This is a genomic window from Pseudomonas sp. SR18 (assembly GCF_023701505.1).
GTDB classification, from domain to species: domain Bacteria; phylum Pseudomonadota; class Gammaproteobacteria; order Pseudomonadales; family Pseudomonadaceae; genus Aquipseudomonas; species Aquipseudomonas cyclaminis.
The window spans coordinates 56,557-114,227 of the sequence record NZ_JAMQAU010000012.1 but is presented as its reverse complement, the minus strand read 5'-3'; the positions used below and the strand labels follow the sequence as shown (position 1 = coordinate 114,227).

Annotated in this window: 46 protein-coding genes and 2 pseudogenes (1 of these 48 running past the window's edge); 13 read left to right on the top strand and 35 right to left on the bottom strand. The window is 61.8% G+C overall.

Going from position 1 to position 57,671, the window contains the following annotated elements:
* Positions 1–25 precede the first annotated feature (25 nt).
* Positions 26–1,246 (bottom strand): MFS transporter, encoded by a 1,221-nt coding sequence (locus NDJ82_RS18320; RefSeq protein WP_284738631.1) that lies wholly within the window; start codon positions 1,244–1,246, stop codon positions 26–28.
* A 173-nt stretch (positions 1,247–1,419) separates the two neighbouring features.
* Between NDJ82_RS18320 and NDJ82_RS18315 the strand changes: the two genes are divergently transcribed.
* A complete protein-coding gene (locus NDJ82_RS18315) occupies positions 1,420–2,313 on the top strand; it encodes a LysR family transcriptional regulator (protein WP_250926024.1) in 894 nt (297 codons plus the stop codon).
* A gap of 95 nt (positions 2,314–2,408) precedes the next feature.
* On the opposite strand, the gene NDJ82_RS18310 is transcribed toward NDJ82_RS18315, so the two are convergent.
* From NDJ82_RS18310 to NDJ82_RS18215, 20 genes are read right to left on the bottom strand one after another with little or no spacing between them, the layout of a single operon-like run.
* Positions 2,409–2,855 (bottom strand): hypothetical protein, encoded by a 447-nt coding sequence (locus NDJ82_RS18310; RefSeq protein WP_122305721.1) that lies wholly within the window; start codon positions 2,853–2,855, stop codon positions 2,409–2,411.
* Between the two features lie 26 nt (positions 2,856–2,881).
* A complete protein-coding gene (locus NDJ82_RS18305; RefSeq protein WP_250926023.1) occupies positions 2,882–4,108 on the bottom strand; it encodes a beta-ketoacyl-ACP synthase in 1,227 nt (408 codons plus the stop codon).
* Positions 4,108–4,836, bottom strand: coding sequence for a 3-ketoacyl-ACP reductase FabG2 (locus tag NDJ82_RS18300; protein WP_250926022.1), 729 nt, complete (start codon positions 4,834–4,836; stop codon positions 4,108–4,110). The genes NDJ82_RS18305 and NDJ82_RS18300 overlap by 1 nt, the downstream gene beginning before the upstream one ends.
* Complete coding sequence (locus NDJ82_RS18295) at positions 4,833–5,294, bottom strand: hotdog family protein (RefSeq protein ID WP_191959754.1); 462 nt, start codon at positions 5,292–5,294, stop codon at positions 4,833–4,835. The genes NDJ82_RS18300 and NDJ82_RS18295 overlap by 4 nt, the downstream gene beginning before the upstream one ends.
* Positions 5,291–6,457 carry a beta-ketoacyl-[acyl-carrier-protein] synthase family protein gene (locus NDJ82_RS18290; protein ID WP_250926021.1) on the bottom strand — a complete coding sequence of 389 codons (1,167 nt, stop codon included), beginning with the start codon at positions 6,455–6,457 and terminating at the stop codon, positions 5,291–5,293. Before NDJ82_RS18290 ends, NDJ82_RS18295 begins: the two co-directional genes overlap by 4 nt.
* Positions 6,454–6,936 carry a hypothetical protein gene (locus NDJ82_RS18285; protein WP_099583767.1) on the bottom strand — a complete coding sequence of 161 codons (483 nt, stop codon included), beginning with the start codon at positions 6,934–6,936 and terminating at the stop codon, positions 6,454–6,456. The genes NDJ82_RS18290 and NDJ82_RS18285 overlap by 4 nt, the downstream gene beginning before the upstream one ends.
* A complete protein-coding gene (locus NDJ82_RS18280) occupies positions 6,933–7,667 on the bottom strand; it encodes a class I SAM-dependent methyltransferase (protein WP_250926020.1) in 735 nt (244 codons plus the stop codon). Before NDJ82_RS18280 ends, NDJ82_RS18285 begins: the two co-directional genes overlap by 4 nt.
* Entirely contained in the window at positions 7,664–8,911 is a 1,248-nt protein-coding gene (locus NDJ82_RS18275; protein WP_250926019.1) for an NAD(P)/FAD-dependent oxidoreductase, read from the bottom strand. Before NDJ82_RS18275 ends, NDJ82_RS18280 begins: the two co-directional genes overlap by 4 nt.
* A 33-nt stretch (positions 8,912–8,944) precedes the next feature.
* Positions 8,945–11,257 (bottom strand): MMPL family transporter, encoded by a 2,313-nt coding sequence (locus NDJ82_RS18270; protein ID WP_158879067.1) that lies wholly within the window; start codon positions 11,255–11,257, stop codon positions 8,945–8,947.
* Positions 11,247–11,843, bottom strand: a complete 597-nt coding sequence (locus NDJ82_RS18265) for an outer membrane lipoprotein carrier protein LolA (protein ID WP_099583761.1) — start codon at positions 11,841–11,843, stop codon at positions 11,247–11,249. The genes NDJ82_RS18270 and NDJ82_RS18265 overlap by 11 nt, the downstream gene beginning before the upstream one ends.
* Positions 11,840–12,265, bottom strand: a complete 426-nt coding sequence (locus NDJ82_RS18260; RefSeq protein ID WP_250926018.1) for an acyl-CoA thioesterase — start codon at positions 12,263–12,265, stop codon at positions 11,840–11,842. Before NDJ82_RS18260 ends, NDJ82_RS18265 begins: the two co-directional genes overlap by 4 nt.
* On the bottom strand, positions 12,258–13,799 hold the full coding sequence (locus tag NDJ82_RS18255; protein ID WP_112193071.1) for an HAL/PAL/TAL family ammonia-lyase: 1,542 nt from the start codon (positions 13,797–13,799) through the stop codon (positions 12,258–12,260). The genes NDJ82_RS18260 and NDJ82_RS18255 overlap by 8 nt, the downstream gene beginning before the upstream one ends.
* Positions 13,783–14,718 (bottom strand): lysophospholipid acyltransferase family protein, encoded by a 936-nt coding sequence (locus NDJ82_RS18250; RefSeq protein ID WP_099583756.1) that lies wholly within the window; start codon positions 14,716–14,718, stop codon positions 13,783–13,785. The genes NDJ82_RS18255 and NDJ82_RS18250 overlap by 17 nt, the downstream gene beginning before the upstream one ends.
* Positions 14,715–15,449, bottom strand: coding sequence for a glycosyltransferase family 2 protein (locus NDJ82_RS18245; protein WP_250926017.1), 735 nt, complete (start codon positions 15,447–15,449; stop codon positions 14,715–14,717). The genes NDJ82_RS18250 and NDJ82_RS18245 overlap by 4 nt, the downstream gene beginning before the upstream one ends.
* Positions 15,442–17,112, bottom strand: a complete 1,671-nt coding sequence (locus NDJ82_RS18240) for an acyl-CoA synthetase family protein (protein ID WP_158879070.1) — start codon at positions 17,110–17,112, stop codon at positions 15,442–15,444. Before NDJ82_RS18240 ends, NDJ82_RS18245 begins: the two co-directional genes overlap by 8 nt.
* Complete coding sequence (locus NDJ82_RS18235) at positions 17,109–17,654, bottom strand: COG4648 family protein (RefSeq protein ID WP_099583753.1); 546 nt, start codon at positions 17,652–17,654, stop codon at positions 17,109–17,111. The genes NDJ82_RS18240 and NDJ82_RS18235 overlap by 4 nt, the downstream gene beginning before the upstream one ends.
* Positions 17,651–17,905, bottom strand: a complete 255-nt coding sequence (locus NDJ82_RS18230; protein ID WP_003187949.1) for an acyl carrier protein — start codon at positions 17,903–17,905, stop codon at positions 17,651–17,653. Before NDJ82_RS18230 ends, NDJ82_RS18235 begins: the two co-directional genes overlap by 4 nt.
* Positions 17,906–17,914: 9 nt before the next feature.
* Positions 17,915–18,184 carry a phosphopantetheine-binding protein gene (locus tag NDJ82_RS18225; RefSeq protein ID WP_010563239.1) on the bottom strand — a complete coding sequence of 90 codons (270 nt, stop codon included), beginning with the start codon at positions 18,182–18,184 and terminating at the stop codon, positions 17,915–17,917.
* Positions 18,162–18,974, bottom strand: coding sequence for a lysophospholipid acyltransferase family protein (locus NDJ82_RS18220; protein WP_099583752.1), 813 nt, complete (start codon positions 18,972–18,974; stop codon positions 18,162–18,164). The genes NDJ82_RS18225 and NDJ82_RS18220 overlap by 23 nt, the downstream gene beginning before the upstream one ends.
* The gene (locus NDJ82_RS18215; protein WP_112193075.1) at positions 18,950–19,669 is read right to left on the bottom strand and encodes a beta-ketoacyl synthase chain length factor; all 720 of its coding nucleotides are present in this window, start codon (positions 19,667–19,669) and stop codon (positions 18,950–18,952) included. Before NDJ82_RS18215 ends, NDJ82_RS18220 begins: the two co-directional genes overlap by 25 nt.
* 327 nt (positions 19,670–19,996) lie before the next feature.
* On the opposite strand from NDJ82_RS18215, the gene NDJ82_RS18210 reads away from it, so the two are divergent.
* Together NDJ82_RS18210 and NDJ82_RS18205 are read left to right on the top strand one after the other, a co-directional pair.
* Entirely contained in the window at positions 19,997–20,767 is a 771-nt protein-coding gene (locus tag NDJ82_RS18210; RefSeq protein ID WP_099583750.1) for a ParA family protein, read from the top strand.
* A gap of 451 nt (positions 20,768–21,218) precedes the next feature.
* Positions 21,219–21,440 (top strand): DUF6124 family protein, encoded by a 222-nt coding sequence (locus NDJ82_RS18205; protein ID WP_112193076.1) that lies wholly within the window; start codon positions 21,219–21,221, stop codon positions 21,438–21,440.
* A 129-nt stretch (positions 21,441–21,569) separates the two neighbouring features.
* On the opposite strand, the gene trxC is transcribed toward NDJ82_RS18205, so the two are convergent.
* Positions 21,570–22,004: a thioredoxin TrxC gene (gene trxC, locus NDJ82_RS18200; protein ID WP_099583749.1), complete on the bottom strand. Its 435-nt coding sequence runs from the start codon at positions 22,002–22,004 to the stop codon at positions 21,570–21,572.
* Between the two features lie 236 nt (positions 22,005–22,240).
* Between trxC and NDJ82_RS18195 the strand changes: the two genes are divergently transcribed.
* Complete coding sequence (locus NDJ82_RS18195; protein ID WP_099583748.1) at positions 22,241–22,537, top strand: type II toxin-antitoxin system HigB family toxin; 297 nt, start codon at positions 22,241–22,243, stop codon at positions 22,535–22,537.
* Positions 22,534–22,935 (top strand): helix-turn-helix domain-containing protein, encoded by a 402-nt coding sequence (locus NDJ82_RS18190; protein ID WP_099583747.1) that lies wholly within the window; start codon positions 22,534–22,536, stop codon positions 22,933–22,935. The genes NDJ82_RS18195 and NDJ82_RS18190 overlap by 4 nt, the downstream gene beginning before the upstream one ends.
* 5 nt (positions 22,936–22,940) lie before the next feature.
* Here the strand turns inward: NDJ82_RS18190 and selO are convergent, their stop codons facing one another.
* From selO to NDJ82_RS27710, 5 genes and pseudogenes are all read right to left on the bottom strand, one after another.
* Complete coding sequence (gene selO / locus NDJ82_RS18185; protein WP_250926016.1) at positions 22,941–24,404, bottom strand: protein adenylyltransferase SelO; 1,464 nt, start codon at positions 24,402–24,404, stop codon at positions 22,941–22,943.
* Positions 24,405–24,452: 48 nt separating this feature from the next.
* Positions 24,453–27,836 (bottom strand): mechanosensitive channel MscK, encoded by a 3,384-nt coding sequence (gene mscK / locus NDJ82_RS18180; protein ID WP_191946951.1) that lies wholly within the window; start codon positions 27,834–27,836, stop codon positions 24,453–24,455.
* A gap of 52 nt (positions 27,837–27,888) precedes the next feature.
* Positions 27,889–29,631, bottom strand: a complete 1,743-nt coding sequence (locus tag NDJ82_RS18175) for a potassium/proton antiporter (RefSeq protein ID WP_099583744.1) — start codon at positions 29,629–29,631, stop codon at positions 27,889–27,891.
* 172 nt (positions 29,632–29,803) lie between these two features.
* Positions 29,804–30,403 (bottom strand): annotated as a pseudogene (locus tag NDJ82_RS27715) (methyl-accepting chemotaxis protein); the annotation flags it as partial.
* A gap of 303 nt (positions 30,404–30,706) precedes the next feature.
* Positions 30,707–31,363, bottom strand: a pseudogene (locus tag NDJ82_RS27710) (MCP four helix bundle domain-containing protein); the annotation flags it as partial.
* Positions 31,364–31,707: 344 nt separating this feature from the next.
* Between NDJ82_RS27710 and NDJ82_RS18165 the strand changes: the two are divergent.
* Together NDJ82_RS18165 and NDJ82_RS18160 are read left to right on the top strand one after the other, a co-directional pair.
* Positions 31,708–31,938, top strand: a complete 231-nt coding sequence (locus NDJ82_RS18165; RefSeq protein ID WP_099583742.1) for a hypothetical protein — start codon at positions 31,708–31,710, stop codon at positions 31,936–31,938.
* Positions 31,935–32,228 (top strand): cell division protein ZapA, encoded by a 294-nt coding sequence (locus NDJ82_RS18160; RefSeq protein WP_112193081.1) that lies wholly within the window; start codon positions 31,935–31,937, stop codon positions 32,226–32,228. The genes NDJ82_RS18165 and NDJ82_RS18160 overlap by 4 nt, the downstream gene beginning before the upstream one ends.
* A 55-nt stretch (positions 32,229–32,283) precedes the next feature.
* Here NDJ82_RS18160 and NDJ82_RS18155 read toward each other — a convergent pair whose 3' ends face one another.
* The 3 genes from NDJ82_RS18155 to putA all read right to left on the bottom strand — a co-directional run bounded on the left by NDJ82_RS18155 (position 32,284) and on the right by putA (position 38,595).
* On the bottom strand, positions 32,284–32,484 hold the full coding sequence (locus tag NDJ82_RS18155) for a hypothetical protein (protein WP_250926015.1): 201 nt from the start codon (positions 32,482–32,484) through the stop codon (positions 32,284–32,286).
* A 171-nt stretch (positions 32,485–32,655) separates the two neighbouring features.
* Entirely contained in the window at positions 32,656–34,458 is a 1,803-nt protein-coding gene (locus tag NDJ82_RS18150; RefSeq protein ID WP_250926014.1) for an acyl-CoA dehydrogenase, read from the bottom strand.
* A 183-nt stretch (positions 34,459–34,641) separates the two neighbouring features.
* Positions 34,642–38,595: a trifunctional transcriptional regulator/proline dehydrogenase/L-glutamate gamma-semialdehyde dehydrogenase gene (gene putA, locus NDJ82_RS18145; protein ID WP_250926013.1), complete on the bottom strand. Its 3,954-nt coding sequence runs from the start codon at positions 38,593–38,595 to the stop codon at positions 34,642–34,644.
* Between the two features lie 460 nt (positions 38,596–39,055).
* Here putA and putP point away from each other — a divergent pair, with 460 nt between their 5' ends.
* The 3 genes from putP (at position 39,056) to NDJ82_RS18130 (ending at position 43,500) form a co-directional block, all read left to right on the top strand.
* A complete protein-coding gene (gene putP, locus NDJ82_RS18140) occupies positions 39,056–40,540 on the top strand; it encodes a sodium/proline symporter PutP (protein WP_099583739.1) in 1,485 nt (494 codons plus the stop codon).
* A 203-nt stretch (positions 40,541–40,743) separates the two neighbouring features.
* Complete coding sequence (locus NDJ82_RS18135) at positions 40,744–42,759, top strand: type VI secretion system Vgr family protein (protein WP_250926012.1); 2,016 nt, start codon at positions 40,744–40,746, stop codon at positions 42,757–42,759.
* A 15-nt stretch (positions 42,760–42,774) separates the two neighbouring features.
* Positions 42,775–43,500, top strand: coding sequence for a DUF4123 domain-containing protein (locus NDJ82_RS18130; RefSeq protein ID WP_250926011.1), 726 nt, complete (start codon positions 42,775–42,777; stop codon positions 43,498–43,500).
* Here NDJ82_RS18130 and NDJ82_RS18125 read toward each other — a convergent pair.
* A complete protein-coding gene (locus tag NDJ82_RS18125) occupies positions 43,486–44,763 on the bottom strand; it encodes an O-acetylhomoserine aminocarboxypropyltransferase/cysteine synthase family protein (protein WP_150677445.1) in 1,278 nt (425 codons plus the stop codon). The two genes, NDJ82_RS18130 and NDJ82_RS18125, sit on opposite strands and share 15 nt — an antisense overlap.
* A 173-nt stretch (positions 44,764–44,936) precedes the next feature.
* Here NDJ82_RS18125 and NDJ82_RS18120 point away from each other — a divergent pair, with 173 nt between their 5' ends.
* Entirely contained in the window at positions 44,937–45,773 is an 837-nt protein-coding gene (locus NDJ82_RS18120) for a 23S rRNA (adenine(2030)-N(6))-methyltransferase RlmJ (protein ID WP_016975658.1), read from the top strand.
* 128 nt (positions 45,774–45,901) lie between these two features.
* Here the strand turns inward: NDJ82_RS18120 and msrA are convergent, their stop codons facing one another.
* From msrA to aceE, 4 genes are all read right to left on the bottom strand, one after another.
* Complete coding sequence (gene msrA / locus NDJ82_RS18115; RefSeq protein ID WP_112193089.1) at positions 45,902–46,549, bottom strand: peptide-methionine (S)-S-oxide reductase MsrA; 648 nt, start codon at positions 46,547–46,549, stop codon at positions 45,902–45,904.
* A 72-nt stretch (positions 46,550–46,621) separates the two neighbouring features.
* The gene (locus NDJ82_RS18110; RefSeq protein ID WP_250926010.1) at positions 46,622–49,315 is read right to left on the bottom strand and encodes a putative bifunctional diguanylate cyclase/phosphodiesterase; all 2,694 of its coding nucleotides are present in this window, start codon (positions 49,313–49,315) and stop codon (positions 46,622–46,624) included.
* Positions 49,316–49,618: 303 nt separating this feature from the next.
* Positions 49,619–51,268, bottom strand: coding sequence for a dihydrolipoyllysine-residue acetyltransferase (gene aceF, locus NDJ82_RS18105; protein WP_099583733.1), 1,650 nt, complete (start codon positions 51,266–51,268; stop codon positions 49,619–49,621).
* A gap of 11 nt (positions 51,269–51,279) precedes the next feature.
* On the bottom strand, positions 51,280–53,925 hold the full coding sequence (gene aceE, locus NDJ82_RS18100) for a pyruvate dehydrogenase (acetyl-transferring), homodimeric type (RefSeq protein ID WP_099583732.1): 2,646 nt from the start codon (positions 53,923–53,925) through the stop codon (positions 51,280–51,282).
* Positions 53,926–54,308: 383 nt separating this feature from the next.
* On the opposite strand from aceE, the gene glnE reads away from it, so the two are divergent.
* A complete protein-coding gene (gene glnE, locus NDJ82_RS18095; protein ID WP_250926009.1) occupies positions 54,309–57,248 on the top strand; it encodes a bifunctional [glutamate--ammonia ligase]-adenylyl-L-tyrosine phosphorylase/[glutamate--ammonia-ligase] adenylyltransferase in 2,940 nt (979 codons plus the stop codon).
* A gap of 54 nt (positions 57,249–57,302) precedes the next feature.
* A protein-coding gene (waaF, locus tag NDJ82_RS18090; RefSeq protein WP_158879081.1) for a lipopolysaccharide heptosyltransferase II crosses the window boundary here: on the top strand, positions 57,303–57,671 show its beginning. The gene runs 666 nt beyond the window's last position; only the first 369 of its 1,035 coding nucleotides appear in the window; the start codon lies at positions 57,303–57,305; its stop codon lies beyond the right edge, outside the window.

The window sequence follows — 57,671 nt, the reverse complement described above, 5'->3', positions numbered from 1 at the left end:
GGATGTCGTTCAAGGCGCCGGTTCTTCAAGCGGCGGCCAACGGCGGCAACTTCGCCAGCCTCAACGCCACCAGCAACGCGCCAATCAACAGCGCCACGATAAACGCACCAATGCCGTTCCACCCGGCAAGGTGCCAGAAGAATCCACCCGTAGTGCCCGCGACGCTGGAGCCAGCGTAATAGCAAAACAGGTACAACGACGACGCCTGCCCCTTGGCCTTGGTCGCACGGCGGCCGATCCAGCTGCTGGCCACCGAGTGGGCGCCGAAGAAGCCGAAGGTGAAGATCAGCATGCCCGGCACCACCAGCCATAGTGGGGAGAATAGGGTCAGCAGCATGCCGCAGAGCATCAGCACAATCGTGGCCCACAGCACGCGACGGCGGCCAAGGCGGTCGGCCAGGGAGCCGATTTTCGCCGAGCTGTAGATGCCCGACAGGTACACCAACGACAGCAGCCCGACCACGGCCTGGCTGAGGTCGTACGGGGCGGCCAGCAGGCGATAGCCGATGTAGTTGAACATCGTCACAAATGCGCCCATCAACAGGAAGGCTTCCAGGAACAGCCACGGCAGGCCCGCGTCCTTGAAGTGCATGACAAAGCCATCCACCAGGTTGCGCGGCTTTAGGCTGCTGGCGCGGAAGTTGCGCGATTCGGGGAGGATTTTCCAGAACACCGTGGCCGCGATCAGCGCCAGGGCGCCGATAATCAGCATCGCGGTGTGCCAGCTGACGAAGTCGATCAACACGCCGATGATCAGGCGACCGCTCATGCCGCCGATGGCATTGCCGCCGATGTACAGGCCCATGGCCAGGCCAATGTGTTGTGGGTGGATCTCTTCGCTCAGGTAGGTCATCGCCACGGCGGCCAGGCCGCTGAGTGACAGCCCCACCAGCGCACGCATCAACAGAATCCCTTCCCAGCTCGGCATCAGGCCGCTGGCAATTGTGGCCAGCGCCGCACAGAACAGCGCAGCGACCATCACCGGTTTACGCCCCAGGGTGTCGGAAATCGGCCCGGTGATCAGTAGGCCCAACGCCAGCATCGCAGTGGACACCGACAGAATCAGACTGCTTTGCGCAGCGTTGATGGAAAACTCGTGGGACAGCGCCGGCATCATCGGCTGCACGCAGTACAGCAGGGCAAACGTGGCAAAGCCGCCAGAGAACAGCGCCAGCACTGTGCGCATGAACATAGGCGTGCCTTTTTCGATGAACACGTCATTGAGCTGAGCCACCACCTCATCCAGTGCAGTAGGCGGGACGTCTTGAGCGAGTGGCGCGACAGCAGATTTCACGGGGACCTCGGGGGGGCAAAAGCCTGTCAGGGCTGGCAATGCAAAAAAGAATATAGCTGGCTAATGATTCTTTCCAATATATTGTTCGACCTGTTTGATAGCTTTTACGACCTAATGGGGTTTGCATGGAATTGCGTCATCTGCGGTACTTCATCGCCGTCGCCGAAGAGTTGCACTTTGGCCGCGCCGCGCAGGTGCTGGGCATCTCGCAACCGCCACTGAGCCAGCAGATCCAGGCGCTGGAGCAGGAGGTGGGGGCGCGGTTGTTCGAGCGCACCAATCGTCGGGTTGAGTTGAGTGAAGCGGGGCGCCTGTTCCTGCACGAAGCACGGTTGGTGCTGGCCCAAGTGGATAAGGCGTGGGATGTAGCGCGGCGCGCACAGTTGGGTGAGTTGGGGGAGCTGAAGATTGGCTTCACCTCGTCCGCGCCGTTCAACGCCAGTATTCCCCAGGCGATCTTTGCGTTTCGCCAGGCGTTCCCGGCGGTGCACCTGAACCTTCAGGAAATGAGCAGCACCGAAGTGGCTGAGTCGCTGGTGGATGAGTCGATCCAGGTGGGGCTGATGCGGCCATTGCCGCTGCCGGATTCGTTGAGCGTGATCGAGCTGATGCGCGAACCGTTGGTCGCAGTCTTGAGCGCCGGTCACCCGCTGGTGGACGGCAGCGAGCGAGGCTTGCATCTGGCGCAATTGGCTGACGAGCCTTTTGTGTTTTTCCCACGTAGCTATGGGAGCGGTCTGTATGCCCAACTGCTGAACCTGTGCCGCGACGCTGGCTTCAGCCCGCGCTTCGCCCAGGAAGCAGGAGAGGCGATGACCATCATCGGCCTGGTGGCGGCGGGGCTGGGGGTGTCGGTGTTGCCGGCGTCTTATCAGCGCATCCGCATTGACGGCGTGGTGTATCGCACTTTGCTGGATCCCGAGGCGGTGACCTCGGTATGGCTGGTACAGCGCAAGGGCGCGCAGACGCCGATGGCGAAGGCGTTTGTGGAGTTGTTGACGCGTAAGGCCGCCCAATAAAAACGCCGCGCTCTGTCAGCCAGAATGCGGCGCCTGATCTGAGGGCTGCTACGCAGCCCATCGCGGGCAAGCACGCTCACCACAGAATCTCGGTTTTACTTGGTGGTGCCCGTCTGCTCAAACAACTGCGCCGCCGAGCCCTGCTCACCACTCACGCCATTGCTGCGCAAGCCGGCCATGATGTCGCTGTCCAGGTTGTTCACCCAGCGGTTGTAGTTGCGATGGATCTTGCCGTCCTTGTAGCCCAGGTCGCGGCTGTCACGGTAGGTGATGGCGTAGCTGTTGCGGGTGTAGCGGATGTCGATGGCGGCGTAGTACTGGTTACGCACGGTGATTTCGGCCTGCACCAGTTGCGGGCTCAGGCGTTGCACCGTCCACTCGCGTTTTTGCAGGGCGTTGACGATCACCGCCTTCATTTTTTCTTCACTGACCTGGGCGTTGACCGGCAGGTCATGCTGGGTGTTGAGCACCGGTTTGTTGGTGCAGCCGGCCGTGGTCAACAGGGCCAGGGTGATCAGGGTGGCGCGTAGCAAGGAAGACATTCCGTATTCTCCAATCGATTTAAAATTCAGGACCAGCGGCGGAAGATCAGCGACGTATTCACGCCGCCAAAAGCAAAGTTGTTGTTCATCACGTAATCGTGGTGCATCTCGCGGAATTCACCTTGCAGGTAATCCAGTTCGCCGCATTGCGGGTCGACGGACTCCAGGTTGAAGGTGTGCACGTATTGGTTGCGGTTCATCATCTCGATGGTGAACCACGACTCCAGCGCCCCGCACGCCCCGAGGGTGTGGCCGAGGAAGCTTTTCTGCGAGCTGATAGGCATGCGGCTGCCGAACAGGCTGCTGGTGGCCAGGGTCTCGGCGATATCGCCTTGATCGGTGGCGGTGCCGTGGCCGTTCACGTAGCCAATCGCGTCGGGTGTCAGCCCGGCATCTTCCAGGGCCAGCTCCATGGCGCGGCGCATGGTTTTCTGTTCGGGGCGGGTGGTGTGCTGGCCGTCGGCGTTGCTGCCAAAGCCGACCAGTTCGGCATGAATATGTGCGCCCCGCGCCAGGGCGTGTTCCAACTCTTCCAGCACCAACATGCCGCCGCCTTCGCCGATCACCAGGCCATCGCGACCGCTGTCGTAGGGACGTGGGCTGGTTTGCGGGGCGTCGTTTTTCAGGCTGGTGGCGTAAAGTGCGTCGAACACCATGGCTTCGGTAGGGCACAGCTCCTCGGCGCCGCCGGCGAGCATCAACGGCAGGCGGCCGAACTTGATCGCCTCGTAGGCATAACCGATGCCCTGGCTGCCGCTGGTGCAGGCACTGGACGTGGGGATCAGCCGCCCGGTCAGGCCAAAAAAGATGCTGATATTCGCCGCCGTGGTGTGCGGCATCATCCGCACATACGAGTTGGCATTCAGCCCCTCGGCCACTGAGTTCAGCAGCATATTGCCGAAGGCCTTGATCTCATCGGTGCTGCCGGTGGACGAACCACAGGCCACGCCCATGCGCCCGTCCTTGATCGACTCATCACCGAGCAACCCGGCGTCCTGCAATGCCTGCTCCGCCGCCCACACCGCCAGGCGCGAGACGCGGCCCATGCTGCGCAGTTGTTTGCGGGTCCAATGGGCTGGCACCACGAAATCATCGATGGGCCCGGCCAGGCGCGTGTTCAGTTCGGTAAAGCGGTCCCACTCGTCCATGCGCCGGATACCGCTGCGGTTGGCGCGAAAGTTGGCCGAGACGGTCGCCCAATCGCCGCCCAGGGAGGTCATGCCGGCCATGCCAGTGACGACTACACGTTTCATCAGCACAGGCCTCCATTCACGGCCAACACCTGGCGGGTGATATAGCCGGCTTCGGCCGACATCAGGAAATTCACCGCACCGGCGACTTCTTCCGGCGTGCCCATGCGCTGTGCCGGGATCATTTTCATCAGTTCTTCCACCGGTACGTTCTCGTCCAGCATCGCAGTGTCGATCAGCCCAGGCGCGACGCAGTTGACGGTGATCTTGCGCTTGCCCAGCTCGATCGCCAGGGCCTTGGCCGCGCCGATCAGGCCGGCTTTCGAGGCGCTGTAGTTGACCTGGCCGCGATTGCCGATCAGCCCCGACACCGAGGTAATGCACACGATACGCCCGGCGGCGCGACGGCGAATCATCGGCATCATCACCGGGTGCAGCACGTTGTAGAAACCATCCAGGTTGGTGCGCATCACCACGTCCCAGTCGTCTTCCGACAGGGCCGGAAACGCGCCGTCTCGGGTCAGCCCGGCGTTGAGCACCACGCCGTAGTAGGCGCCATGTTGCTCGACGTCCGCCTCAAGGATCTGCTTGCAGATCGCACGATCCGCCACGTCGAATTGCAGCACCCGTGCTGTGCGGCCAAGGGCCTGGATTTCGACCTGCACCGCGTCGGCTTCGGCACGGCCGCTGCGGCAATGCAGCACGATGTCATGCCCGGCCTGAGCCAGGCGCAGGGCAATGGCGCGGCCGATGCCACGGCTGGAGCCGGTGACCAGTACGGATTCAGTCATGGCGTTTCGTCCTTCGATTCATCTAAATAAGTGGCCGCCTGGGGCGGTCGAAATACGTTCAAGCGGGCGCTGGCCTGGATACCGTCACCGGTCAGGTGGCATTCGAACACACCCATGCCGTTGTCGTCTTCCAGAGAGCGCAGGCCGTGGATGGTCAGCTCGGCGCCTGCCGGGAAGTGTTCCACGTTGCACTCGAACTTACGTGTGCCGAGCAGGAAGCCCAGTTCCACCGCGTCGCCTTTCTGGCGCGCACGGCAACCGGCGTAGGCGGCAACGCTCTGCGCCATCAGCTCGATGCCGACCCAGGCTGGCAGGCTACCGTCAGCGCGGTTGAACAGGCCGCCAGGCTTGACGGTGGTGCGGGTGTGGATCTGCTCTTCATCGAACGACAGCACCTGGTCGATCAGGATCATGTCGCCCGCGTGGGGCAGCAGGTCGGCGAGTGGCCAAGCGGTCATGGAGCCTCTCCGATAATCAGGCTGACGTTGTTGCCGCCGAAGGCGAACGAGTTACTCATCAGGCAGGGTTTTTCCAGGGTTTCGCCGCTGCGCGCCCATTGCAGGGCAGGCAACGTGGGGTCGGCCTGGCCGTCCCACACATGGGGAGGGACGCGGCCGTGGGTCAGGCTCAGCCAGCAAAACGCGGCTTCCAGTGCGCCGGCTGCGCCGAGGGTATGGCCGCTCATGGGCTTGGTGGATGAGCAGGCCACGCCGTCGGGGAACAGGCTGGCGACGGCCAGGCTTTCCATCGCGTCGTTGTGCTGGGTGGCGGTGCCATGCAGGTTCAGGTAGCCGATCTGCTCGGGCGCCAGTTTTGCACTGGCCAGCGCTTTGCGCATCGCCTGCAATGCGCCTTTGCCGGTAGGCTCGGGCGCAGAAATATGGTGGGCGTCGCAACTGGCGCCACTGCCCAGCAGGGCGATGGGCGCAGGCGCTTTACTCATCACAAACAGCACCGCTGCTTCGCCGATATTGATGCCGTTGCGGTTCGCCGAAAACGGATTGCAGCGCTCGTTCGACACGGCTTCCAGCGCGCTGAACCCATTGAGGGTCAGCTTGCACAGGCTGTCCACACCGCCGCAGATCACCGCATCGCACATCCCCAGGTCGAGCAAGCGCTGGGCGCTCATCAGGGCGCGGGCGCTGGAGGTGCAGGCGGTGGATATCACATAGGCCGGGCCGCTCAGTTGCAGCCAGTCGGCGAGGAAGTTCGCCGGGGCGCTGAGTTCCTGTTGCTGGTAGTCGTAGTCGCAGGGGAAGTGCTTGTCGCGCAGGTACAGGGCGATGCCGCGGCTGGCTTCGTCGATGCCCGAGGTGCTGGTGCCCAGCACAATGCCGACCCGCGAAGCGCCGTAGGTGTGGATCGCCTGGCGGATCTCGTCCTCGATTTGCAACGCCGCTTCCAGCAACAGTTGGTTATTGCGGCTGCTCTGCTGGCCGAGTTCCACTGGGATGGTCGCCAATTCGCCCCGCACACTGCCTACCGGCAGCATGCGCTCGGGCACCCAGCCGTTTTCGGCGCACATGCCTGAGCAGTCACCGGCAAACAGGTTGCGACTGACCTGCGCTTGACCCCGGCCTAGGGCGCAAATCACGCCAAGGGCGTTGAGGTAGGCGGTCATTGGGCGGCACCGAGCGGTGTGATGCGGTAGCTCATGGGTTGGCCGGTCATGTTCACGCTGAAGACTTCTGAAGACTGGTAGACGATCTGCCAATGCCCCGGCAGGGTCCGTGTGAGGTCCCTCGCCTGGGCGCTCGGATACAGCGCGCGCACGTCGTCCGCCGAGGTCAGGGCGAACAGCAGGGCGGCGAACAGCTCTCGCGCCTGGGGATTGGGCGGCAGCAAGCCATCGGCCTGCCAGGCGCCATCGATCAGTTTTTGCCGGGCCTGGGGAATGCCCAGCGGGTCCATCATCGACCAGCGGATGGCGCCGCCTTCGCGCTGGATCACCAGCAACCAGTCCTGGCTCTGGCCATCGGCCTGGCGCTGCACATGCAGTTGCATCGGCAACGCGAGCGCGGGCGTTTTTTCCGGCAGCGGCGGCTGGCTGGCGCAGGCGCTCAGCAGCAACAGGCAGCCGATCAACAGGCTGCGCATCATGGTGCGGCACTCGCCAGGGGCTTGCGCGCCACGCAGTTGACCAGGGTTTCTTCGCGCTGGCCCACTGGCGGCGGACTCCGCAGGCCCCAGCGTTCCAGCAGGCCGAAGTCGCTGGAACGGCTCCACCACAAGTACGGGTAAGAAACGTTCTGCGGGCCGAACTCAAAGCCCTGCTCGCGGAGCATCTGCAGGTATTCTTCGGCGCTTTTCTGCACGTGCATGGGGTGACGGAACAGCCAGCGGATCACCCACGTATCGATATAGGCCTCGGTGGATTCGGCAAACAGCAGGTAGCCACCCGGCTTGAGCACCCGGTAAAACTCTTTGAGTGCGCGATGTTGTTCGACCAGATGATGGAAGGTCTGGTGGCAGAACAGGATATCGACGCTTTCGTCCGGCACATCGAGGGTCGCGCAGTCGCTGCCGATCAGCTCGATGGCCAGGCCCTGGCGTGCGGCTTCAGCCTTGCTCAATGCCAGGCTGTGGGGGTCGGCATCCAGGCCGATCAGGCGCTCGGGGGCGAACACCTGCTGCAAGTACCGGAACGACTTGCCCTGGCCGCAACCGGCGTCCAGCAATACCGGCGCCTCGGGCAGCGGGTCGGTGAACAGGCTGCGCAGGTCGTTGATTGCCACGCGCAGCACATGGTGCTGCCAGGTGTGGCTGCGCAGGAACCAGAAGCCGAACTTCGTCTCTTCGACGTAGTTTTTACTCAGGTATTGAGTGCTCATACCGGCTCACTCGCGCAAATCTCCGACAACATCCGCAATCGTCGCTTGGGCTCGCTGACAAACGGGTTGCGCTCGTCCCACGCGTAGCCGGCGAGGATCGCGCTGATCATGCGGCGAATTTCCGGCGAACTTTCGGGGTGGAAAATCACATCCTGGAACGTCCCCGCGTACCAGCCTTCGACGTAGCAGCGGAAGGTGTCGACCCCGCGCTTGAGCGGCGCGGCAAACTCGGTTTGCCAGTCCACGGTTTCGCCCTTGAGCTGACGGTCCAATAGGCCGGCCGCCATGCTGGCCGAGCGCATGGCAATGGTCACGCCGGAGGAGAACACCGGGTCGAGGAATTCCGCCGCATTGCCCAGCAGCGCAAAGCCCGGGCCGTGCAGGGTTTTGACGTTGGCCGAGTAGCCGCCGATGGTGCGCGCCGGCGTGTCCCACACCGCGTTGTGCAGCACGCCGGACAGGCTTGGGGTTTCGTCGATAAAGCCGCGCAGGCAGGCATCGAGGTCTCCGTCGCGGCCGTCGAAATGCTCCTTGGCCGCGACCACACCCACCGAGCACCGGCCATTGCTGAACGGGATCGTCCAGAACCAGATATCGCGCTGGGTTGGATGAGTGGTCACCAAGATCTTGGTACGGTCGAAACCTGGGTGTTCGATGCGGTCTTCAATGTGGGTGAACACCGCCTGGCGCACCGGGAAATTCGACGGCGCTTCCAGGTCCAGCAGGCGCGGCAGCACGCGGCCGTAGCCGCTGGCATCGAGCACGAACCTGGCTTTGAGGTGGTACTCGCTGCCGTTCTCGCGGCGTACATGCAGGTAGCGGCTATCGCCTGCGAAGTCCACGCCGACGATGGTCTCGCCGTAGCGGATCTCCACCCCCTGCAACGCTGCCTGGTCCGCCAGCAGCTTGTCGAACTCGCCGCGCTGCACCTGGAAGGTGGTCGGTTTGCCGTTGCTGAAGGTGTCACTGAAATCAAAAGCGCTGTAGCGCTCGCCCCAGGCGAACGCGGCACCGGTTTTTACCTGGAAGCCGGCGGCCTGCACGGCGTCGAGCATGCCGGCTTCTTCGATAAAGTCGATGCAGTGGGACAGAAGGCTTTCGCCGATCGAGAACCGTGGGAAATACTGGCGCTCGATGATCAATACATCATGCCCTTTGCGCTTGAGCAGCGCGGCGGCGATAGCGCCGGACGGGCCGGCGCCAATCACTACAACCTGGCGACGTTCCATTTCAACTGTGGGCACGAGGGCTCCTTGCCGCTTTGGCGATAATCCGATTCATAAGGCGTGTTTCTGTTGTCCGGCCCAAGGCGCCAGCATAAAGCTGAACGCCAGGCCGAGGCTGACCGATAGGCCGAAATTACTCACTGCCGGCGTGCTGGACACGGCCAGCAGACCAAACGACAACCAGGTCGTGAGCGCCGCCAGCAGCGTACCCAGCAGGCTCACGGCGGGGCCGCCGATCTGCTCGCGCATCAGGATCGCGTAGTCGACGCTGATCGCCGTCACCAGCAGCAAACCGAACAGGCTGAACAACGTCAGCGGCTGGCCCAGCCAACCGAGGCTGGCCAGGCTGCACAGTGCGGCCAGCAATGGCAGCGCGACGATGCGCAGGGCGCCGCCGAAACCAAACGGCAGGATCAGCAGCAGCACGATCAGCACGCACGACATCAATTTCAGTTGCGCGGCGCTGATCTGGGTGGCGGCGAACACGCGGTTCAGATCACCGAGGCGATCCACCAGCTGCACGCCCGGCAAGTCCAGGGCCTGCACTCGCAACAGCACCGGGTTGTTCAAGCCTTGCAGGCTGACCATTGCAGCGACGCCGCCGTCCACCGGGCCGAGCCACAGCGTACGCCAGGGTTCGGCCATCGGGCCGATCAGTGCGGCGTCGATGTCTTCGGTGGGCAGCGCTTGCAACTGCGCGACCTCGGCTTGCAGCGCGCTGGCCGGTACGCCGAGGTCGAGCAGCGGCTGCCAGTGCTGTGGCAGTGCGTTCAGGGCATCGCGCAGCTGTTGCTGCTGGGCGGGCAGGTTGACCAGTTGATTGAGCGCCAGGTAACCCTTGAGCTTGTCCATATTTACCAGTTGATCCAGGCGCTGGCCCAGCGCGGCCTGGCGTTCCAGCAGCTGCTGTTGATTGTCGGCGCGCACCAGGAAGAACTGGCTGGTGGGCTGGAAACCGGTAATCCGCGCCACGGCCTGGGCCTCTTGCAGCAACTGCGGCGGTGCGCCGATCCACTGGCGGATATCGTTTTTGCTGTTGAGCTGCCACAACCCGCCGGCGCAAAACAGCAGTACCAGCGCCAGCAGCACCGGGCTCGGCACGCGAGTGAGCAACGCCGCACGAACCTGCCACAAGCCTTCAGCGATACGCAGAGGCCATTGCGCCGGGCGCAACTCAACGCCTTTGAGCAAGGCCGGCAACAGGCACACGGCCGACAGATACGCACCGACCAAACCCGCAGCGGAGAACACCGCGATCTGGGTCAGCGCCGGGAACGGCGTCCAGGCCAGCGCCAGGTAACCGATGCAACTGGTGGCCAGGCTCAGGCTCAGCCCCGGCAGGGTCAGGCGCAATGCCGGCCAACTGCGCCACGGCTTGAGGCTCCAGCTTTTCGACAGGTAATGCAGTGGGTAATCCACCGCGACGCCGATCAGGCTGGAGCCAAGCACCAATGTCATCACATGCATATGGCCGAACAGCGCCACACACGCCACGGCGCCAAACAACATGCCCACCAGCACCGGCACGAATGCCAGCAATACCCGCCAGCGGCGGAACGCCAGCAGCAGCAACAGCAGGATGCCCACGGTCGCGCCGCCGCCGACCCAGGTGATTTCCCGCGTGGCCTGCTGCTGACCATTGGCGGCGTACAACAAACCGCTGGCCGCCAGCAGTTGCGCGCCTTGCTGACCGGCCTGTTCGCGGCTGGCCTGGAGCAAATCCGCCACCTGCAGCGGCAGTTTCATGTCAAAGGCATTGCCGGTGGTGCGCGCACGCAACAGCACCCAGCTTTTGCCGTCGGCATCGGCGATCAACGCGCCGCTGCCGATATCCAACTGCACCGAGCCACGTTGCGGCTGGCTGTTCTGGATACGTCCGGTCAGACCCAGCCAGTCATCCTGGCTCGGCACCAGGCTGAACCCGGTGAAGGGGTCGAACAGCGCCTGCACGCGCTGCTGGATAAAGGCGTCGGGGTGTTCGATCAGTTGCTCGCGGTCCTTGGTCGAGAGCATTGCCAGTCGACCACGCAGCAACTGTTCGCGCAGCGCAGGCAGGTCGGCCTGCAGGTTCCACTGCACCTTTTCGAACAGGCCGCTGGCCTGCCAGCGTTCGCCCAACTGTTGCGCCACGTTCACCGCTTGCTGGCGGTCGGCATGCCCCACCAATACCAGCATCTCGCGGTTCAGCGGTTCCTGCATGCGCTGTTCGGCCTGCAGCTCCAGGGCGTCCGGCGTACTGCCCGGCACCAGTTCCATCAGGTTGGCCGACAGCGGCGCGCCATGGCGCCACTGCCAGCCGGCCAGGGCCAGCACGGCCACCAGCAGGATCAGGAACAGGCGCGGCAGCAAGCGCTCACTGGGCAAAGTCGTGTTGCTCCGCGTCGCTCAACGGTTGTTCGGCGGTGCTGTCCTGCATGCGCAGGAGGGTGCTGTCGCCTTGGGTTTCCCGCAGCTCGATGGTTTGCACGAGGGCGCCACCGTCGATATTGATCTGGGTGAACACCTGCTTCAGCAGCAGCGAGCGCGGGATCAGCGTGAGTTTCCATTGTGTGGCCTCGCCTTGCAGTTGCAGCTCGAAATCCCGCTGCAAGCCGCTGCTGTCGCCCTGGAGCACCGCGAGGAACAACCGATTCTGCTCGGCACCGGCGCTCTTGTTTGGCAGCGTTTGCCAGCCATTGGCGTCACGCCGGGCGATGCCCTGGGCGCTGATGCGGTAGTCCTGTTGCAACGGGGTCTTGAGCAGCCACAGCAGGCCGTGGTCTTTGGCGAGGACGAAGGTGCCCTTGCTGACCAACGGCTGCGGCAGGGCGCGCAGGTGTTTTTCCTGGATGAAGCTGCCGTGGATCACGGACGGTTTGGCCAATTGATCGCTGAGTTGTTGCAGGTCAAACGCGTGAGCCAGGCCTGGAATGCTTAACAACAGGACTAGCGCTGCCACAGGGGATCTCATTTCAAGGCTCTCTCTACGGCGTCAGTGAATATTTTGGGCGAGGCCAACTGCATCTCGCGGCTGGCCATCTCCACCGCCACTTGCACGGTGGTGGCGCGGGTCAGGCGCTCGCCGCTGGCCAGGTCCGTAATCAGGTAATTGACCTTCAAACGGTTCTCCCATTCCACCAGGCTGGCGCGCACGTTGATGGTCTGGCCAAACACCGCGCCGTGCACGTAGCGCAACTGCATGTCGATCACCGGCCAGGCGTAGCCGGCTTCGAGCATCGCCGTGTAGTTGTGGCCGATCTTGTCCAGCAGCGCGCAGCGCGCCACTTCGAGGTATTTCACGTAGTGTCCGTGCCACACCACGTTCATGGTGTCGACATCGAAAAACGGCACCAGGATGTGTGTGTCGCTGTGCAATACGCCGGGGCTACGCATGCAGCCTCCAGTGTTGCTCGGCGATGCGTTGCAGACACAGGCGCAGTTCGCCTTCCAGGGCGCGGTCTTCGATCACTGGCGGGAAGTCCTTGGCCAGTTCCTCGTGCATGGCGGCCAGCGCCGGTGGCAGCGGCCGCGCATCCTCGGCCTGGGCGCGCAGCCACACACCTTGGTTGGCGGCGAGCAAGGTGGCGGCGGCGACCTGTTCGGTCAGCTCCAGCACGCGGATTGCATCGCGGGCGGCGATGGTGCCCATGCTGACCTTGTCCTGGTTATGGCACTCGGTAGAGCGCGAGAACACGCTGGCCGGCATGGTGTTTTTCAGCGCTTCGGCGGTCCAGGCGCTGGTGCCGATCTGCACGGCCTTGAAGCCGTGGTTGATCATGGCGCGGTCGGCGGGCGCGCCCGACAGGTTGCTCGGCAGGCCGTGGTTGTAACGCACGTCCACCAGCAGCGCGAGTTGGCGGTCGAGCAGGTCGGCGACGTTGGCCACCAGGGTCTTGAGGCTGTCCATGGCAAAGGCGATATGCCCGCCGTAGAAGTGCCCACCGTGCAGCACGCGCTCTTCTTCGGCGTCGATGATCGGGTTGTCGTTGGCGCTGTTCAGCTCGATCTCGATAAACGAACGCAGCCAGTTCAGGCTGTCGGCCAACACGCCGAGCACATGGGGCGCGCAGCGCAGCGAATAACGATCCTGCAGGCGGTGCAGCGGCGCGGTCGGCGCATCAATCGCCAGATCCTTGCGCAGCCAGGCCGCGACTTGCATCTGCCCAGGGTGCGGCTTGGCGGCGAACAGGCGCTCGTCGAAGTGTTCCGGGTTGCCTTGCAGCGCCACCACGTTCAGCGCGGTGATGCGCGTGGCCAGTTGCAGCAGGTAGTCGGCGCGGGCGAAGGCCAGGCAGGCGAGGCCGGTCATGACGGCGGTGCCGTTCATCAGCGCCAGGGCTTCCTTGGGACGCAACACCAGCGGGTCCCAACCCAGCTCGCGGTGCACATCGGCAGCCTGGCGACGTTCGCCACGGAACATCACCTCACGTTCGCCCGACAGGGTCGCGGCCACGTAGGACAGCGGCGTCAGATCACCGCTGGCACCCACCGAGCCCTCTTCCGGGATCAGCGGCAGCACGTCGTGTTCCAGGAACGCATGCAGGCGCTCCAGCAGCTCGACACGCACGCCGGAAACGCCGTGGCACAGCGACTGCAAACGTGCGGCCAGCACCGCGCGGGTGGCCTGTGCATCGAGCAGTTTGCCCAGGCCGCAACCGTGGAAGGTGTACAGGTGACGGGGCAGGGCCTCGACGTGCTGCAACGGCACCGCTACCACGCACGAGTCGCCGTAGCCGGTGGTTACGCCGTAGATCACGCCTTCCTTGTCCAGCAGCGAGTCGAGAAACTGCGCGCCCTTGGCGATGCGCTGGCGATACGCGGCGTCGCCCTGCAACTGGGTGGGCGCCTGACGGTTGGCCAGGGCCAGCACGTCTTCGATGCGCAGGGGGCGTTCGCCAAAGGTTACCGGCTCAAGATGCGTCGTCATCGGTCTTCCAGAAAGGGTAAAAGTTGAACCATTGTTGGGGCGCTTGCAGGCAGAACTGGCCCAGGCGTGCGGCGTAGCGTGCGGTCCACTGAGCGATGACCTGCTCGCGGGTGCTGCGTTTCCATTCGATCAAGGGTGTGAACGGTTCGATCGTCAGGCGGTAACGGCCATTGTGCTTGAGGCACATCAGCAGGTTGACCGGGCATTTGAGCAGGCCGGCCAGCAGCCACGGACCTTGAGGGAACGCGGCGTCATGGCCGAGAAAGTCCACGCGCACCGTGCGCCCGCCGTGCAGGGGCACGCGGTCGCCGGCAATCGCCAGCCACTCACCTTCGTCCAGGCGCTGGCTGAGCAGCAACATGGTCGCCGGGTCCAGCTCGCTGACCTGGATCAGGCGCAAATGGGTAGCACCGGCTTCGCCCAGCAGGCGGTTGAATTGTTCGGCGTGCTTGGTATGCACCAGCACGTTCATGGTGACTTGCTCACCGATCTCGGCCAGGGCACGGCACACTTCGAGGTTGCCCAGGTGTGCGCCCACCAGCATCTGCCCGCGCTCGCCACGCAGTTGCCCACGCAATTGCGCGGGGTCGTTGATTTCGATCTGTTCCAGGCGCAGCTTGCGGTTCCACACGTCGAGTTTGTCGAGCAGGGAATCGGCGAAGGCCATGAACTGGCCAAATACTTTGCGGTGGCTGGGGCGCAACTCATCGCGCCCGCTCCACTCGGCCAGGCGCTGTTGGTATTGCCAGGCGCTCTGGCGCGCGCTGCGGCCAAACAGGAAGAAGTACAGCACGATGCCATACAGCACCGGGCTCAGCAGGCGGCGGCCGAGGACTTTGGCCGCGAAGGCGGTGAATTTCATCAGCCAGTAGCTGCCGCGCTCTTCGCGGTCGGCCCAGTGTCGGGTGTTGTCGCTCATGCCTGCCACCGCCGCCACAGGATCATCGGCGCACGCACCAACATGCCGAAGAACAGCCGCGTGTGCATGGCGCTGATACGCACGTTGTCATGGAACAGACGAAAGTGCGACAGGCCGTCAGTGGGGTAATGCACTTGGGTCGCCAGCCAGCGCATTGGCTGGTTGCGCCAGGCCAGGCGCACCAGGATGTCGGAATCGAAGTCCATGCGCGTGCCGATATAGGCCGAGTCCATCAGCGCCAGCACCGGTGCCAGCGGGTACACGCGAAAGCCGCACATCGAGTCGCGGATCTGCAGCGACAGTGTGTTGATCCACACCCACACGTGGGTCAGGTAGCGTGCGTACAGGCGGCCTTTGGGCACGCTCTCGTCGTATTCGGGGTAGCCGCAGATAATCGCGTCGGGGTGCCTGCGGGAGGTGTCCACAAACGTCTCGACTTCGCGCAAATCATGCTGGCCGTCGGCGTCCACTTGCAGGGCGTGGGAGTAGCCCAGGCGTGCGGCTTCGCGGAAGCCGGCCATCACTGCGCCGCCCTTGCCTTGGTTGCTCGGCAGGGTCAGCAGGGTGACGTTATCCAGGGTCGCCAACTGCGCCAACACGGCGGCGCACGCCGGGCTGCTGCCGTCGTCTACCAGCAGGCACGGCAGGCCGCTGTTCAACAGGCTGCTCACCACGGCTGGCACTGCGGCTTCATGGTTATAGACCGGGATCAGGGCACAGGGCTTATGCATGCTCGGCCACCAGTTGGATCCGGCCACTGGAACACGCCGCGACGCCGTTGCGGTAGGCGAAGTACAGCTTGCCGCGCTCCCGGTCGAAGCGCAGGTGCAGTTCGATACGGTCGCCCGGTCGCACCAGTTGCTGGAACTTGAGCACTTCCATGCCGGCGAAGGTCGCGGGCAGGTCGAGCAATTGCTGGCCCAGGTTGAACGCCCATTCCACCTGCACCACGCCCGGCAGCACCGGCGTGACCGGGAAGTGCCCGCTGAAGTAGGCCAGGTCCGGCGGCACGCTCAGTTGCACGGTCCATTCGCCATTGGCTTCGCTCTGCTCCAGCACCTGCGGCGCCTTTGGCCGTGGCGCCAGCAGCAACGCGGTCACATCGGCCTGGGGCAACTTGCCTTGGGCGTTCAGCGGTAACTGGCGCAGCAGACGCCAGCGACGGGGCAGGGCCAGGGCTTCGCAATGCTGGCTCAGATGTTGGCGCAGGGTTTGAGTGAGGCTGCGGCGGCCTTGGTTGCGCAGGGCGTGCAAACCCTCGGCGCTCAGCACTACGAGGGCGCCGAGTGAGGCGCGGCTCTCTTGCACCACGCCCAGGCGGGTTTCCGCGACCCAGGGGTGAGTCATCAGCGCCTGCTCCAGCATGGGCAGGGAGATGCGTTTTTCTTCCAGTTTGACGATGCGGTCCAGGCGGCCGAGCAGCTCGAAGCGGCCATCGGCGTGGATGCGCGCAGCGTCAGCGGTTTGTTCGATATGCCCTGCGGGCAGGTAAGGCGAGGCGATGCGCAGCGCGCCGTCGGCGTCCTGGCTCAGTGCCACACCGGCAAACGGCTGCCAGGGTTGCGCACCTTGGCGCCAGGCGATGCCGCCGGTTTCCGAGCTGCCGAGGATTTCCGTCGGCCATTGCTGCAAACGCTCGTAAAGACTGGCGGCGGCTTCGACGGGTAAGGCGCCGCCGGAGGAAAACACCCGCGACACCTGGCTCAGCGCCGGCCAGTCGAGGTTGTCGCCCATGCGCTTGAGCAGTGCCGGGCTGGCCACCCAGGCGAACTGCGTGTGCTCGCGGCTGGCGCGCTGCAAGTCTTCGGGGAAGGCCAATTGCTTGCGCATAAAAGTGCGACCGGCGCACAGCGGCCACAGCACGCGGAACAGCAACCCATAGATGTGCTGGGTGGCGACGCTGCCGATGATGCAGGCGTCTTTAAGGTCCGCACCCCACAAGGTTTCCAGCGCTTGAACCTCGTTGGCCAGTTGGCGCAGGGTCTTGTCGATACGCTTGGGTTCGCCGCTTGAGCCGGAGGTGCACAGGCTCAGCTGGCAGCTGTCCAGGTCGAGCGCGGCGCCAGGCAACGGCGCCTGGTACAGCGCGTCGAGATCGGCAGCGTCGACCAGCCAGGCATCGACGGCATCGGCCCAGCGTTGGCGGGTCTGGGGCTGCAGATCGGCAGGCAGCAGCACGCTGACCCCGGCGCGCCAGGCGCCCAGCAGGGCGATCGCCAGCACACCGGCATCTTCCAGGTGCACCGCCAGGCGCCGAATGCCGCGCGCTTGCAGGCCCGCGGCCAGACTGAGGGATTGCTCCCACAGCTGGGCGTGATTCATGGCAGGTTCGGTCGTGACCCAACGCTGTTGCAGCGGCTCAAGCAGCAAGTGCTCAAGTTTCAACCCATTCATATGCGGCCTCGAACCCTTTGTCGTACCAGCCATTCCACGGCAAACAACAAACCCATCAGCCCGTAGGCGATCAGGCCGTTGTACAACGTCCACCAGCTCAACGGCGCCCACAGGGTGAGGGCGGCGGCGAGCAGGCCATTACACAGAAAAAACACGCTCCACACCACGGTGACCTGGCGTGTATACACAATCGCATGGGGCGGCAGTTGCGGGTCGGTCATGCGGGCCAGGCGTTCGACCATCGGTGGGCCGTATTTCAGGCTCAGCCCAAACAGCGCCAACATGAACGCACTGACCAGGCTCGGGTACCAGCGCAGCAAGTGCGGGTTGTCGAACCAGGCCAGCAACAGGCAAAACACGATCACCGCCAACGCCATCCAGCGGCTGCCGGGGCGTGGTGCGCCGGTAAACGCGCGCAACAGCCAGAGGCTGCCCAGCAGCAGCCCGAATTGCCACGGTGCAAAGTGCTCAGTGCCGTAATACACCGCGAAGGGGTACAGCAGCCCCGCCAACAACAGGCCAAGGCCGATCAGCCGGCTCATGCGGCGGGTTGGACCAGACGGTACACCGCCTCTACCACGTCGTTCACGGTGCGCACGGCCTTGAACTCTTCGGCGGCAATCTTCTTGCCGGTCTGGCGCTTGATGTGGTCGATCAGGTCCACGGCATCGATGCTGTCGATTTCCAGGTCTTGATACAGATTGGCGTCCAGGGTGACGCGCTCCGGGGGGAGTTCAAACAGTTCCACCAAGGCATCGCGCAGGGTGTTGAAAATATCGTCACGAGTTTGCATGGTCCGGTCTCAAGCTGCCTGTCTGGCCGTGACGAACGCCGCAAGGCTCGCCACGTTGGTGAAGTGATTACGGGTGTCCTTGGCGTCGGCATCGATCTTGATACCGTACTTTTTCTGAATCGCCAGGCCCAATTCCAGGGCGTCTACCGAATCCAGGCCCAGGCCTTCGCCGAACAGGGTTTGGTCGCTACCAATGTCGTCGGCGCTGATGTCTTCCAGGCCGAGGGCCTCGATGATCAGCGTCTTTATGTCGTGCTCAAGGCGGTGTTGGTCGCTCATCTTCGGCGAGCTCCTTAATGAAATAGTGGTGCAGGTAATCGTTGAGCTTGCGTGAAGCCTGAGGCGCGGGCCCCAGTGTTGCGAACGCCTGTGGTTCTATATCGGCCCCCACGCGCAAACTGAAGTGAAAACGGCGTTTGGGGATGCGATACCAGGGTTCGGCCTTGGTCAAGGTGGTGGGGCTGACCTTGATCACCACGGGGGTGATGATTGTCGCACCCCGCAGCGCAATGGCGGCGCCGCCGCGATGAAAGGCGGGCGCTGCGCCGGGCGTGGTGCGGGTGCCTTCAGGGAAGATGATCAGCGTCTGGCCTTCGCGCAGGGCGTCGGCGGCGGCATCCAGCATCTCTGCGCTGCCGTCATTGCTGATATAGCCGGCATCGCGTATCGGCCCACGGGTGAACGGGTTCTGCCACAGGCTCTGCTTGACCACGCAGTTGGTCTGGCGCATCAGGCCGATCAGGAACACCACATCGATCAGCGACGGGTGGTTGGCGACGATCATCTGGCCAGGGCGACCGAGTTTCTCGGCGCCTTCGACGCTGTAGGTCAGCACGCCCGCGCGTTGCATCAGGCGAATAAAGAACCAGAACAGCTTGCTGATGGTGTGACGGGCGCGACGCTGATGCTTGTCGGCGCTGCCCGGCAGGCAACTGAGCACCGGAAACACCAGCAAACGCAGGCACAGCCCACCGACACCAAACAGGAAGAAGCTGGCGGCGGTGGCGAACAGGCGCCAGTAGTAGGCGTCCCGTGGCTTGTCGGTCAGGGCTTGCGTTGCCAGTTCCATACACGGTTCTTCCAGGCATGTTGGCAGGCACCCTGTTCGGTGAGCAGGGTGCGCAGCAGGTTCAGGGCGTGGGGCCACTGGGTTTGAGTGGCTTGGACAGTGCCGGGCGTGAGTTCCAGTTGCCACTCGTCGCCTGGGGTCAGCAGCAGGCCGAGGGCGTAGGGGAAGGGCACGTCAACGATCCAACTGGCGTAGGCCTCGGGCGGCTGTTCTTCGGTGATCACCAGCAATACCGCCGGGGCGCCTTCGTTGAGCAGCGCGGCGGCTTCGAGCATGCCGTGCTCCAGGCCGTCGCCGGCGGCGGCGAGGGCGGTCATTTCACTGGTTTCATTACGCAGGATCGACCACAGGCCAATCACGGCGTTATGCACCGACAGGCTGAATTGGGTCGGCGACAACGGCTGGTCGTTGGCCAGGTCGCTGAGGATGTCGAGGGTGCGCGGGGTTTCGCCATGCCGGGAAATAAACACCAGCGGCAGGTCTTGCAGGCCTTCGGCCAGCGGCCAGCCCACGCTGAACGCCATGCGTGCCAGCCGGCTCAGGCGGCGGCGCTGCATAGCAGGCAGGAACGACACGTCGGGCGAGGCATCGCTGGCGGGCAGCAGCGCAGGGGCCTGGCACCAGGCGTGCCAGTCGTGCGCACTCTCCAGCCCTGGGGCCCAGGCGCGCCATTGGGCGATATTGAAGTTGATCACTGAGAAGTTATCCCGCCCCTGCGGGCTTCCATGTGCGGCTTTTGGCCCCGAATACCGGGACAGGGAGCAATCGCCGAATGGCGCGCATTATCCCGGTGCCGTGGGGTTCTAGCAAACTTTGGTAAAGGTTTGTTCACGGCGGAATACAAATTGTTGGTAAAGATTTACAGATTGTCCGTTATGGACGGCTGGGTTGGCTTGTCGGCCCGTTCCTAATCACTCGTACGTGACTTGCCTTTGATGCAGCGATGCATTGTTGAACGAGGTAGCTAACAGGCGCTTTTGCCCTCTACACTCGGACATTCATTGATACACGGAGGTTTTTCCATGCGGCGTGTGGTGTTCAATCAGAAAGGCGGCGTTGGCAAGTCCAGCATCGCCTGCAACCTGGCGGCGGTCAGCGCCAGCGAAGGCTATCGAACCCTGTTGGTGGACCTCGATGCACAAGCCAACTCTACCCAGTACCTCACCGGGCTGACCGGCAACGACATCCCCATGGGGATCGCGGACTTTTTCAAGCAAACCCTGTCTTCCGGACCGTTTTCGAAGAAGAACAAGGTCGATATCTACGAAACGCCGTTCGACAACCTGCACGTGATCACCGCCACCGCAGAGCTGGCGGACCTGCAGCCTAAGCTTGAAGCCAAGCACAAGATCAACAAACTGCGAAAGTTGCTGGATGAACTGGCCGAAGATTACGACCGGATCTATCTCGATACGCCACCGGCACTGAATTTTTATGCGGTTTCGGCATTGATTGCCGCTGATCGTGTGCTGATCCCCTTCGATTGCGACAGCTTCTCGCGTCAGGCCTTGTATGGCCTGCTGGCTGAAATCGAAGAATTGAAGGAAGACCACAACGAAGGCCTTGAAGTGGAAGGCATCGTGGTCAACCAGTTCCAGGCCCGGGCGAGCCTGCCGCAGCAGATGCTGGAGGAGTTGATCGCCGAAGGCTTGCCGGTGCTGCCGGTGTACTTGGCCAGTTCGGTGCGTATGCGTGAGTCGCATCAAGAGAGCAAGCCGCTGATCCACCTGGACCCTCGGCATAAGCTGACGCAGCAGTTTGTGGAGTTGCATAACCTGCTGGAAAGCGCCTGATCCAGTGTGGGAGGGGGCTTGCCCCCGATAGCAGTGTGTCAGCCAGCCCACCTGGTACTGATCCACTGCCATCGGGGGCAAGCCCCCTCCCACATTTGTATTGTATTTCTGCTGGTGGATTTGGATTTGCCTCACTGGGGCTGTAGGAACGGTCTTGCAATAGGGCGTGTGCCTTGTCTCATTGCCTACAGCTAAGCCAGAATCGCCCGGCTTGTGCGTCTGGATGGTCGTCTCTCAGGTTTGCCGGTCACTGAATGTTCAGTGATCGGGTTTAGTAGCCTGTGGTGAGACGTACAGCAAATCATTGATCAGGACTGTCCTGTATTTGATGGTGGCTGTACGGAGGGCGCTTTCGAGCGCGCCGGTGAGTCTCCCCGGTCTACTAACCTGCGTACAGCTGCCACCCTCCGTTTAGTAGCGGCTGGTTGCGGCGCTTACTCGGAGACGTTCCATGGTTAACCTTTACGCCGTTGCACCCGACCTCCCCACCGAAACCCTCGTGCTCAACAGCTACGAAACCTTGTCCTCTGTGCGCACGCTATTGCTCAACCTATCCAACGACCTCACTGGCGAACACCGCGACGTAGCCTTGGCTATTCATCAATTGAGTGAGCTGGGCGTGCTGCTGGTGGGCCAGATGATGGACCGCGAAGTGCCGCTGGCCTCAAGGTAGGCGCGGTCAAAAAAGTGTGGGAGGGGGCTTGCCCCCTAGCAGTGTGTCAGCCAGCCCACTTGGTACTGATCCACTGCCATCGGGGGCAAGCCCCCTCCCACATTTGATCCCGTTGATTGAGGGGCTGGTTTACACCCCTTGGCTGCGCAACCAGCTCATCAACTGCGGCAACGGAAATGCGCCGCTCTGGCGCGCCACCTCGCGGCCGTTCTTGAACAGAATCAAACTGGGAATCGAGCGAATCCCCAACTGCGCCGACAACTGCTGATTGGCCTCGCTGTCCAGCTTGGCCAGCCGACACTTGGCCTCCAACTGCCCGGCCGCCTGTTCAAACACCGGCGCGAACGACTTGCACGGCCCGCACCAGTCGGCCCACACATCGACCAGAAGCGGCAGGTCGCCTTTGATCTGGCTGGCGTAGTCGCCTTGTTTCAGCTCAAAAGGCTTATTCAACAACACCTGTTGCTTACAACGCCCGCATTTGGGCGCATCTCCCAGGCGTTCGCCGGGGATGCGGTTGAGGCCGTTGCAGTGAGGGCAGGGGATGACTAGAGGTTCGGACATTGAGGGCTCCTTGGAAGTGGCCAATGGCACTGTATTTGGAGTCGGGGGCTAGGTTTATCAAGTCAGGCGGATGCGACTCATCCGCTCACAGTTCTGCCCATGTCGAAGCGAGATTGTCTATCTAGGCTGCTAGAGCCGGTTTTGTCTTGAACCATTGGTCTGCTTGTGGCTATAGCAAATTGCGATAGTCGCAATTCGGGTTTAGCCTCCATAGCACGATGCGATAAGGATGTTGCATGCGAGTCATCAGTGAAAAAAGGATTTGGGAAGCAAAGGAAAAATGGCCCCGTTCCGCAGCGGCTTTGGATCAGTGGTATCGCATCATCAAGCGAAATTCCCCCAAAGACTTTGCGGCGATGAAAACCATGTTCCCCGCCACCGATAAGGTCGGAGCGTTTCATGTATTTGATATTGGAGGCAACAAGCTTAGGTTGATTGCTAGCGTGGAGTATCAGGTGCAGCACGTTTACATCAAGCACCTGCTTGATCACCGCGATTATGAGAAAGACAAATGGAAGGAAAAAATCAGATGAGCGCGCTTATGCGAGTCGCGGTCGAACACTGGCAATTCGTTTCGCCAGTACTACGAAAGCCGGAAAACGAGGCAGACTACGACGCGATGGTGGGCTGCCTGGACGAGTTATTGAGCCTAATCGGTGAAGATGAGGACAGCCCGCTCATGAGTTTGGTGGACATCCTCAGCGATTGGATCGAAGCCTATGATCATGCGCATCGGCCAATGCCCGTCGCCAGTGGTGTAGATGTGCTGCGCTATATGATGCGCGAGCACAACCTCACCCAGAGCGACTTGCCGGGCGTTGGTGCTCAATCGGTTGTGTCCGAAGTACTGAGCGGCAAGCGCCAGCTCAACGTGCGGCAGATTCGTTGGCTGGCGGAGCGTTTCGGTGTTTCAGTGGAAACCTTTATCTAAAGGTTTCACGACGAACAACTGATCTCCAAATGCTTGCCCCAATCCGGCGGCCGCTGCGCGTATTGTTCCATTCCCGCCTGTTCCTCAAACGGCTTGGAAAGCACCTCATGCAGCCGCCGCACTTCGCTGTAATCGCCTGATTCTGCGGCGGTGATAGCGTTCTGTGCCAGGTAGTTGCGCAGGATGTACAACGGGTTCACTGCGTGCATCCGCTCACGGCGCTGTTCTTCGCTGCAGTTCCCATCCCGTGCGACACGTTCCTTGTACTGCTCGGCCCAGGCGTCAAACCCGGCCATGTCGACAAAATTATCGCGCAACCGCGTCACGGCCAGCGCCGCGGATTCATCCCCCAAACGGCGGAAGAACAGGGTGTAGTCCACGCCACTGTTCTGCATCAGCTTGAGCAGGCGCTCCACCAATTTCTGGTCGTCGTCTTCAGCGGTGGTCAGCCCCAGGCGGCGGCGCATCAGGTCGAGGTAGTGGGCCTGGTAGAACGGCAGGTATAGGCCCAGGGCTTCCTTCAAGGCTTCAACGCTGATAAACGGCGTCAGCGCCTGGGCCAGCGCGCTGAGGTTCCACTGGCCAATCGGCACTTGGTTGCTAAACGAGTAGCGCCCTTCATGGTCGGAATGGTTGCAGATGAAGTGCGCGTCAAAATCATCCAGAAACGCAAACGGCCCGAAGTCGAATGTGATGCCCAGGATCGACATGTTGTCGGTGTTCATCACGCCATGGCAGAAGCCATAGGCCTGCCATTTGGCGATCAGCTCGGCATTGCGTTCGACGATTTCGCGGAACATCGCGAGGTAAGGTTCAGGCTGTTCCTTGCACTCGGGGTAGTGCAGTGAAAGCACGTGCTCGGCCAGTTCCGCCTGCTGCTCTGGTTTCTTGGTGTAGTAGAAATATTCGAAATGCCCGAAGCGGATATGGCTCGGCGCCAGGCGCAGCACCATCGCCCCGCGTTCCTGTTTTTCGCGCCATACCGGCGTGCTGGAGCCGATCACGCACAGCGCACGGCTACTGGGGATGCCCAGCGCGTGGAGTGCTTCAGAGGCAAGAAACTCCCGAATCGACGAGCGCAAAACCGCACGGCCATCGCCCATCCGCGAGTAAGGCGTCATTCCGGCACCCTTGAGGTGCAGGTCCCAGTGTTCGCCGGCCTGGTTGTACACCTCGCCGAGCAACAACCCGCGGCCATCGCCCAGTTGCGGGGAATAGCCGCCAAATTGATGCCCGGAATAGACCATCGCACGCGGCTCAGCTTCGGCCCACAGCTTGTGGCCGCCGAACAGCTCGGCGAATACCGGCGTGTCGGCCACCGTCGGGTCGAGGTCGAGCAGGGCCATGGCGGCATCGCTCGCCACGACAAGGCGCGGCTCGTCGAGGGGCTCGGGCAAAACGTGGGTTGAGAACGCGTCGCCCAGGCGTGCGAAGCGGTTGTCGAAGGTCAGTTCGTCGAGGGCTTTCACCGGCCATCTCCAGCAGAATGTCCGAACATTCTGCTGGGGATAGGGCGTTTAGTCGAGTTTGCTCGGTGGCGGTTCCGGCGCGTCTTCGACTTTACCGGGCGGCGGCTCGGGGGCGTCCTGCTCTGCGGCAGGCGCGGCGATGGTCTTGCGATCATCCTCGACCGGCACCAGTTTGTACTCCTGGCCGTGCATGTTCTTGAGGTACACCTCCATCTGCCGGAACGAGATGTTGATGTGCTGCTTCTTGAACTCGCGGTTGATATAGCGGTTGACCTCGTCCAGCACCGGGTTGCGGTCACCGAGGTCGCGCACGTGCATGCGCAGCTCGTGGTCGAGGGTGCTTTCGCCGAAGTTGAGGAAATACACGTGAGGTTCCGGCTCCTTCAGAACCCGTGGGTTTTCCCTGGCAGCCTTGAGCAGCAATTCCCTCACCAGGTCCAGATCAGAGCCGTAGTCCACGCCCAGCTTCAGGGTGACGCGGGTGATGGTGTCGGTCAGCGACCAGTTGATCAGTTGCCCGGTAATAAACGTCTTGTTCGGGACAATGATGTCCTTGCGGTCGAAGTCGGTGATGGTGGTGGCGCGGATGCGGATCTTGCTCACCGTGCCCGACAGGTTGCCGATGGTGATGGTGTCGCCGATACGCACCGGGCGTTCGAACAGGATCATGATGCCGGAGATGAAGTTGGCGAAGATCTCCTGCATGCCGAAGCCCAGGCCCACTGACAGTGCGGCCACCAGCCATTGCAACTTGTCCCAGCTCACGCCGAGGGTAGACAGGGTAGACACGAAGCCCACGCCGGCAATCACATAGGACAGCAAGGTGGTGGTGGCGTAGGCGCTGCCCTGGGCCAGGTCCAGCTTGGACAGTACCAGCACCTCCAGCAGACCGGGCAGGTTGCGCGCCAGGGCGAAGGTGATGCCGATGATGATCAGCGCGCCGAGCAAGTCGCCGATGCTGATAGGCACCATGCTGATATTCGCACCCGTGCCGCTGGTGTATTCGTACAGCGTGACGTTATCCAGGTAGGAAAACACCGAGATCAGGTCCGACCACACCCAGTACAACGCGGCGATAAAGCCGCCAAGCAGGGCCAGTCGAATCAGGCGCATGGACTGTTCGTTGACCTGTTCGATGTCCAGGGTCGGTTCTTCGATCACGGCTTCGCCATCACCGGCTTCCTTGGCGGCCTGGCGTTTGGCCAGGGCTCGGGCATAGGCCAGGCGGCGGGCGGCAACGCCCAGGCCACGCACGAAGGTGGCTTCGATCACCAGCCAGAACATCAGCAGGTACAGGGTGTTGATCAACCGGTCGCTGAGTTTCAGGGCGGTGTAGTAGTAGCCGAAGCACACGGCAATAAACAGCGCGATGGGCAGTGCGGTAAACAGCAGGCCCACGGCTTTGCGGAACAGCGAGGCTTTTTCGTGGGTCGGGCTGTGCAGCAGCAGGCGCCCGAGCAGCCAGGCCATCAGCGCATAGCACGTCAGGACCACGGCGATGCCTAGCACGTCGTCGGCCAGTGCCGCCGGTTGATGCTCGGCAATCGCCACCACGGCCACCAGCGCCAGTACGACCAGGCCGAGTTTACGCACCCAGCCTTGCAGGAATTCGACCTGGGGTTTTTCCCAGCGAAAATGCAGTTCGGCCACGCCGCCCGGCGCCAGGATGCGGTAGGCGGTGTAGAACACCAGCCACGCCTGGGCGATCTGCAGCAATGCCGCGCCCAGGTTGGCGTTTTGCCCACGGGCGTCGATTTGCAGCGCATAACCGCACAGCGCCAGGCCCAGGGCTACCGGCATCGCCAGCAGGATATTCACCAGGATCGCCTGCGGCGTGTGCCACTGGCTGTCGCGTTTGAAGTGGCCGATGTCCAGGTGGACCCTTTTCAGGCGGGCGTACAGCGCGGTGCGCCGCCACAGCAGGAAGCCGATCAACAGCAACAGCGGCAGGAACAGCAATGGGCGCTGGGTCAGACCGTCATACAGCTCACTGACGCTGGAGGCCCAGGGCAAGGTGGTGACTTGCTTGCTCAGGTGCGCCGGCACGGTCTCCAGCCACTCGGTGTCCAGCGGCTTGTTGCTCGGGATCCAGAACATCTGCTCGTCGAGCGTGGCGCGCAGGGTGGTGGCGGTGCTGAGCAGTTGTTTCTGGTTGAGTTGCAGGGTGATGGATTCGTTGAGCAGTGCACTCAGCTCGCGGCTCAGGCGCTCCAACAGGTCGCTGCGGGTGACCGCCAGTTCCAGCAGGGTGCGGCGCAGTTGCGGGGTGACGTCGTCCGGTGGCTGGTTGGCCAGCAGGTTGTCGACATAAGCACTGGGGGAACTGATCAGTTCGCGTTGCTGGTTGACCTCGAACTGGTACAGGCGAATGTTGGCAATGTCGTCGGCCAGGTCACGGTCCACGGTCAGGCGCGGCAGTGCCTGTTTTTGCTTATACAGAATCTTCGACAGCAGCAGGCTGCCCTTGAGCACACTGATCTGCTCATCCAGGGCTGAGTCGCTCTGGGTCACGGTGTCCAGTTGCTGCTTGGTCTGCAGGTTCTTCTGGGTCAGGTCGTTGAGGCGGTCGGTGCTTTTGAGCAGGTAGTCGGAGAGCTTCAGGTTGGCCGCACTTTCCGTGGCCAACAGGCTGCTGCCTCCGGCCTTTTGCGCTTCGATGGACTGCTGGGTCACGGTCTGTTGGGACTGGGCCAGGCGCTTCTGGTTGATCAGGGTTTGCAGGTCCTGAATCTCTTGTTCCAGGCGCGCGATTTTTTCCACCACCAGGTCATGCTGGCTGTTGCCCAGGTCTTGCAACTGGCTGTTGCCGGCCAGTTCCTGGCGGCGCAGGGGGATCAGGGCATTGAGTGCGGCGAGCTCGGCGTTCAGTTGGTTGCGTTGGTCGCTGTTAAGCGCTTTGCCATTGTCCTTGCCGGCCTTTAGCGTCGAATTGATCTGCAGAATGCGCGTCTGGCTGCTGCTGATTTCGGTCTGGGCGCGTTCGGGGCGGGTCTGGGCGGCGATGGTCAGGCTGTTGGCTTCGGCCAGGTCTTTTTGCAGGTCGCCTTGCTGGGTGGTGCGCTGCACCAGCAATTGCTCAAGCTGCGGCACCGGCAGCGTGGCATAGCGCTGGGCCACCGGGATGATTTTGGTAGCCTTGAGGCGGGTCAGCTCGCGCTGGTTTTCGCTGGTCTGGCGCGGCGCGTCTTCCAGCTGGCGCTTGAGCTCGACCAGGCGCTGCTCGTAATCCTGCTGGTTGCCCAGATACGTCAGGGTCTGCTGCAGGATGGTTTGCAGCGCCTTCATGTCGGCGTCGGGCAGCTTGCGGTCGGGCAGCTTGTCCAGGGTTTGCTGGATGGCATCGGCGCTGGGCGGGTCGGCGGCATAGACGCTGCCGAAACAAAGGGTCAGGCCCAGCAGGGCAGTGGCGAGAAACGTGCGCAGGGTTGGCATAGACACCGGTCTTGCAAGGTAAAGAATCGGGAGCGTGCTGTCGCTCCGCAGTTTAGAGGAAGAGTCCGGGGCCCGGGCGACTTCCTTCGGGGAATCTGACGCCCACTTTGCCGATCTTGTTCCCGTCCATGACCGCGACGGTCCAGATGGTGTTGTTCCACTCCACCTGGTCGCCGACGATGGGGGCGCCACCGACTTTTTGGGTGATGAAGCTGCTCAGTGGCATGTCCGGATCGATACCCTCCAACTTCAGGCCGTACAGGGCCGAAACCGCGCCCAGCTGGGCGTCGCCTTCCAGCACGAAGTCGCCGAAGAAGCGCAGGTCGAGGCCGCGTTGCGGTGCCTGGCTGAACAGTTTGCCGAGGGCTGGCAGGTTGTGTTCATGGCCGATCACACAGAGCAGATCGTCGACTTCCAGCACCGTACTACCCGACGGATGGAGCAGTTGCTGGCCACGGAACAGTGCCGCAATCCGCGTGCCTTCGGGCATTTTCAGCTCGCGCAGGGCTGCGCCGATGCACCATTTTTCGGCGCCCAGGCGGTACACGAACAGCTCCCACTCGCTGGTAACGTGTACTTCCAGGGCTGCACGGGAGATCGGCGCCGGGTCCGGTGGTACGGTCACTTTCAGCAACTTGGCCACCCACGGCAGGCTCGTGCCTTGTACCAGCAGTGACACCAGCACGATAAAGAACGCCAGGTTGAAGTACAGCTGCGCATGGGGCAGGCCGGCCATCAACGGGAACACCGCGAGAATGATCGGCACCGCGCCGCGCAGGCCGACCCACGCGATAAAGCCTTTTTCGCGACCGTGGAATGCCTTGAACGGCAGCAGGCCGACCATCACCGACAACGGCCGCGCAAACAGGATCATCCACAGCGCCAGGCCCAGGGCCGGCAGGGCGATTGGCAGCAAATCATGGGGCGTGACCAACAGGCCCAGCACCAGGAACATGCCGATCTGTGCGAGCCAGGCCATGCCGTCGAGCATATGCAAGATGCCATGACGACTGCGCACCGGGCGGTTGCCGATCACCAGGCCGCACAGGTAAACGGCGAGGAAACCGCTGCCGTGCAAGGCGTTGGTCAGGGCGAAGACGAACAGGCCACCGGCGATCACCAGGATCGGATACAGGCCGGTGGCCAGGTTGATGCGGTTGACCATCTGCAGCATCAGCCAGCCGCCGCCCAGGCCAACCATGCCGCCGATGCCGAATTCGCGCACCAGATGCGTCAGCAGGCTCCAGTGCAGGCCGGTCTGGCCGCTGGCGAGCATGTCGATCAGGGTGACGGTGAGGAACACCGCCATTGGGTCGTTGCTGCCGGATTCGATTTCCAGCGTGGCGGTAACCCGTTCGTTCAGGCCCTTGCCGCCGAGCAGCGAGAATACCGCCGCGGCGTCGGTGGAACCGACAATCGCGCCAATCAACAAGCCTTGGATAATATTGAGGTCAAACAGCCAGGCTGCCGCCATGCCGGTGAGGCCGGTGGTGATCAACACCCCCACTGTGGCCAGGGACAACGCCGGCCAGAGTGCCACGCGGAAACTCGCCACCCGCGTGCGCAAGCCACCGTCGAGCAAAATCACGGCCAGTGCGAGGTTGCCCACCAGGTAGGCGGTCGGGTAGTTGTCGAAAATGATGCCGCCGCCATCGACGCCGGCGACCATGCCCACGGCCAGGATGATCACCAGGATCGGAATCCCCAGGCGCGACGAAAGAGAACTCACCAGAATGCTCGCACTCACCAGCAACGCGCCGATCAAGAACAGGCTGTTGATGGTCGTCGCATTCAAAGGCAGTACTCCATAAGCAAACAAGACGGGACGCAAACTGACCATGCAGTCTGCGTGCCAGGGATTCTAACCTGTTGAATTGCGGTGCTGTCAAAAAGCTTTTAACGCCGGGCGCAGATCTGAATGTGGGAGGGGGCAGACCCCTCCCACATTTTTAACTGAGTGCATTCAGTTAGAGGCGGAACCGCCCCACCATCCCATTCAAATCCACCGCCAACCGCGACAACTCACTGCTCGCCGCACTGGTCTGGCTGGCGCCGGTCGCCGACTGCACCGACAGGTCACGAATGTTCACCAGGTTGCGGTCCACTTCCCGTGCCACCTGCGCCTGCTCTTCCGCTGCGCTGGCGATCACCAGGTTACGTTCATTGATCTGCACAATCGCCGTGTTGATGGTGTCCAGCGACATCCCTGCGCCTTTGGCGATGTTCAGTGTCGATTCAGCACGTTCGGTGCTGTTACGCATCGAGTCCACCGCGTGCTCGGTGCCGGCCTGGATACTGCCGATCATCCGCTCGATCTCGCTGGTGGACTGCTGGGTGCGATGGGCGAGGGCGCGTACTTCATCGGCCACCACCGCAAACCCACGCCCGGCTTCACCGGCGCGCGCTGCTTCGATGGCGGCATTCAGGGCCAGCAGGTTGGTCTGGTCGGCCAGACCGCGAATCACGTCCAGCACCTTGCCGATATCCCGCGACTCATTGGCCAGGTCGCCAATCAGCGTGGCGGTGGCTTGTACGTCGCCGCTCATGCGTTCGATGGCGCTGACGGTTTCCTGTACCAGGTCACGGCCATCGCCGGCCGAAGAGGTGGCATTGCGCGAGGCTTCGGAAGTGCTCACCGCATTGCGCGCAACTTCTTCGACAGCGCTGGTCATCTCGTTGACGGCGGTGGCGGCTTGCTCGATTTCGTTGTTCTGCTGGGTCAGGCCACGGGCGCTTTCGTCGGTGACGGCGTTCAGCTCTTCGGCGGCGGAAGCCAACTGGGTGGCAGAGCCGGCGATGCGTTGCAGGGTGTCGCGCAGCTTGTCCTGCATCTTGGCCATGGCGGCGAGCAGGCGTCCGGCTTCGTCGTTGCCATCAACCTTGATCGGCCGCGTCAGGTTACCTTCGGCCACTTCTTCGGCGGCTTCCAGCGCCTGGGCGATCGGGACGGTGATGCTGCGGGTCAGCAGCCAGGCAAACAGCACGGTCAGCGCCGTAGCGATCACCAGCAGGCCCACGACCAGGTCGAAGGCCGCGTTGTATTGGTCTTCCGCCTCCTGGTTAGTCGCCAGTGCCATCTTGTTGTTGATGTCCAGCAAACGGGTGAGCACTGCGTTGACTTGCTCGGAGTTGCTCAGCAGCTCGGTATTGAGCAGCGTACGCAACTCTTCCACCTGATTGGCGCGGGACAGGCTCTTCATGCGCTCTTCGATCTGATGGTACTGGCCGAGCAAGCGCACGTATTCGTTGTAGGTGGAGCGCTCTTCGCTGCTTTCGATCAGTTTTTCGTAGACGTCCTGGGCGGTGCGGATCTGCTGGTTGCGCAGCTCGAAGGACTCCAGGGTCTTTTGCTGTACGTCCGGCTCGCGGTTGGTCAGCAAGCGGTACGACAGCACCCGCAGGCGCAGGGTCAGTTGGGTGAACTCATCAAGCGCACGGATGCTTGGCACGCTGGACAGGGTGATGTCTTCGGTCGCGCCACGGATCTTGCTCATCTGGTTCAGGGCGAACACACCGAGAAACAGCATCAGTGCACCAATAAACGCAAAGCCGAGGAAGGCCCTCGGAGCGATATTCATATTACGAAGCGACATGCGGGAATCCTGGGGAGAAGCGCGATCCGTGCGGGGGGTGAGACGGGGTGTGCCTCTCTATCGGTCCTACGACTAAAGTCTAAAGGGGCGTGTGCGTTTTTGTCGCATCTGACGAGGGGTTTGGCCGATTCAGGAACCAGATCGGGTAAATGCAGTCACTAAGGCTCGAAAGTGCGGCCCGGCCCTTAAAAATCGGGCTGCGCGCCGGGGATAACCCTGGCATACGAGGTGAATTTTCTTTATCGTCACCGCCCTTTGAAAAAGCCCGAGAAATCAAAATGTTAGAAGCATCCCTCAGCCAATTGGAACAACTGGTCAGCGACCTGGTACAGCAGAATCAAGACCTGCTGGGCCGCAACGAATCCCTCAAGGCCGAACTGGCTAACGCCAAGGATGAGAACGACAGCCTGCAACTGAGCCTGATGGAACAGGAAGAAAAACACGGCGCTACCGCTGCCCGTATCCAGGCGTTGGTTGAGCGTGTGAGCGCAGGGCCTGTCAGCGCATGAATGAAGGGATAAAGGTCGTTTCGATTCTCGGAGAGGATTACTCGATCAAGGCGCCAGCGGGGGAAGACAAGACCCTGATGCACGCCGTGACCATGCTCAAGGCCTCCCTGGCCACCACCAAGAAAAAGTACCCGACCCTGATCGGTGACAAATTACTGGTGCTGGCGGCGCTGAACCTGTGCGCCGAGCAGATCGAATTGCAGCAGGCTCATCAACAGGAACTCGACCGTTACCAAGAGCAAGTCAGCGCCACGGTCGATGTAATCTCCAAGGTGATTGGGCAGCCATAATAAAAGCATGCTGGCGCGCAACGTTTTTCAGCGCGCGCCAGGCTTTTTCCGATGTTTACTCGTACACGATTTCGATGCTGTATTCGTCGAAGGCTTTAAATTTGAAAACTTTGTTAATTACTGTTTTCTCATTTCCCAAAACGTCCAGGACATCGCCTGCGTTGGCATGGATCAAGTATTCATCAAGCGTTATAGCTCCTGCGATCGAAGGCTCGCCGCTCTTATCGACGAGAATAATTTTCGGGGCGGTTTTCATGTTGATTCCTCAAAATGGGCAGCAGTAGGTCATTGGTATGGAAGCCAGTGTGAACACGCTCTCAACACCTGAAAGCCTACCCCTTGAAAAGTCTCCTCGGTAACTGTCAGAAATCACAGTTGTTTAGAACTCTTGTTCATTAGCTCGCACGCCCAGACTATTTCGCCGCTATTAGAACCACGCATCCCGCATCCCCAGGCACGTATCATCGCGTGCCTCCAGAATCGCCAGTTCATGATGGCAGCTCGGTACTTCCCAGGTCAGGAAGTAACGGGCGGCCTGGAGCTTGCCTTTATAGAAGGCAACATCCGCCGCATTGCCCCTGGCCAGCCCTTCTTCGGCGCGAATCGCCTGCTCCAGCCAGCGCCAGCCAATCACCGTATGCCCGAACACTTTCAGGTACAGCGCCGAGTTCGCCAGGCTGCTGTTGACCTTGCCGTGGGCGAGATCCGTCAGCAGGCCCAGGGTGACTTGTTGCAGGCGCGCTACCAGGTGTTCCAGCGGTTCTCTGATGGCGGTAAGTGATGGGTACTCCTGGGCGCGGGCGCCGGTTTCGGCGATCAGGCGGATCAGTTGCTTTAGCCCCGCGCCGCCATTCTGCGCCAGCTTGCGCCCGAGCAAATCCAGGGACTGGATGCCGTGGGTGCCTTCGTGGATCGGGTTCAGGCGGTTGTCGCGGTAGTACTGTTCCACCGGGTATTCGCGGGTGTAGCCGTGGCCGCCGAGGATCTGGATCGCCAGTTCGTTAGCCTTGAGGCAGAACTCCGAGGGCCAGGATTTGACGATGGGCGTGAGCAGGTCCAGCAGCTCGTGGGCCTGTTTGCGCTCGGTCTCGGTTGCCAGTGTGGTGGTGTCATCGAATAGGCGCGCGGCGTACAGGCCTAGGTCGAAGGCGCCTTCGACGTAGGCTTTTTGGGTCAGCAGCATGCGCTTGATGTCGGCGTGCTGGATGATCGACACCGGCGCCGTTGTAGGATCTTTGCTATCAGGCAGACGGCCTTGCGGGCGTTCGCGGGCGTATTCCAGGGAATACAGGTAGCCGGCGTAACCGAGCATGACCGCGCCCATGCCGACGCCGATGCGCGCTTCGTTCATCATCTGGAACATGCAGCTCAGCCCCTGGTGTGGCTTGCCCACCAGATAGCCGACACAGTTGTCGTTATCGCCGAAATTCAGCGCGGTCGACGTGGTGCCGCGCCAGCCCATCTTGTGAAACAGCCCGGCCAACAACACGTCGTTGCGTGCACCGAGGCTGCCGTCATCGTTGACCAGGAATTTGGGCACGATAAACAGCGAAATGCCCTTCACCCCGGCCGGCGCGTCCGGCAGCTTGGCCAGCACCATGTGCACGATGTTTTCCGACAGCGGATGGTCGCCCCCGGAGATAAAGATCTTGTTGCCCTTGAGGCGATAGCTGCCGTCAGCCGCAGGTTCGGCGCGTGTACGAATATCCGACAGCGATGAGCCCGCGTGGGGTTCGGTCAGGGCCATGGTGCCGAAGAAGCGTCCGTCGATCATCGGTTGCAGGAAGCGTTGCTTCTGCTCCTCGGTGCCGAAGCTTTCGATCAGGTTGGCCGCGCCCATGGTCAGGAACGGGTAGGAAGTAGACGCTGCGTTGGCCGACTGGAAGTGCGCAAAGCAGGCCTGGGACAGCAAGGTCGGCAGTTGCATGCCACCGGCTTCGAAACTGCGGGCGGCATTGAGGAAGCCGGCCTCCAGGAACGCATCCACGGCCGGTTTGACTTCCGGGATCAGGATCGCCTGACCGTCTTCGTAGCGCGGTTCGTTTTCGTCGTTTTTGCGGTTATGCGGCGCGAAATATTTTTCGGCGATGGAGCGGGCCGTGCTGATGGCCGCATCGAAGGTTTCGCGGTTGTGCTCGGCAAACCGCTCGCGCTGGGTCAGGCCCTCGGCATCGAGGACTTCGTACAGCTCGAAAGCCAGATTGCGGGAACTGAGCAGCGTCTCGGACATGGCGGCTTACCTTTGGAGGAATTGGCCTGAGTCTAAGTGTGCGAATGGAGGGTGGATAGCAAGATTGATCTGGGTGATGGAGGACCAGAATGTGGGAGGGGGCTTGCCCCCGATTGCGGTGTGTCAGCCAGAGATAGGTTGGCTGATCCACTGCAATCGGGGGCAAGCCCCCTCCCACATTAGTTAGCCGATGGTCATCAGGCTGGCGTTGCCGCCCGCCGCAGCGGTGTTGACGCTCAACGCCCGCTCGATCACCAGGCGCTCCAGCGCGATCGCCGTTTCGCCCTGCGACAAACCGTGTACGCCGACAATCGCCCCACCACGCTGTGCCACTTGCTGGCACACCGCACGCAGTTGGTCGGAATCACCGTGATGCAGGACCGCGTCAAACACCACCTCGTCCTTGGTCCAGTCAGCCACGCGCTTGATCTTCGCCTGAATATCCTTAGGCAGGCGTGGGAACAAGGCCTTGGTCAGGTCAGTTTCCGGCCATACCGCAGAACCACCCACCGCCAGCACTGCCGCCAGTTGCGTCAACAGATCGCCTTCCACGTCCGCCAGGCACAACACGTGCTCGCGGGGCAGGATGGCGTAGCTGTTGCGCTCGCCGGTCGGGCCGGCCAGTTGGCGGGTGATACCGCTCTGGGACTGCGCGGCGAACTGGCTGCACAGGGCACTCAGCTCGCTGAACGACTGGCTGTCAGCCCAGGCTTTCAGGGCGGTCAGCGGTTGGCTCATGGCGTCGCGCAGACGTACATCCGGTGCAGCCAACTTGTCGCCACGTATGAAGGATTGCTCGATCGCATCGGTAGGACGAGTCGACAGCAGGCGGTACAGGTACAGCGGGCCACCGGCTTTCGGGCCGGTACCCGACAAGCCTTCGCCGCCGAACGGTTGCACGCCGACCACGGCACCCACGATGTTACGGTTCACGTAGACGTTACCGGCATTGACGTTGTCGATCACCTTGGCGATGGTCTCGTCGATACGGGTGTGCACGCCCAGGGTCAGGCCGTAACCGGATGCGTTGATCTGGCCGATCAGTTGGTCGATCTCTTTACGCTTGTACCGCACCACGTGCAGCACCGGGCCGAAGATCTCGCGTTGCAGTTCGTCGAAGCTTTCCAGCTCGATCAGGGTTGGCATCACGAAGGTGCCGCGCTTGACCTCTTCACCATCGGCAATCGCCACTTGGTACACATTGCGGCCTTTGTCGCGCATGGCCTGGATGTGTTTCTCGATGCCGGCTTTGGCTTCGGCGTCGATCACCGGGCCAATGTCTACCGACAGGCGTTCCGGGTTGCCGAGGCGGCATTCAGCCATGGCGCCCTTGAGCATTTCGATGACGCGGTCTGCCGAATCTTCCTGCAGGCACAGTACACGCAGGGCCGAGCAACGCTGGCCGGCACTGTCGAAGGCCGAAGAGACTACGTCGATAACCACCTGCTCGGTCAGCGCCGAAGAATCCACGATCATCGCGTTCTGGCCACCGGTTTCGGCGATCAGCGGGATCGGACGACCCTGGGCATCCAGACGACCGGCGACATTGCGTTGCAGCAGGCGCGCCACTTCGGTGGAGCCGGTGAACATCACGCCTTTGACGCGATCATCACCCACCAGGCGGGCACCCACGCTTTCGCCCTGGCCCGGCAGCAGTTGCAGCACGCCTTCCGGAATACCGGCTTCCAGCAGGATGCGCACGGCTTGTGCAGCGACCAGCGGGGTTTGCTCGGCAGGCTTGGCCAGTACCGGGTTGCCGGCGGCCAATGCGGCGGCAACTTGGCCACTGAAAATTGCCAGCGGGAAGTTCCATGGGCTGATGCAGACCACCGGGCCCAGTGGGCGGTGGGCATCATTGGTGAAGTCGTTACGGGCCTGTACGGCGTAGTAACGCAGGAAGTCCACGGCTTCACGCACTTCGGCAATGGCGTTGGCGAAGGTCTTGCCAGCTTCGCGAGCCAGCAGGCCCATCAGCGGCTGGATCTCGCCCTCCATCAGGTCAGCGGCGCGTTCCAGGATCGCAGCGCGTTCGGCGGGCGGAGTAGCCTGCCAGATCGGGCCTGCGTTGATGGCGCATTGAATCGCGTTGTCGACGTCTTCGACCGTGGCTTCTTGAACCTGGCCGACCACATCTCGCAGGTCAGACGGGTTCAATACCGGCGCAGACGGCTGGTCGCTGGAGGCGCAACCCAGCATCGGCGCAGCTTTCCAGTTGTTGTGTGCGGTCGCCAGCAAGGCGCAGGACAGCGACGCCAGGCGGTGTTCGTTGGCCAGGTCGATACCCGCCGAGTTGGCGCGGTCGCTGCCGTAAAGGTCACGCGGCAAGGGGATACGCGGGTGCGGCAAGCCGAAGCCGCCTTCCTGCGTAGCCATTTGCTCGATGCAGGCCACTGGGTCGGCCACCAGCTCCTGAATGGAGATGGACTGGTCGGCGATGCGATTGACGAACGAGGTGTTGGCGCCGTTTTCCAGCAGGCGTCGAACCAGATAAGCCAGGAGTGTTTCGTGGGTGCCGACCGGTGCGTACACGCGGCACGGACGGTTCAACTTGCCTTCGGATACCTTGCCTACAACCTGTTCGTACAACGGCTCACCCATGCCGTGCAGGCATTGGAACTCGTACTGGCCGGGGTAATAGTTCTGGCCGGCGATATGGTAGATGGCCGACAGGGTATGGGCGTTGTGCGTGGCGAACTGCGGGTAGATGACTTCCGGCACCGACAGCAGTTTGCGTGCGCAGGCAATGTAGGAAACGTCGGTGTAAACCTTGCGGGTGTAGACCGGGTAGCCTTCCAGGCCTTCGACCTGGGCGCGCTTGATTTCGCTGTCCCAGTACGCACCTTTTACCAGGCGGATCATCAGGCGATGGCGGCTGCGGCGCGCCAGGTCGATGACGTAGTCGATCACATACGGGCAACGTTTCTGGTAGGCCTGGATCACGAAACCGATGCCGTTCCAGCCGGTCAGTTGCGGCTCGAAGCACAGGCGCTCCAGCAGGTCCAGGGACAGCTCCAGGCGGTCGGCTTCTTCGGCGTCGATGTTCAGGCCGATGTCGTATTGCTTGGCCAGCAGGGTCAGGGACAGCAGGCGCGGGTACAACTCGTCCATTACACGCTCGTACTGCGCCCGGCTGTAACGCGGGTGCAGTGCCGACAGCTTGATGGAAATGCCCGGGCCTTCATAAATCCCACGACCGTGAGAGGCTTTGCCGATGGAGTGAATGGCTTGTTCGTACGACGCCAGGTATTTCTGGGCATCGTGTTCGGTGAGTGCGGCTTCACCGAGCATGTCGTAGGAATAGCGGAAACCTTTGGCTTCGAACTTGCTCGCGTTGGCCAGGGCTTCGGCGATGGTCTCGCCGGTGACGAACTGCTCGCCCATCAGGCGCATGGCCATGTCGACGCCCTTGCGGATCATCGGCTCGCCGCTCTTGCCGATGATGCGGCTCAGGGACGAGGTCAAGCCCGCTTCGTTATGGGTGGCGACCAGTTTACCGGTCAGCAGCAGGCCCCAGGTGGCGGCGTTGACGAACAGCGACGGGCTGTTGCCCAGGTGCGGGTGCCAGTTGCCGGTGCTGATCTTGTCGCGGATCAGCGCGTCACGGGTGCCTTTGTCCGGGATGCGCAGCAGCGCTTCGGCCAGGCACATCAGCGCCACGCCTTCCTGGGACGACAGCGAGAATTCTTGCAGCAGGCCCTGAACAATACCGGCACGGCCGCCGGCACTCTTTTGATTGCGCAGTTTCTCTGCAATGGAGGCGGCCAGCTTATTGGTAGCTTCGGCCATCGGGGCCGGCAGACGGGCCTGTTCGATCAGCATCGGTACCACTTCCGGCTCAGGGCGACGGTAAGCGGCGGTGATCGAGGCGCGCAGTACGGACTGCGGCAGGATGCTCTCGGCGAACTCAAGGAAGCATTGGTGCGCGTGGTCTGCCTGGACCTCGCCTGCATCATCGGCGTCCTTGCTGCTCAAGCCATTGAGTTCGGTCAGGGTTGCACCACCCTCCAGTTTCTCCAGGTAATTGAAAATCGCCTGCTTGATCAGCCAGTGCGGCGTGCGATCAATGGAGGTCGCGGCAGCCTTCAGGCGTTCGCGGGTCGGGTCGTCGAGTTTGACCCCAAGGGTGGTCGTCGCCATTTTCTTATCCTCATGGGTGCCACTACCGAGTGGCATCAGCTGGGGGCAAGATTAGCTTTGCGCATCAAGAGGTGCAACCGGGTGCAACCTTTTTTATCCATGAAATTCTCGACGTTCATCCGAAATAAATTTGGCGACAACTGAATCTGCTTTGTCTTGGTGCATTTGCTTCTGACTTCGGCTGTTCTTGCTCCGAAAAGGAGCAAAAACAGGGCGTTTTGTCGATTTCATATCTGGGTGCAACTTATTCGAAAGAAACTGGTTGCACCTTATTTGCTTTGTTGAATAGCATTCGCGACCAAGGTGCAACCGTCGGTAAAACGAGGTTCATCGGCTGACGGCTTTCCTGGGGAAACGTCAGTCATAAATGCGCGGCACACAGGTTCGTTTACCCAGCTATACAGTGGGTAGCGTCTGTCAGACCGCTGCTACATAAAAACAAAGCCAGGGCGTCACTCATATGAGCGTTAGTAATCCAACCTTGATCACGTTCGTGATCTACATCGCAGCAATGGTGCTGATCGGCCTGATGGCCTATCGCTCCACCAACAACCTTTCCGATTACATCCTGGGCGGTCGCAGCCTCGGTAGCGTGGTGACAGCCTTGTCCGCCGGTGCTTCCGACATGAGCGGCTGGTTGTTGATGGGCCTGCCGGGCGCGATCTACATGTCCGGTCTGTCGGAAAGCTGGATCGCCATCGGCCTGATCGTCGGTGCTTACCTCAACTGGTTGTTCGTGGCCGGTCGCCTGCGGGTACAGACCGAGCACAACGGTGACGCCCTGACGCTGCCGGATTACTTCTCCAGCCGTTTCGAAGATAAAAGCGGCCTGCTGCGCATCATCTCTGCGGTCGTGATCCTGGTGTTCTTCACCATCTACTGCGCATCCGGCATCGTGGCCGGTGCCCGTCTGTTCGAAAGCACCTTCGGCATGTCCTACGAGACGGCGCTGTGGGCCGGTGCTGCGGCGACAATTGCCTACACCTTCATCGGTGGTTTCCTGGCAGTGAGCTGGACCGATACCGTGCAAGCCACGCTGATGATCTTCGCGTTGATCCTGACGCCCATCATCGTGCTGCTGGCCACCGGCGGTGTTGACACCACGTTCCTGGCGATTGAAGCCAAGGACCCAACCAGTTTCGACATGCTGAAAAACACCACCTTCATCGGCGTAATCTCGCTGATGGGCTGGGGCCTGGGCTACTTCGGCCAGCCGCACATCCTCGCGCGCTTCATGGCGGCGGATTCGGTCAAGTCGATCGCCAAGGCGCGTCGTATCTCCATGACCTGGATGATCCTGTGCCTGGCCGGTACTGTGGCCGTGGGCTTCTTCGGTATTGCCTACTTCTCGGCGCACCCGGAAGTGGCAGGTCCCGTGACCGAAAACCCTGAGCGTGTGTTTATCGAGCTGGCCAAAATCCTGTTCAACCCGTGGGTTGCCGGTGTCTTGCTGTCGGCGATCCTGGCGGCTGTAATGAGTACCTTGAGCTGCCAGTTGCTGGTGTGCTCCAGCGCCCTGACCGAAGACTTCTACAAAGCGTTCCTGCGCAAGAACGCCTCCCAGCTCGAACTGGTATGGATCGGTCGCCTGATGGTGCTGGTGGTTGCCCTGATCGCCATCGCCATGGCCGCCAACCCGGAAAACCGTGTACTGGGTCTGGTGAGCTACGCCTGGGCTGGTTTCGGTGCCGCATTCGGTCCTGTGGTCCTGATCTCGGTGATCTGGAAAGACATGACACGCAACGGCGCACTGGCCGGTATCCTGGTCGGCGCGATCACCGTGATCGTGTGGAAGCACTTCGAACTGTTGGGCCTGTACGAAATCATCCCAGGCTTCATCTTCGCCAGCCTCGCGATCTACTTCGTGAGCAAAATGGGCGCACCGACTGCCGGTATGGTTGAGCGTTTTGATGCAGCGGAAAAAGACTACAACCTCAACAAGTAATTCGTCTGGCGCTGAGCGTCCGATGAGTTGAAAAAAGGCCCGCGTCCTACGGATGGCGGGCCTTTTTTTGTGCGTGTTTTTTCACGGGTTGAGGGCGATTCATACGCCCATGTGTAGGGCTTTACTGATTTATCGGACGCGCGCTCTGCAGGGCAAGGCAGTGGTGCAGAATCCACCGCCTAACCCTCGCAGAGAAACACCGGATGTTCGCTCCTGCCAATCAATGTGCCTTTACCCTGACCCTTGACGGGGAACCGAGTGAACTCAAGGTATTTGAGTTTCACGGCGCCGAAGCCGTCAGCCAGCCCTATTGTTTTGACCTGGAGCTGGTCAGTGAGCAGCCCGACCTCGATTTGGAGAGCCTGCTGCATCGCCAGGTCTATCTCGGTTTCGACGACCAGGGGCATGGCATTCATGGCCTGGTCTATCGGGTGGCGCAGGGCGATTCCGGGCGGCGCCTGACGCGTTATCAGATCCAGCTCGTGCCGCAGCTTGCGTATCTGCAGCACAGCAGTCACCAGCGCATATTCCAGCACAAGACAGTGCCGCAGATCGTTGCGCTGGTGCTGGCGGAGCAGGGGGGCCATGCCGACCAATTCGAGTTTCACCTGAGTGGCGATTACCCCGAGCGCGAGTATTGCGTGCAATTCGGTGAAAGCGACCTGGCCTTCATTCAGCGGCTATGTGCCGAGCAGGGTATTCACTATCACTTCCGGCACTCGCCCGAACGGCATCTGCTGGTGTTTGGCGATGACCAGACCGTGTTCGCCCAGCCAGACCAGCCGACGCCCTATCAGCCAGGTTCCGGGATGGTGGCGGATACGCCTGCGATCAAGCGCTTTGTGGTGCAACTGGCAACCCGCACCACGGCGGTCAACCTGCGCGACTACGATTTCCGTAAGCCGAACCTGGTGTTGGAGAGTGGCGTTGCCGGCGCACAGTCGCCACGGCTTGAAGAGCAGGGGTACCCCGGTCACTTTTCTGATCGGCCCCACGGTAAATACCTCGCGCAACGGGTGTTGGAGCGGCACCGTAGCGACTATCGAATTGCCCGTGGCAGCGGTGATGATCCCGCATTGGTCTGCGGCCATTTCCTCACGTTGACCGGTCACCCGCGTGACGCATGGAATGACTTGTGGCTGGTGACGCACGTTACCCACGAAGGTAAACAACCCCAGGTGCTGGAGGAGGCTGTGACCGAGGTTGCCGGTGGCGATTTTCGTCAGGGTTATCGCAATGAGTTTGTTGCCTCACCGTGGGACGTGATCTTTCGCCCGCCCTTGCCCGAGCAACCGCGGCCGACATTGGCGGGTTATCAAAACGCTGTGGTGACTGGCCCCGTCGACAGTGAAATTCATTGTGACGAATACGGGCGGGTCAAGGTGCAACTGGCCTGGGATCGACTCGGGGAGCACAACGACCATTCCAGCTGCTGGCTGCGGGTGGCCAGCGGTTGGGCCCATGACCGCTATGGTGCGGTACTTATTCCGCGAGTGGGTATGGAAGTGCTGGTGGGGTTCGTCAATGGTGATATGGACATGCCGCTGGTGATGGGTTGCCTGCCCAACGCGGCGACGGCGGTGCCCCTCGACCTGCCCGCAGACAGGACCCGCAGTGTCTTCCGTAGCCAGAGCAGCCCCGGCGGCGGTGGTTACAGCGAGCTGCGCATCGAAGACCGCAAGGGCGCCGAGGAAATCTACCTGCGCGCCCAGCGGGATTTTACCCAGCATGTGCTGCATGACCAGCGGGTGGAGGTCGACAATCAGCGTCGCATCAGGGTGGGGGGCGAGTCGCACCATGAACTGCAAGGTGAAGAGCAGCGCATTACCCACGGCAACCGCCTGATCGAACTCAAGCAGGATGATCACTTGGTCGTTGGTGGTTCGCAGCAGATGCGCGCCGGGCAGACCATTCAGATCGGCGCAGGGCAAAGCGTTGTGATTGACGCCGGGGCGAGCGTGACGATTCAGGCGGGCGGGCAATCGATCACCCTTTCGGCGGGCGGGATTTTCAGCAGCGTGCCGATCCAGCTTGGCGGCGGGCCTGCTCCGGCGGCGGCACCGTTGATGCCGGGGATTCAGGAAAAACTGCTGGCGATAATCCCCGCGCCGCTTAGCCTGGTGCAGGTGGCCAGCTTGAAACGTAGTGCGCCCTTTTGTGAGGAATGTGAGCGTTGCAGGAACGGGCAGTGCGCTGTCACCCATTCAACTCAGCCTTAAAAGGAATTTATCCCCATGTCTGAACGGTTGGCTCCCAGCGCCTGGCTGGCACAGGCTCCTTTGCTTGCGAATGAGCAGCTCTTCGTGGTGTTGGGCGCTGCCAGCGACGCCAAGCCGCTTGCCGCCTGGCGAGCCACCGCAGCTGGAATGCTGCCCCAACCCATCTGGGCTGGCACGGCTTACGCAGAATGGGAGGAGGTCATGCCTTACGTAGGCATTGTCTCGCCTGACAGTGCATTCCTCGAATGGGTGGCAACCACTGAAGCCCTGGATTGGGGTTGGCTGGCGGTGTCGTCCAGTTCGCTGGAACCCGTGCTCGCGCACCTGCAAAGCTTGACCAAGGTCTACCTGCCGGACGGCCAGGAGGTGTTTTTGCGATTCTGGGATGGCACCCAGCTTCTGCCGATGTTGCAGGGCTTGGGTGATGAGGCCGCAAGCGTGTTGCCGGTTTTTCAGCGGTACCTGATCAATGGCCAACCGCTCACGGTTGCAACGGGGCCAGCGACCGAGGCCAAGGCCAGCCCTTGGTGGCGAGTCCCAGCAGCGCTGCAGGCGCACTTGGCAGGGCAATCACCGCAAACCCTGATCGACAACCTGCTGCAATGGCTGCAAGAGCAGCGCCCCGACCTGTACACCGCGTTCACACCGGCGACCTTGCAGCACAAGGTCGCCTACTGTGCCCGTCGGCCGGATATCAGCCATGAGGCGCTCACCGATTACCTGGCCTTAGAGTTGAGTTGAGCCCAGCGCCTGTTGCAGGTCGTCGATCAAGTCTTCAATCGCTTCGATGCCCACTGACAGGCGAATCATCTCCGGCTTCACACCAGCCTTGGCCTGTTCCTGTTCGTTCATCTGTCGATGGGTGGTGGACGCGGGGTGGCAGGCTAGGGACTTGGCGTCACCGATATTCACCAGGCGCTTGAAGATTTGCAGCGCATCGTAGAAGCGTACACCTGCTGCGTACCCGCCCTTCAGGCCGAAGGACAGGATCGCCGAGGGTTTACCTTGCAGATATTTGTGCGCCAATGCGTGATGGGGGTGGTCCGGCAGGCCCGCATAGCTGACCCATTCCACATCGGCATGGCCTTGCAGGAACTGCGCGACCTTGAGGGCGTTTTCCGTATGACGCTCCATGCGCAGGGCCAGGGTTTCCAAGCCTTGCAGCAGCAGGAAGGCGTTCATGGGCGCCAGGGCTGCGCCGGTGTTACGCAACGGCACAGTGCGGGCGCGGGCGATGAAGGCGGCGGGGCCGAATTTTTCGGTGTAGACCACGCCGTGGTAAGCCGGCTCGGGCTGGTTGAGGCCGGGGAATTTTTCCGGGTATTGGGTCCAGGGGAAGGTGCCGCTGTCAACGATCGCACCGCCCAGGGAGTTGCCGTGGCCGCCGATGTATTTGGTCAGCGAGTGCACAACGATGTCGGCGCCGAACTGGATCGGCTTGCACAGGATGGGCGTTGCCACGGTGTTATCCACCATCAGCGGTACACCACGGGCATGTGCGACGTCCGCCAGGGCTTCGATGTCGATGATATTGCCCGCCGGGTTGCCGATGCTTTCGCAATACACCAGCTTGGTGTTGTCATCGATCAGTTCTGCGATGGCAGCGGCACTGTCGTCGCGGGCGAAACGTACGTCGACGCCGAAGCTCGGCAGCAAATGGGCGAACAGCGTGTAGGTGCCGCCGTAGAGCTGCGGGGTGGTGACGATGTTGTCGCCGGCGCGGGTGAGGGTCTGGATCGCGTAGTGAATGGCCGCGCTGCCTGCCGACACGACCAGGGCCGCGATACCCCCTTCGAGGGCGGCGATGCGTTGCTCCAGCACATCATTGGTGGGGTTCATGATGCGTGTGTAGATATTGCCGGGCACGTCCAGATTGAACAGGTCGGCACCGTGCTGGGCGTTATCGAATTCGAATGCGACGTTCTGGTAGATCGGCACGGCGACGGCCTTGGTGGTCGGATCCGACTTGAAGGCGTGGTGCAGTGCGATGGTGGCGTCTTTCATGATTGTTATTGACCTCCCTGGATAGTGGATCGCCACAATAAATCCGCCCTGGGCCAGCCATTAGATTTTTTTCAGCCCGCGTCCTGGCTTTAGGGCATAAGCACCGCCCGGCACGCCGCCCTGCACCTTTGCCCTCGTAGAAGGTAAACTTCGCCCCCTGCGCAGGAGCAACCATGAATTATCGTCACGCCTTTCACGCCGGCAACCACGCCGATGTCTTCAAACACCTGACCTTGACCCGCCTCATCGCCCTGATGTCGCGCAAGGAGCAGCCGTTCGCCTACCTCGACACCCACGCCGGGATTGGTCTGTACGATTTGCAAGGCGATCAGGCCAACCGCACCGGTGAGTACCTGGAAGGCATCGCGCGCCTGTGGGGCGAAAGCGATCTGCCGCCGCTGACAGCCGATTACATGCGCGTGCTGCACGAGATGAACCCGGACGGTCAGTTGCGCTACTACCCAGGCTCGCCGGAACTGGCACGGCGCCTGACGCGCCCACAGGACCGCGTGCTGCTCAATGAAAAGCACCCGGAAGATGGCGTGCTGCTCAAGGACAACATGAAAGGTGATCGCCGGGTCAAAGTGCACTTGGGCGAAGGCTGGCATGTACCGCGCGCCTTGCTGCCCGTGCCGGAAAAACGCGCGCTGATGCTGATTGACCCGCCGTTTGAAAAACTCGACGAGATGCAACGTTGCGCCGCTTCCCTCAAGGAAGCCGTCAGCCGCATGCGCCAGACCGTCGCGGCGATCTGGTACCCGGTGAAAGATCAGCGCATGTTGCGCCGCTTCTACCAGGACCTGGCCGGCACCGGCGCGCCGAAGCTGCTGCGTGTGGAGTTGCTGGTGCATCCGCTGGACACGCCCAACACCCTGACGGGTTCGGGCCTGGCGATTGCCAACCCGCCGTGGGGCTTGGAAGAAGAGTTGCGCGAACTACTGCCATGGCTGTCCAAGAAACTTGGCCAGACCCAGGGTGGGTGGCAGATGGATTGGCTTATTGCCGAGTAACCAAGTCTGGCGCTAAACCAATGTGGGAGGGGGCTTGCCCCCGATAGCGGTGGGTCAGCTACAGATGTACTGACTGATACTCCGCCATCGGGGGCGAGCCCCCTCCCACATTTTGATTCATGTTGATCTTAGATCGGGCAAGTCACGCCAGTGCCGCCGATCCCGCAGTAACCCTGGGGATTCTTGGCCAGGTACTGCTGGTGATACGCCTCGGCGAAGAACACGGTCGGCGCCTCCTCGATTTCCGTGGTGATATCACCCAGGCCGGCCTTGGTCAGCTCTTGCTGATAAGCCTCGGCGCTGGCCTTTGCCGCCGCCAATTGCTCCGGCGTGGTCGCATAGATCACCGACCGATACTGGCTGCCGATGTCGTTACCCTGGCGCATGCCCTGGGTCGGGTTGTGCAATTCCCAGAACATCTTCAACAGGTCTTCGTATTTCACTTTGGCCTGGTCATACACCACCAGCACCACTTCGCTGTGGCCGGTCAGGCCCGAGCAGACTTCTTCGTAGGTCGGGTTCGGCGTAAAGCCGCCCGCGTAACCGACCACCGTGCTGACCACGCCATCGCGCTGCCAGAACTTGCGCTCCGCGCCCCAGAAGCAACCCAGGCCGAAGATCGCGAAGCCGACGTCGTCCATGAATGGGCCCAGCAGCGGGTTGCCGTTGACGAAGTGCGTCTCCGGCAAGTTCATCGGGGTTTCACGACCAGGCAACGCTTGTTCTTGAGTAGGCAGCACGTTTTTGTTCACCAGGATTTCCGAGCGCAAGACCATGATCAGTCCTCTCAGTCAGATTGAGTAAGGTAAGAATTCAGACAGCCAGTGTGCCCGAGTGTTACCGCGCTGTCAGGCGATTGGCCCGCGCGGGTAGCGTTTGAGCATCTCAAGCAGCTCTGCGCCGGGGATGGGCCGGTCGAACAGGTAGCCCTGGCCAACGTCGCAGCGATGGCGGCGCAGGAACGCCAGTTGCTCGGCGGTCTCGATGCCTTCGGCCACGACCTTGAGCTTGAGGTTGTGAGCCATGGCGATCACGGCGGAGGTGATTTCCATGTCGTCCTGGTTGTCCGGGATTTCGTGGATAAAGCTGCGATCAATCTTGATGATGTCGATGGGGAATTTTTTCAAGTAGCTCAGCGATGAGTAACCGGTGCCGAAATCGTCCATGGCCAGGGTCAGGCCGAAACTCTTCAACTGGTCCAGTTGCAGGCGCGTGTCTTCGGTGGCTTCCAGCAGCAGGCCTTCGGTCAGCTCCAGCTCCAGCAGATTGGCCGGCAGCTCTTCTTCCTTGAGGATGGTGGCAATCGACGCCACCAGGTCCGGGTCGGAGAACTGCTTGGGTGACAGGTTGATCGCCACCTGCAGGTTGCCCATGCCGGCGGCGCTCAGTTGCTTGCTCATGCGGCAGGCCTGGCGGGCGATCCATTTGCCGATGGGGATGATCAGCCCGGTCTCTTCCGCCACGCTGATGAACTGATCGGGGCGGATCATGCCCTTTTCCGGGTGGTTCCAGCGCAGCAGCGCTTCCATGCCCAGCAAGCGGCCGCTGCGCAGGCACAGCTTGGGTTGGTAGAACACATCCAATTCATTCTGGGTCAGGGCGCGGCGCAGGTTGTTTTCCACGAACAGCTTGTAGCTGGCCTCGGCGTTCAGCGCTTCGGTAAACACCTGCACCTGGTGTTTGCCGTTGGCCTTGGCCTTGTGCAGGGCCAGGCCGGCGTTGCGCATCAGGGTCTGCGGGTCGCGGCCATGCAGCGGCGCGCAGGCCAGGCCTACGGAGCCGGTGACGCTGATCAATTGGTTGTCGACGAACATGGGTTTATCGAGGGTCGCCAACAGTTGGCTGGCAACCTGCTGGCCGCTCTCCAGGTCGGTGTCGTCGAGCAGCACCGCGAACTCGTTACTGGCAAAGCGCGCCAGGCTGCCGCCGGCACTCAGGCTGTTGCGCAGGCGTCGGGCCAGGCTGATCAGCAGCTTGTCGCCGGTCTGGTGGCCGAGGCTGTCGTTGATGCGCTTGAAGTTGTCGATGTCTACCAGCAGCAGGCTGATCGGGCTGTCGCTGTCGCGGGCAAAGCGTTCGTCGAGGTTGCGGATAAACGCCGGGCGGTTGCCCAGGTTGGTCAGGTTGTCGGTGTACGCCAGGCGCTCGATGCGCTGCTGGGCCAGCTTGGTCTGGGTGATGTCTTCGTAGATGCCGATGTAGTGCGTCAGCTCACGGTTATCGCCATACACCTTGGAAATCGATAACTGGCCCCAGTAGGGTTCGAGGTTCTTGCGCCGGCTCTTGAATTCGCCCTGCCAGCTGTTGCTCTTGGCCAGGCTCGACGGCGCGTCGAACAGCAATTCGCTGAGGTTTTCCAGCGCGGGCAGTTGCGCCAGGCGGTGGCCGTGGACTTCTTCGGCGCTGTACTGGGTGATCGCGGTAAAGCTCGGGTTGACGTACTCCACCACGCCGTCGCAGTTGACCAGCAGAAAGGCGTTGGCACTTTGCTCCACGGCCCGCTGGAACAGGTGCAGGGCGCTGGTGGCGGTGCGGCGGTTGTGGTTGTTGATCACTTGCGCAAACTGGTCCGCGAGCTCGCCGGCGAAGGCGATTTCGTCAGCCTGCCAGTCACGCGGGCTGCCGCACTGCTCCAGGCACAATACGCCGACCACCTGGCCGTCGACGCGGATGCTCGCATCGAGCATGGCGTGGATGTCTCTATGGCGCAGGTTCTCGGCCATCTCGCGGGTGCGCGGGTCGCGCATGGCGTTGGCGGCGTCGATGGCGCGGCTGCTGTGCAAGGCTTCCAGATAATCCGGGAAGCAACTGGCATCGATGGGCTCGGGCAGATGGTGCTGTTGGTCGTCGCGGTGGTAAGCCGAGATGGGCGCCAGGCGCTGGCCTTCGAGGTTCCAGATGCTGGCGCAGTCGATCTGGTAGATATCGCAGGCGCTGCGCGTGATCAGCTCGGCGGCTTCCTGCAACGAATTGTTGGCGGTGTAGCGCTGGCGCGCCAGTAGCAGGATCAGCTCCTGTTGGGCGCGCACGCGTTCCAGATGCTGCAGTTGCTCCTGCTGGGCGCGTTGGTTGAGCTCCAGGGCGATTTGCAGGCGGCTGTTCTGGCTTTCCAGGTCTTCGGTCGGGAGGAGCAAGGGCAGTTCGCTGAACAGGCCATCGACCACCATCAGGTAGCCGCGCAGCAGGTGACGATTGTGTTGTTTGTAGGCCTCGCCCATTTCCAGCAGGCTCAGGGGGCCGTCGTTGGTGTGCAGGGTGTAGCGCACCAGGTAGTGAGGGCTCTGGGTCAGTTGCTGCTGGATGGTGTCGTGCAGTTGATAGCGGGCCTGGGGTTCCATCAGGCTGGCATAGGGCGTGCCGAGCAGGGCGCACAACTCTACCGCCGGCAGGCCGAATTGGCGCTCGCAATTGGGGTCGAGGTACAGGAGGGTCCAGCTAGCCTCATTAAGCCGCTCGAAACGCAGCATACCGAGGCGCGAAGGCACCGGTAACTGCGTCACTACCTCGGCCGCCATACGGGCGACATCGGGTTGGCTTTTCATGGGGGGAACTCACTTCAAATAACGCGCACGGCGCCGGGCTCACGCCCTCTTTTCTATTGCCTGTGGCAAGGTTGCATCATGCAGCACAGACTGACAAGAGAGGATGAAGGCTAAGTGCTATAAGTGGGTTATCGGCCGGACGGCTGATTTCTGTAGGCGCGCTGACAGAAGGTGTACAACCCTGTTCTGTCTGTACAAAAAAGCAAAAAAAGCCCCGCCAAATTGACGGGGTTGAGGTACGAGCGTGGCGCTCGGAAATCGGTGCAACCAGGCCTCCCCGGTAAAGGGGAGGCCCGTGGAGACTTACAGCAAGATAGTACGGATGTCATTCAACAGCTGGCTCAGACGCTGGGTAAAGCGTGCAGCGGCCGCGCCGTTGATCACACGGTGATCGTAGGACAGCGACAGTGGCAGCATCAGCTTCGGCTGGAACGCTTTACCGTCCCAGACTGGCTGGATGGTGGCCTTGGAAACACCCAGGATCGCCACTTCCGGCGCGTTGACGATTGGCGTGAAGCCAGTGCCGCCAATGTGACCGAGGCTGGAGATGGTGAAGCAGGCGCCTTGCATGTCGTCTGCGGTCAGCTTCTTGTCGCGGGCCTTGGCAGCCAGCGCAGCCGCTTCAGCAGCGAGTTGCAGCAGGCTCTTCTGGTCGACGTTCTTGATGACCGGTACCAGCAGGCCGTCAGGAGTGTCTACCGCGAAGCCGACGTTCACGTATTTCTTGCGAATGATCGCCTTGCCGCTTGGCGCCAGCGAGCTGTTGAAGTCCGGCAGTTCCTTGAGCAGGTGTGCACAGGCCTTGAGCAGCAGTGGCAGCACGGTCAGTTTCACGCCAGCCTTCTCGGCCACGGCTTTCTGCGCAACGCGGAAAGCTTCCAGGTCGGTGATGTCGGCCTGGTCGAACTGAGTCACGTGCGGGATGTTCAGCCAGCTGCGGTGCAGGCTCGACGCGCCGATTTGCATCAGGCGGGTCATCGGCACTTCTTCGGTCTCGCCGAAGCGGCTGAAGTCCACGACCGGAATCGGTGGAATGCCTGCGCCGCCGGTAGCAGCGCCGGCAGCCGGAGCTTCCTTGGCTTTCTGCATCATGGCCTTGACGTAAACCTGCACGTCTTCCTTCAGCACACGGCCGTGTGGGCCAGTGGCCGATACGGCGTTCAGCTCGACGCCGAATTCACGGGCCAGTTGGCGTACCGCCGGGCCGGCGTGAACCTTGGCGCCGCTTGGCGCAGGTGCGGCAACAGCAGGGGCCGGTGCGGCCTCGGCTTTTGCAGCAGGTGCAGGGGCGGCGGCCGGTGCAGCTTCAGCTTTTGCAGCAGCCGGAGCAGCGGCAGGTGCTGGAGCGGCAGCCGGTGCGGCGCCTTGTACTTTCAGCTTGAGGATGAAGTCACCGGTACCGACTTCGTCTTCCAGCTTGACTGCGATGCTTTCCACCACGCCGGCAGCCGGCGAAGGGATTTCCATGGAGGCCTTGTCGGACTCCAGGGTGATCAGCGACTGGTCGGCTTCGACGGTGTCGCCGACCTTGACCAGCAACTCGATGATCTTTGCCTTGCCCGACGAGCCGATGTCCGGAACATGAATGTCCTGAACAGAGGCAGCGGCCGGTGCAGCAGCCGGTGCCGCTGGGGCCTCGGCAGCAGCGGCAGGCTTTTCAGCGGCAGGTGCGGGTGCAGCAGCGGCAGCCGGGGCAGCCGCAGGGGCCGCATCAGCGGCACCTTCGATTTCCAGTTCCAGCAGTTCGTCGCCTTCTTTCAGGCGGTCGCCCAGCTTCACTTTCAGGCTCTTGACCACGCCGGCCTTGGGAGCAGGGATTTCCATGCTCGCCTTGTCCGATTCCAGGGTCAGGATGCTCTGGTCGGCTTCGACTTTGTCGCCGACCTTCACAAACAGCTCGATTACTTCACCTTCACCGCTGCCGATGTCAGGTACGCGAATGAGTTCGCTCACAAAAAATCTCCTCAGCAGTCCAGTGGGTTGCGTTTTTCCGGGTTGATCCCGAACTTGACGATAGCGTCAGCCACTACCTTTGGTTCGATCTCACCACGGTCAGCCAAGGCTTCCAGGGCTGCCAACACCACGAAGTGACGGTCGACTTCGAAGAAGTGACGCAGCTTCTTGCGGCTGTCACTGCGGCCGAAACCGTCGGTGCCCAGGACTTTGAATTCCTTGGACGGGACCCACTGGCGAATTTGTTCAGCAAACAGTTTCATGTAGTCGGTAGAGGCAATGACTGGACCCTTACGGCCGGCCAGGCACTCTTCGACGTAGCTCTTCGCTGGCTTCTGGCCAGGGTGCAGGCGGTTGCTGCGCTCTACGGCCAGGCCGTCGCGACGCAGTTCGTTGAAGCTGGTAACGCTCCATACGTCGGCGCCGACGTTGAACTCGTCACGCAGGATCTTCGCCGCTTCACGCACTTCGCGCAGGATGGTGCCGGAGCCCATCAGTTGCACGTGGTGCGCTGCTTCCTTGGTGTCTTCTTCGAGCAGGTACATGCCCTTGATGATGCCTTCCTCGACACCGGCCGGCATGGCTGGCTGCTGGTAGGACTCGTTCATCACGGTGATGTAGTAGAAAACGTCCTGCTGCTCTTCGGTCATCTTCTTCATGCCGTCCTGGATGATCACCGCCAGCTCATAGCCGTAGGTTGGATCAAAGGTGCGGCAGTTCGGGATGGTGGCAGCCAGGATGTGGCTGTGACCGTCTTCGTGTTGCAGGCCTTCGCCGTTCAGCGTGGTGCGGCCGGCGGTGCCGCCGATCAGGAAGCCACGGGTACGGCTGTCGCCTGCTGCCCAAGCCAGGTCGCCAATGCGCTGGAAGCCGAACATCGAGTAGAAGATGTAGAACGGCAGCATCGGCTGGTTGTGGCTGGAGTACGAAGTACCGGCAGCGATGAAGGAGCTCATGGCGCCCGCTTCGTTGATGCCTTCTTCGAGGATCTGGCCCTTCTTGTCTTCTTTGTAGAACATCACCTGATCTTTATCGACTGGCTCGTAGAGCTGGCCGACGGAGGAGTAGATGCCCAACTGACGGAACATGCCTTCCATACCGAAGGTACGGGCTTCGTCCGGGATGATCGGAACGATGCGCGGGCCGATGTCCTTGTCCTTGACCAACTGCGCGAGGATCCGCACGAAGGCCATGGTGGTGGAGATTTCACGGTCGCCCGAGCCGTCCAGGATGGCCTTGAGGGTGCTCAGGTCCGGAGTCGGTACGGCGAAGCTGTTGGCGCGGCGCTGGGGTACGAAACCGCCCAGGGCAGTGCGGCGCTCGCTCAGGTAGCGGGCTTCGGCGCTGTTTGGCTCTGGCTTGAAGAACGGCAGGTCTTCCAGCTCTTCGTCCTTGACCGGGATGTCGAAGCGGTCGCGGAACAGCTTCAGGCTTTCAACATCAACCTTCTTGGTGTTGTGCGCAGTGTTCTTCGCTTCGCCAGCACCCGTGCCATAACCCTTGATGGTCTTGGCCAGGATGACGGTCGGTTGTTCTTTGTGGTTCACCGCTTCGTGGTATGCCGCGTAGACCTTGTACGGGTCGTGGCCGCCACGGTTGAGTTTCCAGATCTCGTCGTCGGACAGGTCTGCAACCATCGCCTTGAGTTCAGGCGTGTTGAAGAAGTGTTCACGTACGAACGCGCCGTCTTTGGCTTTGTAGTTCTGGTACTCGCCGTCGATGACTTCGTCCATGCGACGTTGCAGGATGCCGTCAACGTCCTTGGCCAGCAGTGGGTCCCAGAAACGGCCCCAGATGACTTTGGTCACGTTCCACTGGGCACCGCGGAACACGCCTTCGAGTTCCTGGATGATCTTGCCGTTGCCGCGAACCGGGCCGTCGAGGCGCTGCAGGTTGCAGTTGATGACGAAGATCAGGTTGTCCAGCTTCTCGCGGCCGGCCAGGGAGATGGCGCCCAGGGATTCCGGCTCGTCGCACTCGCCGTCGCCCAGGAAGCACCAGACTTTCTGCTTGCCTTCCGGAATGAAGCCACGGGCTTCCAGGTACTTCATGAAGCGAGCCTGGTAGATCGCCTGGATTGGACCCAGACCCATGGAAACGGTCGGGAACTGCCAGAAATCAGGCATCAGCCAAGGGTGTGGGTAGGACGACAAGCCGCCACCGTCCACTTCCTGGCGGAAGTTGTTCATCTGGTCTTCGGTGATGCGACCTTCCATGAACGCACGGGCGTAGACGCCTGGCGAGGTGTGGCCCTGGAAGTAGATCAGGTCGCCGCCGTGTTCGTCGGTCGGGGCCTGGAAGAAGTAGTTGAAGCCGATGTCATACAGGGTTGCGCTGGAAGCGAAGCTGGAGATGTGACCGCCCAGGTCCGAATCTTTCAAGTTCGTGCGCATTACCATCGCCATGGCGTTCCAACGTACCAGCGAGCGAATGCGGCGTTCCATGAACAGGTCGCCAGGCATGCGTGCTTCGTGGGTAACGGGGATGGTGTTGCGGTATGGCGTGGTGATGGCGTAAGGCAACTGCGAGCCGCTGCGGGTCGCGAGTTCGCCCATACGGGTCATCAGGTAGTGAGCACGGTCTTCGCCTTCTTTGTCGAGAACCGATTCCAGGGCGTCCAGCCATTCCTGGGTTTCGACGGGATCGAGGTCTTGCATGGCTTGCTCCAGGGCGGAAAGGCTACCAGAATCGGTTGCCTGAAGTTTGCGACTGGCCTTGTGGGCAGACGACATAAATTCTTGGATGGCCGAAGGTTGCTTCGGCGTCCTGTAGTTTTACTACAAATCGTCGGCCATTTCAGCCTTTCGAATGTATATACGAGTAGTAAAACTACACAAGACTGAGCGTATGGCTCGGTCTGGCTGGTGAGCATAATCGTTATTGTTGATCTTTTGCGAACAAGAAAAGGTATGAGCTTAATGTTACCTGCCAAAAATTATCAATTTTCAGCTATTTATAACCTTTGTTCGACAGTCCTTCATCGAGCGCCGTGCTTGCGTTCACAACTACAAGCCATTTGCGCGCCGATCAAGGATAGACCATGAGCCTTCCAACGCTGGCCGAATTGCCGGCCATTCTCCTTTCAATTGCCCAGCGGGCCGAGCAGTCATTTCGTGACGCAGTGGCCGCGCTGGACGACGATCATGGCCTTTCTGAGTGGACGCCGCAACGCTGGGCCGACTTCACCCGCGTGTGCGCCGCCAGTGATTTCGTGATTGAACAGAGTGTTCGTGACCCTTTGATGTTGCTGGAGCTGGCGGCCTGGGGCGAGCTGGACCGCGGCTTTGCGCCGGGCGAGTTGTGCGGGCAGATTGCAGGCGCTGTGCAACAGGCTGAAACAGAAGACGAACTGGGCCGCGTCTTGCGTCGCCAGCGCACGCGCCAGCAAGTACGGATTATCTGGCGCGACCTGACCCGCCAGGCAGATCTGGTGCAGACCTGCCGTGATCTTTCCGACATGGCCGACGCCAGCATCGACCAGGCCTATCAATGGTTGTACCAGCGCCACTGCGTGCAGTTCGGTACTCCCACTGGCCGGCGCAGCGGCGAGCCGCAGCACATGGTCATCCTGGGCATGGGCAAGCTCGGCGCGGTGGAGTTGAACCTCTCGTCGGATATCGACCTGATCTTTGCTTACCCCGAAGGCGGCGAGACGGTGGGCGTGAAGCGTTCACTGGATAACCAGGAATTCTTCATTCGGCTTGGTCAAAAACTGATCAAGGCCCTCGACCCAATGACCGTCGACGGTTTTGTGTTCCGCGTCGATATGCGCTTGCGTCCCTACGGTTCGGCGGGTGCGCTGGTGCTCAGCTTCAATGCGCTGGAGCAGTACTACCAGGATCAGGGCCGCGACTGGGAACGCTACGCCATGATCAAGGCGCGTGTAGTCGCTGGCGACCAGGTGGCCGGTGCGCAGTTGCTCGATATGCTGCGACCGTTCGTGTACCGCCGCTATCTGGACTTCTCCGCCATCGAAGCGCTGCGCACCATGAAGCAGTTGATCCAGCAGGAAGTGCGGCGCAAAGGCATGGCCGACAACATCAAGCTGGGCTCTGGCGGCATCCGCGAGGTGGAGTTTATCGCCCAGGCATTCCAGTTGATTCACGGCGGTCGCGACTTGAGCCTGCAGCAGCGCCCGCTGCTCAAAGTGCTCGGCACGCTGGAAGGCCAGGGTTACCTGCCGCCGGCGGTGATCGCCGAGTTGCGCAATGGCTACGAATTCCTGCGCTACACCGAACACGCAATCCAGGCGATTGCCGACCGCCAGACCCAGATGCTGCCCAACACCCCGGAAGACCAGGCGCGCATCGCTTTCATGCTGGGCTTTGCCGACTGGGCCGCATTCCATGAGCGCCTGATGTACTGGCGTGGCCGGGTGGACTGGCACTTCCGCCAGGTGATTGCCGACCCGGATGAAGAAGAGGGCGAAGAAAGCGAGTTAGTCGTAGGCGGTGAGTGGTTGCCACTGTGGGAAGAATCCCAAGATGAAGACGCCGCCTGCCGCCAGTTGACCGAAGGCGGTTTCACCGACGCGCCCAAGGCGCTCAAGGCCCTGGCGGGTTTGCGCGGCAGCCCGCAGTTACGTGCGATGCAGCGCCTCGGCCGTGAGCGTCTGGATGCGTTTATCCCACGTCTGCTGGCCCAGGCCGTCGAACATGCCAACCCAGACTTGGTGCTGGAGCGCGTGTTGCCACTGGTGGAGGCCGTCGCCCGCCGCTCCGCCTATCTGGTACTGCTCACGGAGAACCCCGATGCCCTGCGCCGCCTGCTGACCCTCTGCGCGGCCAGCCCGTGGATTGCCGAGCAGATCACCCGTTTCCCGCTGCTGCTGGACGAGTTGCTCAACGAAGGTCGTCTGTTCAAGCCGCCCTTGGCGCCGGAACTCGCCGCTGAGTTGCGCGAGCGCCTCACGCGCATCCCCGAAGACGACCTTGAGCAGCAGATGGAAGCCCTGCGTCGCTTCAAGCTCGCCCACCGCCTGCGCGTGGCCGCCTCGGAAATCGCCGGCAGCCTGCCGTTGATGAAAGTCAGTGACTACCTGACCTGGCTCGCCGAAGCCATCCTCGAACAAGTGCTGGCCCTGGCCTGGCGCCAGACCGTGGCGCGCCATGGCTCGCCGCAGCGGCTGGACGGCACCCTGTGCGATCCTGGGTTCATCATTGTCGGTTATGGGAAAGTCGGCGGCATCGAATTGGGGCATGGTTCGGACCTGGATCTGGTGTTTATCCACGATGGCGACCCGCAGGCCGAGACCGATGGCGCCAAACCGATTGACGGCGCGCAGTTCTTCACGCGCCTGGGCCAGCGCATCATTCACTTGCTGACCACCCAGACCAACTCCGGCCAACTGTACGAAGTGGACATGCGCCTGCGGCCTTCCGGTGCGTCAGGCTTGCTGGTGAGTTCTCTCGGCGCATTTGACCGCTATCAACAAAATGAAGCATGGACCTGGGAACATCAGGCCCTGATCCGCGCGCGTGTGCTGGTGGGCAGCCAGGATGTGGGGCGTGCGTTCGAGCAGGTACGGGCTAAAGTGTTGGGACGTGAACGAGACCTGGCGAAGCTGCGCCAGGAGGTCAGCGAGATGCGCGCCAAAATGCGTGACAACCTGGGCACCAAGGCCACTACGGCCGGTACCGGCGCCAATGCGTTCGACGCTGCGGCGGTGTTCGACCTCAAGCAGGACGCCGGAGGTATCGTCGATATTGAATTTATGGTGCAATACGCGGCTTTGGCGTGGTCTGCCCAGCACCCGTCGTTGCTGCGCTACACCGACAATATCCGCATTCTGGAAGGCCTGGAGCAGGTGGGGTTGATGCCCGCCGCCGATGCCCATCTACTGCGCGAGGTGTATAAGGCCTACCGTTCCGCTGCACATCGCCAGGCCTTGCAGAACGAGGCCGGTACGGTGGCGGGGGATCAGTTCGCCGATGAACGGCGACAGGTGATGCGCATCTGGCAGGCGCTGGGGTTGAGCTGAAACACTATTAGGGCGGGGAGGCATAAGCCTCCCCGCATCGTTTGTGGAAACTACATGAATATTCTGATCGTTGGGCCCAGTTGGGTTGGTGACATGGTGATGGCACAGACACTGTTCCAGTGCCTGCGCCAGCGCCATCCAGACTGCCAGATCGACGTGCTCGCCCCTGAGTGGAGCCGGCCGATCCTTGAGCGCATGCCCGAAGTACGCAAGGCCTTGAGCTTCCCGCTCGGCCACGGCGCCCTGGAACTTGCCACCCGTCGTCGCATCGGCAAATCCTTGGCCGGCCAGTACGACCAGGCGATCCTGTTGCCCAACTCGCTGAAATCGGCGCTGGTGCCGTTTTTTGCCGGCATCCCCAAACGCACCGGCTGGCGCGGCGAGTTTCGCTACGTGCTGCTTAACGATGTGCGCACATTGGAT

What these genes read in the sequence shown, in the direction of transcription:
- NDJ82_RS18315 (WP_250926024.1), top strand. Translation starts at nt 1,420, where the DNA reads ATGGAATTGCGTCATCTGCGGTACTTCATCGCCGTCGCCGAAGAGTTG.
- NDJ82_RS18310 (WP_122305721.1), bottom strand. Translation starts at nt 2,855, where the DNA reads ATGTCTTCCTTGCTACGCGCCACCCTGATCACCCTGGCCCTGTTGACC.
- NDJ82_RS18305 (WP_250926023.1), bottom strand. Translation starts at nt 4,108, where the DNA reads ATGAAACGTGTAGTCGTCACTGGCATGGCCGGCATGACCTCCCTGGGC.
- NDJ82_RS18300 (WP_250926022.1), bottom strand. Translation starts at nt 4,836, where the DNA reads ATGACTGAATCCGTACTGGTCACCGGCTCCAGCCGTGGCATCGGCCGC.
- NDJ82_RS18295 (WP_191959754.1), bottom strand. Translation starts at nt 5,294, where the DNA reads ATGACCGCTTGGCCACTCGCCGACCTGCTGCCCCACGCGGGCGACATG.
- NDJ82_RS18290 (WP_250926021.1), bottom strand. Translation starts at nt 6,457, where the DNA reads ATGACCGCCTACCTCAACGCCCTTGGCGTGATTTGCGCCCTAGGCCGG.
- NDJ82_RS18285 (WP_099583767.1), bottom strand. Translation starts at nt 6,936, where the DNA reads ATGATGCGCAGCCTGTTGATCGGCTGCCTGTTGCTGCTGAGCGCCTGC.
- NDJ82_RS18280 (WP_250926020.1), bottom strand. Translation starts at nt 7,667, where the DNA reads ATGAGCACTCAATACCTGAGTAAAAACTACGTCGAAGAGACGAAGTTC.
- NDJ82_RS18265 (WP_099583761.1), bottom strand. Translation starts at nt 11,843, where the DNA reads ATGAGATCCCCTGTGGCAGCGCTAGTCCTGTTGTTAAGCATTCCAGGC.
- NDJ82_RS18260 (WP_250926018.1), bottom strand. Translation starts at nt 12,265, where the DNA reads ATGCGTAGCCCCGGCGTATTGCACAGCGACACACACATCCTGGTGCCG.
- NDJ82_RS18255 (WP_112193071.1), bottom strand. Translation starts at nt 13,799, where the DNA reads ATGACGACGCATCTTGAGCCGGTAACCTTTGGCGAACGCCCCCTGCGC.
- NDJ82_RS18250 (WP_099583756.1), bottom strand. Translation starts at nt 14,718, where the DNA reads ATGAGCGACAACACCCGACACTGGGCCGACCGCGAAGAGCGCGGCAGC.
- NDJ82_RS18245 (WP_250926017.1), bottom strand. Translation starts at nt 15,449, where the DNA reads ATGCATAAGCCCTGTGCCCTGATCCCGGTCTATAACCATGAAGCCGCA.
- NDJ82_RS18240 (WP_158879070.1), bottom strand. Translation starts at nt 17,112, where the DNA reads ATGAATGGGTTGAAACTTGAGCACTTGCTGCTTGAGCCGCTGCAACAG.
- NDJ82_RS18235 (WP_099583753.1), bottom strand. Translation starts at nt 17,654, where the DNA reads ATGAGCCGGCTGATCGGCCTTGGCCTGTTGTTGGCGGGGCTGCTGTAC.
- NDJ82_RS18230 (WP_003187949.1), bottom strand. Translation starts at nt 17,905, where the DNA reads ATGCAAACTCGTGACGATATTTTCAACACCCTGCGCGATGCCTTGGTG.
- NDJ82_RS18225 (WP_010563239.1), bottom strand. Translation starts at nt 18,184, where the DNA reads ATGAGCGACCAACACCGCCTTGAGCACGACATAAAGACGCTGATCATC.
- NDJ82_RS18220 (WP_099583752.1), bottom strand. Translation starts at nt 18,974, where the DNA reads ATGGAACTGGCAACGCAAGCCCTGACCGACAAGCCACGGGACGCCTAC.
- NDJ82_RS18210 (WP_099583750.1), top strand. Translation starts at nt 19,997, where the DNA reads ATGCGGCGTGTGGTGTTCAATCAGAAAGGCGGCGTTGGCAAGTCCAGC.
- NDJ82_RS18205 (WP_112193076.1), top strand. Translation starts at nt 21,219, where the DNA reads ATGGTTAACCTTTACGCCGTTGCACCCGACCTCCCCACCGAAACCCTC.
- trxC (WP_099583749.1), bottom strand. Translation starts at nt 22,004, where the DNA reads ATGTCCGAACCTCTAGTCATCCCCTGCCCTCACTGCAACGGCCTCAAC.
- NDJ82_RS18195 (WP_099583748.1), top strand. Translation starts at nt 22,241, where the DNA reads ATGCGAGTCATCAGTGAAAAAAGGATTTGGGAAGCAAAGGAAAAATGG.
- NDJ82_RS18190 (WP_099583747.1), top strand. Translation starts at nt 22,534, where the DNA reads ATGAGCGCGCTTATGCGAGTCGCGGTCGAACACTGGCAATTCGTTTCG.
- mscK (WP_191946951.1), bottom strand. Translation starts at nt 27,836, where the DNA reads ATGCCAACCCTGCGCACGTTTCTCGCCACTGCCCTGCTGGGCCTGACC.
- NDJ82_RS18165 (WP_099583742.1), top strand. Translation starts at nt 31,708, where the DNA reads ATGTTAGAAGCATCCCTCAGCCAATTGGAACAACTGGTCAGCGACCTG.
- NDJ82_RS18160 (WP_112193081.1), top strand. Translation starts at nt 31,935, where the DNA reads ATGAATGAAGGGATAAAGGTCGTTTCGATTCTCGGAGAGGATTACTCG.
- NDJ82_RS18155 (WP_250926015.1), bottom strand. Translation starts at nt 32,484, where the DNA reads ATGAAAACCGCCCCGAAAATTATTCTCGTCGATAAGAGCGGCGAGCCT.
- NDJ82_RS18150 (WP_250926014.1), bottom strand. Translation starts at nt 34,458, where the DNA reads ATGTCCGAGACGCTGCTCAGTTCCCGCAATCTGGCTTTCGAGCTGTAC.
- putA (WP_250926013.1), bottom strand. Translation starts at nt 38,595, where the DNA reads ATGGCGACGACCACCCTTGGGGTCAAACTCGACGACCCGACCCGCGAA.
- putP (WP_099583739.1), top strand. Translation starts at nt 39,056, where the DNA reads ATGAGCGTTAGTAATCCAACCTTGATCACGTTCGTGATCTACATCGCA.
- NDJ82_RS18135 (WP_250926012.1), top strand. Translation starts at nt 40,744, where the DNA reads ATGTTCGCTCCTGCCAATCAATGTGCCTTTACCCTGACCCTTGACGGG.
- NDJ82_RS18130 (WP_250926011.1), top strand. Translation starts at nt 42,775, where the DNA reads ATGTCTGAACGGTTGGCTCCCAGCGCCTGGCTGGCACAGGCTCCTTTG.
- NDJ82_RS18125 (WP_150677445.1), bottom strand. Translation starts at nt 44,763, where the DNA reads ATGAAAGACGCCACCATCGCACTGCACCACGCCTTCAAGTCGGATCCG.
- NDJ82_RS18120 (WP_016975658.1), top strand. Translation starts at nt 44,937, where the DNA reads ATGAATTATCGTCACGCCTTTCACGCCGGCAACCACGCCGATGTCTTC.
- msrA (WP_112193089.1), bottom strand. Translation starts at nt 46,549, where the DNA reads ATGGTCTTGCGCTCGGAAATCCTGGTGAACAAAAACGTGCTGCCTACT.
- NDJ82_RS18110 (WP_250926010.1), bottom strand. Translation starts at nt 49,315, where the DNA reads ATGAAAAGCCAACCCGATGTCGCCCGTATGGCGGCCGAGGTAGTGACG.
- aceE (WP_099583732.1), bottom strand. Translation starts at nt 53,925, where the DNA reads ATGCAAGACCTCGATCCCGTCGAAACCCAGGAATGGCTGGACGCCCTG.
- glnE (WP_250926009.1), top strand. Translation starts at nt 54,309, where the DNA reads ATGAGCCTTCCAACGCTGGCCGAATTGCCGGCCATTCTCCTTTCAATT.